This is a genomic window from Blautia sp. DFI.1.216 (assembly GCF_020594215.1).
Taxonomy (GTDB): domain Bacteria; phylum Bacillota; class Clostridia; order Lachnospirales; family Lachnospiraceae; genus Blautia_A; species Blautia_A wexlerae.
Map to the genome: position 1 here is coordinate 1 of NZ_JAJDML010000024.1, position 55,873 is coordinate 55,873.

General features: G+C 41.4%; 43 protein-coding genes, 1 tRNA gene, 3 pseudogenes and 1 CRISPR repeat array. Of the genes and pseudogenes, 39 read left to right on the forward strand and 8 right to left on the reverse strand.

Annotated elements, in window-relative coordinates; all coding sequences use genetic code 11:
* Nucleotides 1-96: 96 nt before the first annotated feature.
* The 15 genes and pseudogenes from LJE11_RS10685 (at nt 97) to LJE11_RS10750 (ending at nt 15,365) form a co-directional block, all read left to right on the forward strand.
* Complete coding sequence (locus tag LJE11_RS10685; protein WP_227295972.1) at nt 97-414, forward strand: hypothetical protein; 318 nt, start codon at nt 97-99, stop codon at nt 412-414.
* Nucleotides 415-581: 167 nt separating this feature from the next.
* Nucleotides 582-1,969: direct repeats of the CRISPR family, unit length 36 nt; unit sequence ATTGAGAAATGTAGCTCCCCGATAGGGGACGGAAAT.
* A gap of 72 nt (nt 1,970-2,041) precedes the next feature.
* Nucleotides 2,042-3,043: a CRISPR-associated endonuclease Cas1 gene (gene cas1, locus LJE11_RS10690; protein ID WP_008703374.1), complete on the forward strand. Its 1,002-nt coding sequence runs from the start codon at nt 2,042-2,044 to the stop codon at nt 3,041-3,043.
* A complete protein-coding gene (cas2, locus tag LJE11_RS10695) occupies nt 3,021-3,356 on the forward strand; it encodes a CRISPR-associated endonuclease Cas2 (protein ID WP_020993948.1) in 336 nt (111 codons plus the stop codon). The genes cas1 and cas2 overlap by 23 nt, the downstream gene beginning before the upstream one ends.
* A gap of 33 nt (nt 3,357-3,389) precedes the next feature.
* Nucleotides 3,390-4,706 (forward strand): type III-A CRISPR-associated CARF protein Csm6, encoded by a 1,317-nt coding sequence (csm6, locus tag LJE11_RS10700; RefSeq protein WP_008703370.1) that lies wholly within the window; start codon nt 3,390-3,392, stop codon nt 4,704-4,706.
* A gap of 97 nt (nt 4,707-4,803) precedes the next feature.
* Complete coding sequence (locus tag LJE11_RS19815) at nt 4,804-4,929, forward strand: hypothetical protein (protein ID WP_008703369.1); 126 nt, start codon at nt 4,804-4,806, stop codon at nt 4,927-4,929.
* Nucleotides 4,922-5,599 (forward strand): DUF4317 family protein, encoded by a 678-nt coding sequence (locus tag LJE11_RS10705; RefSeq protein WP_008703368.1) that lies wholly within the window; start codon nt 4,922-4,924, stop codon nt 5,597-5,599. The genes LJE11_RS19815 and LJE11_RS10705 overlap by 8 nt, the downstream gene beginning before the upstream one ends.
* Before the next feature lie 171 nt (nt 5,600-5,770).
* Entirely contained in the window at nt 5,771-6,826 is a 1,056-nt protein-coding gene (locus LJE11_RS10710; RefSeq protein WP_008703367.1) for a Fic family protein, read from the forward strand.
* Nucleotide 6,827: 1 nt separating this feature from the next.
* Entirely contained in the window at nt 6,828-8,333 is a 1,506-nt protein-coding gene (locus LJE11_RS10715) for a class I SAM-dependent DNA methyltransferase (RefSeq protein WP_020993946.1), read from the forward strand.
* A 19-nt stretch (nt 8,334-8,352) separates the two neighbouring features.
* Nucleotides 8,353-9,534, forward strand: coding sequence for a restriction endonuclease subunit S (locus LJE11_RS10720; RefSeq protein WP_008703365.1), 1,182 nt, complete (start codon nt 8,353-8,355; stop codon nt 9,532-9,534).
* A gap of 46 nt (nt 9,535-9,580) precedes the next feature.
* Nucleotides 9,581-10,039: a DUF3990 domain-containing protein gene (locus LJE11_RS10725; protein ID WP_008703363.1), complete on the forward strand. Its 459-nt coding sequence runs from the start codon at nt 9,581-9,583 to the stop codon at nt 10,037-10,039.
* Complete coding sequence (locus tag LJE11_RS10730; protein ID WP_020993945.1) at nt 10,039-10,500, forward strand: hypothetical protein; 462 nt, start codon at nt 10,039-10,041, stop codon at nt 10,498-10,500. Before LJE11_RS10725 ends, LJE11_RS10730 begins: the two co-directional genes overlap by 1 nt.
* Before the next feature lie 45 nt (nt 10,501-10,545).
* Nucleotides 10,546-11,037: pseudogene (locus LJE11_RS10735) on the forward strand (site-specific integrase); the annotation flags it as partial.
* Nucleotides 11,038-11,098: 61 nt separating this feature from the next.
* Entirely contained in the window at nt 11,099-11,305 is a 207-nt protein-coding gene (locus tag LJE11_RS20805) for a restriction endonuclease subunit S (RefSeq protein ID WP_242832807.1), read from the forward strand.
* A gap of 49 nt (nt 11,306-11,354) precedes the next feature.
* Nucleotides 11,355-14,684 carry a DEAD/DEAH box helicase family protein gene (locus tag LJE11_RS10745; protein WP_008703356.1) on the forward strand — a complete coding sequence of 1,110 codons (3,330 nt, stop codon included), beginning with the start codon at nt 11,355-11,357 and terminating at the stop codon, nt 14,682-14,684.
* Between the two features lie 96 nt (nt 14,685-14,780).
* Complete coding sequence (locus tag LJE11_RS10750; RefSeq protein ID WP_008703355.1) at nt 14,781-15,365, forward strand: DNA-3-methyladenine glycosylase I; 585 nt, start codon at nt 14,781-14,783, stop codon at nt 15,363-15,365.
* A 5-nt stretch (nt 15,366-15,370) separates the two neighbouring features.
* Here LJE11_RS10750 and LJE11_RS10755 read toward each other — a convergent pair whose 3' ends face one another.
* Complete coding sequence (locus tag LJE11_RS10755; protein WP_020993943.1) at nt 15,371-16,039, reverse strand: restriction endonuclease; 669 nt, start codon at nt 16,037-16,039, stop codon at nt 15,371-15,373.
* Between the two features lie 503 nt (nt 16,040-16,542).
* On the opposite strand from LJE11_RS10755, the gene LJE11_RS10760 reads away from it, so the two are divergent.
* Complete coding sequence (locus tag LJE11_RS10760) at nt 16,543-17,262, forward strand: GTP pyrophosphokinase (protein ID WP_025578246.1); 720 nt, start codon at nt 16,543-16,545, stop codon at nt 17,260-17,262.
* Between the two features lie 9 nt (nt 17,263-17,271).
* Here LJE11_RS10760 and LJE11_RS10765 read toward each other — a convergent pair whose 3' ends face one another.
* Together LJE11_RS10765 and LJE11_RS10770 are read right to left on the reverse strand one after the other, a co-directional pair.
* Entirely contained in the window at nt 17,272-18,651 is a 1,380-nt protein-coding gene (locus LJE11_RS10765; protein WP_008703352.1) for an aldehyde dehydrogenase, read from the reverse strand.
* A 114-nt stretch (nt 18,652-18,765) separates the two neighbouring features.
* Nucleotides 18,766-20,001, reverse strand: a complete 1,236-nt coding sequence (locus LJE11_RS10770) for an iron-containing alcohol dehydrogenase (protein WP_008703351.1) — start codon at nt 19,999-20,001, stop codon at nt 18,766-18,768.
* A gap of 398 nt (nt 20,002-20,399) precedes the next feature.
* Here LJE11_RS10770 and LJE11_RS10775 point away from each other — a divergent pair, with 398 nt between their 5' ends.
* The 3 genes from LJE11_RS10775 to LJE11_RS10785 all read left to right on the forward strand — a co-directional run bounded on the left by LJE11_RS10775 (nt 20,400) and on the right by LJE11_RS10785 (nt 24,043).
* Nucleotides 20,400-21,098 (forward strand): ABC transporter ATP-binding protein, encoded by a 699-nt coding sequence (locus tag LJE11_RS10775; protein ID WP_008703350.1) that lies wholly within the window; start codon nt 20,400-20,402, stop codon nt 21,096-21,098.
* 11 nt (nt 21,099-21,109) lie between these two features.
* Complete coding sequence (locus LJE11_RS10780) at nt 21,110-23,503, forward strand: ABC transporter permease (protein WP_008703349.1); 2,394 nt, start codon at nt 21,110-21,112, stop codon at nt 23,501-23,503.
* Between the two features lie 108 nt (nt 23,504-23,611).
* The gene (locus LJE11_RS10785) at nt 23,612-24,043 is read left to right on the forward strand and encodes a DUF6465 family protein (RefSeq protein WP_008703348.1); all 432 of its coding nucleotides are present in this window, start codon (nt 23,612-23,614) and stop codon (nt 24,041-24,043) included.
* A 160-nt stretch (nt 24,044-24,203) separates the two neighbouring features.
* Here LJE11_RS10785 and LJE11_RS10790 read toward each other — a convergent pair whose 3' ends face one another.
* On the reverse strand, nt 24,204-25,586 hold the full coding sequence (locus LJE11_RS10790) for an MATE family efflux transporter (RefSeq protein WP_008703345.1): 1,383 nt from the start codon (nt 25,584-25,586) through the stop codon (nt 24,204-24,206).
* 247 nt (nt 25,587-25,833) lie between these two features.
* On the opposite strand from LJE11_RS10790, the gene LJE11_RS10795 reads away from it, so the two are divergent.
* Together LJE11_RS10795 and LJE11_RS10800 are read left to right on the forward strand one after the other, a co-directional pair.
* Nucleotides 25,834-26,376 (forward strand): phosphatase PAP2 family protein, encoded by a 543-nt coding sequence (locus LJE11_RS10795; RefSeq protein ID WP_008703344.1) that lies wholly within the window; start codon nt 25,834-25,836, stop codon nt 26,374-26,376.
* Nucleotides 26,377-26,473: 97 nt separating this feature from the next.
* Nucleotides 26,474-27,574, forward strand: a complete 1,101-nt coding sequence (locus LJE11_RS10800; RefSeq protein WP_008703342.1) for a DUF362 domain-containing protein — start codon at nt 26,474-26,476, stop codon at nt 27,572-27,574.
* Between the two features lie 79 nt (nt 27,575-27,653).
* Here the strand turns inward: LJE11_RS10800 and LJE11_RS10805 are convergent, their stop codons facing one another.
* Nucleotides 27,654-28,241, reverse strand: a complete 588-nt coding sequence (locus LJE11_RS10805) for a cytidylate kinase-like family protein (protein ID WP_020993942.1) — start codon at nt 28,239-28,241, stop codon at nt 27,654-27,656.
* A 599-nt stretch (nt 28,242-28,840) separates the two neighbouring features.
* Here LJE11_RS10805 and LJE11_RS10810 point away from each other — a divergent pair.
* The 8 genes from LJE11_RS10810 (at nt 28,841) to LJE11_RS10845 (ending at nt 37,507) form a co-directional block, all read left to right on the forward strand.
* A complete protein-coding gene (locus LJE11_RS10810; protein WP_008703340.1) occupies nt 28,841-29,659 on the forward strand; it encodes an FAD binding domain-containing protein in 819 nt (272 codons plus the stop codon).
* Entirely contained in the window at nt 29,649-30,116 is a 468-nt protein-coding gene (locus LJE11_RS10815) for a (2Fe-2S)-binding protein (protein WP_008703339.1), read from the forward strand. The genes LJE11_RS10810 and LJE11_RS10815 overlap by 11 nt, the downstream gene beginning before the upstream one ends.
* A 2-nt stretch (nt 30,117-30,118) precedes the next feature.
* Nucleotides 30,119-32,536 (forward strand): xanthine dehydrogenase family protein molybdopterin-binding subunit, encoded by a 2,418-nt coding sequence (locus tag LJE11_RS10820; RefSeq protein WP_020993941.1) that lies wholly within the window; start codon nt 30,119-30,121, stop codon nt 32,534-32,536.
* Nucleotides 32,533-33,624: a DUF6077 domain-containing protein gene (locus tag LJE11_RS10825; RefSeq protein WP_008703337.1), complete on the forward strand. Its 1,092-nt coding sequence runs from the start codon at nt 32,533-32,535 to the stop codon at nt 33,622-33,624. Before LJE11_RS10820 ends, LJE11_RS10825 begins: the two co-directional genes overlap by 4 nt.
* Nucleotides 33,625-33,642: 18 nt before the next feature.
* The gene (locus LJE11_RS10830; RefSeq protein ID WP_008703336.1) at nt 33,643-34,491 is read left to right on the forward strand and encodes a hypothetical protein; all 849 of its coding nucleotides are present in this window, start codon (nt 33,643-33,645) and stop codon (nt 34,489-34,491) included.
* 162 nt (nt 34,492-34,653) lie between these two features.
* Nucleotides 34,654-36,231, forward strand: a complete 1,578-nt coding sequence (locus LJE11_RS10835) for a Na+/H+ antiporter NhaC family protein (protein ID WP_370793421.1) — start codon at nt 34,654-34,656, stop codon at nt 36,229-36,231.
* Nucleotides 36,232-36,405: 174 nt separating this feature from the next.
* Nucleotides 36,406-36,477 (forward strand) — tRNA-Arg (locus tag LJE11_RS10840).
* A gap of 124 nt (nt 36,478-36,601) precedes the next feature.
* Nucleotides 36,602-37,507 (forward strand): SH3 domain-containing protein, encoded by a 906-nt coding sequence (locus LJE11_RS10845; RefSeq protein ID WP_020993940.1) that lies wholly within the window; start codon nt 36,602-36,604, stop codon nt 37,505-37,507.
* 147 nt (nt 37,508-37,654) lie between these two features.
* On the opposite strand, the gene LJE11_RS10850 is transcribed toward LJE11_RS10845, so the two are convergent.
* On the reverse strand, nt 37,655-38,899 hold the full coding sequence (locus tag LJE11_RS10850) for a polysaccharide deacetylase family protein (RefSeq protein ID WP_008703333.1): 1,245 nt from the start codon (nt 38,897-38,899) through the stop codon (nt 37,655-37,657).
* 181 nt (nt 38,900-39,080) lie between these two features.
* Here LJE11_RS10850 and LJE11_RS10855 point away from each other — a divergent pair.
* The 9 genes and pseudogenes from LJE11_RS10855 to LJE11_RS10895 form a co-directional block, all read left to right on the forward strand.
* Nucleotides 39,081-39,734 (forward strand): annotated as a pseudogene (locus LJE11_RS10855) (pseudouridine synthase); the annotation flags it as partial.
* Nucleotides 39,735-39,822: 88 nt separating this feature from the next.
* Nucleotides 39,823-41,781, forward strand: a complete 1,959-nt coding sequence (gene ligA / locus LJE11_RS10860) for an NAD-dependent DNA ligase LigA (protein ID WP_020993939.1) — start codon at nt 39,823-39,825, stop codon at nt 41,779-41,781.
* A 25-nt stretch (nt 41,782-41,806) separates the two neighbouring features.
* Complete coding sequence (metA, locus tag LJE11_RS10865) at nt 41,807-42,739, forward strand: homoserine O-acetyltransferase MetA (RefSeq protein ID WP_008703328.1); 933 nt, start codon at nt 41,807-41,809, stop codon at nt 42,737-42,739.
* A gap of 197 nt (nt 42,740-42,936) precedes the next feature.
* A complete protein-coding gene (locus LJE11_RS10870; RefSeq protein WP_008703326.1) occupies nt 42,937-43,494 on the forward strand; it encodes a Uma2 family endonuclease in 558 nt (185 codons plus the stop codon).
* Nucleotides 43,495-43,644: 150 nt separating this feature from the next.
* A complete protein-coding gene (locus LJE11_RS10875; RefSeq protein WP_008703324.1) occupies nt 43,645-43,884 on the forward strand; it encodes a hypothetical protein in 240 nt (79 codons plus the stop codon).
* A 131-nt stretch (nt 43,885-44,015) separates the two neighbouring features.
* Nucleotides 44,016-44,606 (forward strand): zinc dependent phospholipase C family protein, encoded by a 591-nt coding sequence (locus tag LJE11_RS10880; protein ID WP_008703323.1) that lies wholly within the window; start codon nt 44,016-44,018, stop codon nt 44,604-44,606.
* A gap of 350 nt (nt 44,607-44,956) precedes the next feature.
* Nucleotides 44,957-46,831 carry a C40 family peptidase gene (locus tag LJE11_RS10885; RefSeq protein WP_227295974.1) on the forward strand — a complete coding sequence of 625 codons (1,875 nt, stop codon included), beginning with the start codon at nt 44,957-44,959 and terminating at the stop codon, nt 46,829-46,831.
* A 1,430-nt stretch (nt 46,832-48,261) separates the two neighbouring features.
* Nucleotides 48,262-50,241 (forward strand): diguanylate cyclase, encoded by a 1,980-nt coding sequence (locus LJE11_RS10890; RefSeq protein ID WP_008703321.1) that lies wholly within the window; start codon nt 48,262-48,264, stop codon nt 50,239-50,241.
* Between the two features lie 475 nt (nt 50,242-50,716).
* On the forward strand, nt 50,717-52,960 hold the full coding sequence (locus LJE11_RS10895) for a PTS transporter subunit IIABC (protein ID WP_008703320.1): 2,244 nt from the start codon (nt 50,717-50,719) through the stop codon (nt 52,958-52,960).
* A 312-nt stretch (nt 52,961-53,272) separates the two neighbouring features.
* On the opposite strand, the pseudogene LJE11_RS20810 reads toward LJE11_RS10895, so the two are convergent.
* Nucleotides 53,273-53,335, reverse strand: a pseudogene (locus tag LJE11_RS20810) (DUF6783 domain-containing protein); the annotation flags it as partial.
* A 92-nt stretch (nt 53,336-53,427) separates the two neighbouring features.
* On the opposite strand from LJE11_RS20810, the gene LJE11_RS10900 reads away from it, so the two are divergent.
* A complete protein-coding gene (locus LJE11_RS10900) occupies nt 53,428-54,261 on the forward strand; it encodes a PRD domain-containing protein (RefSeq protein ID WP_008703319.1) in 834 nt (277 codons plus the stop codon).
* Nucleotides 54,262-54,868: 607 nt separating this feature from the next.
* Here the strand turns inward: LJE11_RS10900 and LJE11_RS10905 are convergent.
* Nucleotides 54,869-55,432, reverse strand: a complete 564-nt coding sequence (locus LJE11_RS10905; RefSeq protein ID WP_008703318.1) for a hypothetical protein — start codon at nt 55,430-55,432, stop codon at nt 54,869-54,871.
* Nucleotides 55,433-55,873: the final 441 nt, after the last annotated feature.

Here is a 55,873-nt window from a genome sequence, read left to right on the forward strand (position 1 = left end):
GGAGTCAGTATCCTATTTTCATTATAGGCTGAGATAAGCTTTCATGATTCGTTGACAATTGATGAAACGCTTTGTAATATAAAAAAGAAAGACATTTTGGAAGCAGTACAGTTATTCTATGAACAGTATTATCAGAATTTCCAGAAGAAATTTCCGCGAAGTGACAGGAGAAAACCGAATACAGTATTTCTGGGAGGTGGAAGCGGTTTCGTTTCCAAGACAGTGATTTACCCGTTATTCGGAGAAAAAGAGGGCATTGAAACTGTAAAAAATATTTTTGACAGAACAAATGTACCTAAAACCCATCAACATTATAAAGATACCCGTATGGGAGTATCCCCTCATATTTTAAAATGTACAAGATATCAGGGAAAAGAATATATGATGGGGGAATGTGAATTAAATATTATTTGATCATTTTGTTCTTAAATGTGCAAAATACCGTATTTTGCCACGCATGGCTTAAATACTGGATTTGTGAGAACTTTTTACTTTCCAAAACGGCTGTATTTCAATGAAATTACTTTTCCCCCGCAATCCCCCTATTCGTCCCAGACAGGACATGGGGTTGCGGGGATGGTATTGAGAAATGTAGCTCCCCGATAGGGGACGGAAATTGGAATCAAGGTTAATTTGTTGCTTTTATGTAAAAATTGAGAAATGTAGCTCCCCGATAGGGGACGGAAATGTTTATTCCGGAAGATATGCGGTACCTGAACACCGATTGAGAAATGTAGCTCCCCGATAGGGGACGGAAATCAAATTTCTTGAATTCTTCATAAATGTAATCCCATTGAGAAATGTAGCTCCCCGATAGGGGACGGAAATCTTCAAGATAATCTTTTAAATTTGTAGAACGCTGATTGAGAAATGTAGCTCCCCGATAGGGGACGGAAATAGGTTAATCCGTAGCGTAACAAACCGCAAGTTTGATTGAGAAATGTAGCTCCCCGATAGGGGACGGAAATAATCCCACGTAGAAGATGGGTAAATCAGGATTTCATTGAGAAATGTAGCTCCCCGATAGGGGACGGAAATTAAACGTTCACGCCTAAAACGCTTTACTGTTTTATAATTGAGAAATGTAGCTCCCCGATAGGGGACGGAAATCCTGTTAAAGTTTCTTTTTCTACGAGTTTTTCAGCAATATTGAGAAATGTAGCTCCCCGATAGGGGACGGAAATATTATGACCTGCAAACGATACACCATACACTTGTATTGAGAAATGTAGCTCCCCGATAGGGGACGGAAATTGACGTTCTTCACATACTCACTCAATACATTTGATTGAGAAATGTAGCTCCCCGATAGGGGACGGAAATCTGTCATTGCAGATTTCTTAACTAGTTCCCATGCTCTATTGAGAAATGTAGCTCCCCGATAGGGGACGGAAATCACGTTTATCATATGCTGATGTATCAACTTTACAGATAATTGAGAAATGTAGCTCCCCGATAGGGGACGGAAATGTTGTGCGTGTTTCATTTCCTCACGTGCTGTTTCAAATTGAGAAATGTAGCTCCCCGATAGGGGACAGAAATTAATAATTCGTACAAAGATTGATAAAATTAATGCTCAGATTGAGAAATGTAGCTCCCCGATAGGGGACGGAAATAATATTTAAAATATCGCCATACGGATTAATAACAATTGAGAAATGTAGCTCCCCGATAGGGGACGGAAACTGTATTATAAAATTTATTTGAATTCACAGATTCACGATTGAGAAATGTAGCTCCCCGATAGGGGACGGAAACAGTGAAAGTTTTAACCTTAGTGGCGGCATCTCCTATTGAGAAATGTAGCTCCCCGATAGGGGACGGAAACCTGATTTAAGCATAGTATTAACCTCTCATTTTTCATTGAGAAATGTAGCTCCCCGATAGGGGACGGAAACAAGAGTTCGTAAATTTCATCAATCTCTTTCTCGAAATTGAGAAATGTAGCTCCCCGATAGGGGATGGAAATTCGTATTCAAATTTAGAAACAGTTACATTTGGCAATAAAGTGAATTGTTACTAGAGAAACAGAGGTGATATCATGAGTCTTTTATATGTAAATGACAGTGGTGCAACAATAGGAATAGAAGGTAACTGCTGTACCGTAAAACAAAAAGATGGTTCGAAACGAATGCTTCCTATAGAATCTCTGGATGGAATTACAATTATGGGGCAATCTCAGATGACGACACAGTGTGCAGAAGAATGTATGCAGAGAGGAATTCCTGTAAGTTACTTTTCAAAAGGTGGTAAATATTTTGGCAGATTAATCTCAACAGGTCACGTCAATGTAGAACGTCAGAGAAAACAATGTGCACTCTATGATACAGGTTTTGCTGTGGAACTTGCTATGAAAATTTTAAGTGCAAAAATCAAAAATCAAAGCGTAGTGCTGCGCAGGTATGAGAAAAGTAAAGGTTTAAATCTGGAAGAAGAACAAAAAATGTTAGCTATCTGCAGAAACAAAGTATTAACCTGTGATAGAATAGAAGAGATGATTGGTTTTGAAGGGCAGGCTGCAAAGTATTATTTCAAAGGATTGTCAGCCTGCATAGATGAAAATTTTACTTTTCAGGGAAGAAACCGCCGTCCGCCAAGAGATGAATTCAATTCTATGATAAGCCTTGGATATTCAATATTGATGAATGAGGTCTATTGTAAGGTAGAAATGAAAGGCTTAAATCCATATTTTGGTTTTATACACAGGGATGCGGAAAAGCATCCTACTCTTGCCAGCGATATGATAGAAGAATGGCGGGCAATTATCGTGGATGCTACGGCGATGAGTATGATTAATGGACATGAAATCCTGAAAGATCACTTCTATTTTAATATGGATGAACCGGGATGCTATATAACAAAGGATGGCTTAAAGCTGTATTTAAATAAATTGGAGAGGAAATTTCAGACAGAAGTCAGATATTTAAAATATGTAGACTACGCGGTAAGCTTTCGTCGTGGTATTTTTCTTCAGATGGAACATCTGGCGAAAGCAATTGAGGAGGGAGACGCAAGCCTTTATGAGCCAATTATCATACGATGATGAAGATTATTATTTCCAGATATCTGATGAATTGGAATCAGATAAGGAATTTGTTTTGATTATTTACGATATTGTAGATAATCGTAAGAGGGTAAAACTTGCCAAACTTTTGTCCGGTTATGGAAAACGTGTTCAGAAGTCAGCTTTTGAGGCAATGCTGACAACACAGAGATATAACAAACTGATAGAAGAAATTCCGAGATATATTGACAAAACAGAGGACAATGTCCGAATATATAAAATAACAGGAAAAGGCAAGGTAACTTCATGGGGTGAAGTGCCGGAATTTGATGAAGAGATTGTTCTGATCTAACTAAAAAATGTATAGATAAAACGGAGGAGAAAAATGGCAAAGAAATATTTGTTTTCACCAATTGGAAATACAGATCCTATTAAATATTTATATGATGGCTCTATGATACACATATGCAGATATTATCAGCCGGATGTTGTATATCTTTATCTGTCTAAGGAAATGATGGAGAATCATAAAAAGGACAACCGTTATGTAAAAACCCTGGAGTTGCTTGGAGAGTTTCTGCATCACAAATTTGAGATTCACATTATTGAGAACTCAGATATGATAGATGTTCAGCAGTATGATATATTTTATAATGAGTTTCATCGGATTATTGCAGAAATAGAAGAACAAAAGGGCCCGGAAGATATTCTGCTGGTAAATATGGCTTCCGGAACTCCTGCAATGAAGAGCGCATTGCTGGTTATGGCAACGCTGTCTGAGTACAGATTTTTACCAATTCAGGTCTCAACGCCACAAAAGAAAAGTAATTTAGAACATGAAGAACGGGACGAGTATGATGTTGATGCCAACTGGGAATTAAATATGGACAATGAAGAAGCTGCAGAAAACAGATGCCAGGAAGTAAAATGCCTGAATTTAATGCGTCTTTTGAAAATTGATATGATAAAGAAGCATTTACTTGCCTATGATTATCATGCTGCTTTAGCTGTGGGAAAAGAAATAAAAGAAGATTTAAGTCCTGTTGCATATCAGTGGCTAGAAACTGCAGATGCCCGTTCGCTTCTGGACTGGACAAGGATGAACAGGGTTTTGCCGGAAAATAATGGGATTATTACTGCAGTACGCGGAGAAAATGAAAAGAAAGTCCTGTTTGAATATATGCTGGCTCTGGATTTAAAGGTAAAACGGGGAGAATATGCTGACTTTATCAGGGCGATTACTCCGTTAGGTGTAGATTTGCTTGAAATAGTATTGGAACAGTCATGTGATATTGACATTACCAGATATTATAAGCGAAATAATCAAAGAATCTGGGACAAAAACAGACTTGTCGGTGAAATACTGGATATTTTAAATCAAAAATTTTATCCATTCAGATATGGGCCGGTATATTCTGCTCATCTACTGGAAATTATCCAGAAGAAATGTACAGATACGTTAATGGTGCAGAGAATACAGGAACTGGTAAATATAGAGCAGAATGTGAGAAATGTAGCAGCGCATAACATAGTATCTGTTACTCCTGAATGGATCAAAGAACGCACAGGAAAAAGCGTTGATGATATTTTGTGGATTCTGAAATACGTCTGTGAACAGGTAAAAATAAACACCAGAAAAGAAAACTGGAATTCTTATGATTCTATGAACAAGAGGATTATTAATGAATTAGATAAAGATTGATCTGCCATATCTTAACTGAATCAGTATTTGTTAATGCAATCCCTGTTTTTCGGACTTTGCTGAAAATTTATTTCTGATAGAAAAGAGGTACATATATATGAGTAAAAAAGGTTATAGTCGTCCCGGATTATTTGGAACTATGAATTATTATAATGAAAATGGACATAAGACAGGACATAGCGATAAAGGTATTTTTGGAGGATGGAACCATTTTGATGAATAAAAAAGATACAAAGATCAACCGAAATGATATGCTGGAATTAACCCGCAGAATGACATTATCCAGAAACTGCTTTGTGCGTGCAGCAGGAGCATATATAGATGACGAAGGATACATAGATAATACCTTCAATGTAAGCTTCAAAAATATGAGCAAACATGATCAGCAGGTAAATCTGGATCTTGCGAAAACCATTCCTTTTTCCAAAACAAATGAACAGTTAAAATGTTATAAATTCCCTGAAGAGGATATGGCATATGACAGCATCCATAAACTACTGATGGCATTATCACAATACGGATTAAAAGATGATCTTCTGGTTCAGACTCTCTGTGAACAGCTTGCAGAGGGAATCTGTGATACAAAAGATTCTTCGGATAAAACAAACCGTCTGCAGGGACAGGAGTTTGGAATTTATATTTATCATGGAATATATGATATCCCAAAGAAAGGCTCAGACCATAGTGAACAGTGGGAGTCAGAAGAAATATACAGTTTCCTGATCTGTGTGGTGGCTCCGGTAGATAAAGATTACAATGCCGGAACTCCAAAATGCGGCTTTATTTTCCCGGCCTTTGAAGACCGTTCCGCAGAACCTGGGAAAATAGATGTATTCTTCGAAATTCCGGAGTATCCGGACGAAGGATTTTTGAACAGGATAATAGGGCAATAATCTGAACAAGGTGCTTATTTATGAGGGAGTGAGATAGATAAATCTTAATTACACCATATGCAATTCAATTTAGTCATTTGTACACAAAATGACTAAATTGAATTGTGCTATGACTAAATTAATGATAAAATGGGAGCAAGACAATGATATTACACGCTGAGAGGATAATAGATGAGAAGTTTTGATTTTGAGAAAGAATACAGCAAATTGCTTACTCCTGATATTGTATCATATATTACTCAGATCCATGAATATAGAGGCCGGTATTCCGCAGACAATGTACAAAAGGAATTACTGTCAGAGCTGCTGGAGATTGCCAGAATACAAAGTACGGAAGCGTCTAACAGAATCGAGGGAATTATAACAACAGATGATCGGCTGAAGAAAATTGTTCGCGAGAAAACATTGCCAAAGACAAGAAGTGAAAAAGAAATTGCCGGATACAGGGATGTTCTGGCAACGATTCATGAAAACTATGAATATATTCCTGTCAGTTCAAATATGATTCTGCAACTGCACAGAGATTTGTATAAATTTAGCGGCAATGGATACGGAGGAAATTATAAGTCTGTGGATAATGTGATTGCAGAAGAACTTCCGGATGGAACGAAAAGAGTGAGATTTCAGCCGGTTCCGGCATGGGAAACAGCAGAAACAGTCAATGATTTATGCAATGCATTTAAGGATGCTGTCAATAAGCAGTTTATGGATATATTGCTGTTGTTTCCAATGTTTATACTGGATTTTCTTTGCATTCATCCATTTAATGATGGAAACGGAAGAATGAGCCGTCTTCTGACTTTATTGATTTTGTATAAGTCGGAATATTATGTTGGTCAGTATATTAGTATTGAAAGACTGATATCAGACACAAAAGAGAATTATTATGAAGCTTTGCAGGAAAGCTCATGGGAATGGCATGAAGGCAGAAATGATTATGCTCCCTTTGTGAAATATATGTTAGGGGTTATAGTTGCTGCCTACCGGGAGTTTGCGGACAGGGTGGAGATTCTTACGGACAAAACAATTTCAAAATCTGATCGTATTGAAGATATTATCAGAAACTCCTATGGCAGGATTACAAAAGCGGAAATTGCAGCTCAATGTCCGGAAATCAGTCAGACAACCATACAGCGAACACTGAACGAATTACTAAAGAACAATCAGATAATAAAAATAGGCGGAGGAAGATATACTTCCTATGTCTGGAACAGGGAGAACGAATGATATGGTTACCGGAGAATTAAAAAGTAAAATTGATAATTTATGGGAAATATTCTGGACAGGAGGACTGACTAATCCACTGGATGTAATTGAACAGATGACATATCTGATGTTTATCCGCGATCTGGATGATGCAGACAATATCCATGCAAAAGAGGCGGCAATGCTTGGTCTGCCACATAAGAGTATATTTGCCGGGGAAATACAGATTGGAGACCGAAAAATTGATGGAAGCCAGCTGAAATGGAGTACTTTTCATGATTTTCCTGCTGCAAAAATGTATAGCACTATGCAGGAGTGGGTATTTCCGTTTATAAAAAATCTCCATGGAGATAAGGAAAGTGCCTATTCCAAATATATGAGAGATGCAATTTTTAAAGTACCGACTCCTTTGATGCTGGATAAGATTGTGACTACTATGGATGCCATTTATGAGCAGATGGAACAGATTAAGTCAGCAGACACCCGGGGCGATGTATATGAATATCTGCTTTCAAAACTTGCTACGGCAGGCGTAAATGGTCAGTTCCGTACACCGAGGCACATTATCCGAATGATGGTGGAAATGATGGATCCTAAGGCAGATGAAATCATCTGTGATCCGGCATGCGGTACGTCTGGTTTTCTGGTTGCTGCAAGTGAATATTTGCGAGATAAAAAAAAGCAGGAGGTTCTTTTTAACAGACAAAACAAGGAACATTATATGAATCACATGTTCCATGGTTATGATATGGACAGGACCATGCTTCGGATCGGTGCAATGAACATGATGACCCATGGTGTGGAGAATCCATATATTGAGTACAGAGACAGTCTGTCAGATCAGAATACAGACAAGGAAAAATACAGTTTGATTCTGGCTAATCCGCCATTTAAGGGAAGTCTGGATTACGATATTGTAAGCGCAGATTTATTGAAAGTATGTAAAACAAAGAAAACAGAATTACTGTTTCTTGCACTGTTTATCCGTATGCTGAAAATTGGTGGTAGATGTGCATGTATTGTACCGGACGGAGTTCTGTTTGGTTCCTCAACTGCCCATAAAGCCATAAGAAAAGCCCTGGTAGAAGAAAACCGTCTGGAAGCAGTGATTTCCATGCCCTCCGGCGTGTTTAAACCATATGCAGGAGTATCTACAGCTATTTTGATTTTTACTAAAACCGGACATGGTGGAACTGATAAAGTCTGGTTTTATGATATGAAAGCGGATGGTTTTAGCCTTGATGATAAGAGAACAGAAACGAAGGAAAATGACATTCCGGATATCATAGAGCGTTTCAGAAACCTGGATAAAGAGACTGACCGTAAACGCACAGATCAGAGTTTCTTTGTACCTAAAGAAGAAATTGCAGAAAATGGCTATGATCTGAGCATTAACAAATACAAAGAAATTGAATATGTACCAGTAGAATACCCATCAACACAGGAAATCATGACAGAGCTGCATGAAATCGAGATGAAAATTGGAGAAGAAATGCAGGCTTTGGAAGAGTTGTTGGGAATAAATTGAGGTTTGTGGGGATAAATGGATGAAAAAAATAAGGTTAGGGGATGCTTGTGACATTTTAAATGGTTTTGCTTTTAAGAGTGAGAATTATGTGGATTCAGGTATTCGAGTGATTAGAATTGCAAATGTTCAAAAAGGATATATTGAAGATAATACTCCAGTATTTTATCCATTGGAAACTAATGAACTTGATAAGTATATGTTGGAAGAAGGAGACCTTCTTATGGCGCTTACAGGCAATGTAGGAAGAGTTGCTATTCTAAAAAAAGAATTTATGCCAGCTGCATTAAATCAACGTGTTGCTTGTTTGAGATTAAAAACAGATAGAGTAGCTAAGGATTATTTGTTTCATGTTTTAAACAGTGCTTTCTTTGAACAGCAATGTATTCAATCATCAAAAGGAGTTGCGCAAAAAAACATGAGCACAGAGTGGTTAAAGGATTACGAGATTCCAATGTATCCAAAGGAACAACAAGAGTTGATTGCAGATATTCTTGATAAAACTAGGAATATCATAATATCACGAAATTATGAGCTTAAAAAGTTGGATGACCTTATAAAAGCCCGATTTGTCGAGATGTTTGGTGATGCATATCTAAATGAATTTGGCTGGAAAAAGATTAAAATTAAGAATGCAGTAACAGTGGAACCTCAAAATGGAATGTATAAGCCACAATCTGATTATGTAACAGATGGATCTGGTATTCCCATTTTAAGAATAGACGGATTTTATGATGGAGTTGTTACGGATTTTTCTTCCTTAAAAAGATTAAGGTGCTCTGAAAATGAGCGACAAAAATATTTATTATATGAAGATGATGTGGTGATTAATCGAGTAAACAGCATTGAATATTTGGGAAAATGTGCCCATATAAATGGACTTTTAGAAGATACAGTATATGAATCAAATATGATGAGAATGCATTTTGATTCAACGAGATTTCATCCAGTGTATGTATGTCGATTACTATGTAGCAGATTTGTATATGATCAGATTGTAAATCATGCGAAACAAGCAGTTAATCAAGCGAGTATTAATCAGAAAGATGTATTGGACTTTGACATTTATGAACCACCATTAAAGTTACAGATACAGTTTGCAGATTTTGTACGAGCCGTAGACAAATCTAAAGTTGAAATTCAAAAAGCACTGGATAAAACCCAGATGCTATTTGATTCGTTAATGCAGGAATATTTCGGATAGGAGCAGAATTTATTATTAACGTTTTCGTGAAGAATAGGGTGATTATATGGCAAAAATGACGGTGTATCATGGTGGCTATCAGCCTGTAAAAAAGCCGGAAATTCGGAAAGGTCGCAACACCAAAGATTTCGGTTATGGTTTTTACTGTACGATTATTAAAGAACAGGCACAGCGATGGGCTAAACGGTATGAAACAAAGGCTATTTCTATCTATGATGTACGGATGAACACTAACCTTAATATTAAGGAATTTACAGAAATGTCTGAAGAATGGTTGGATTTTATTGTGGATTGCAGAAGTGGGAAAGATCACAATTATGATATTGTAATTGGTGCTATGGCAGATGATCAGATTTACAATTTTGTTTCTGATTATATTGATGGAACTATTACAAGAGAACAGTTCTGGGTTCTTGCGAAATTCAAATATCCAACTCATCAAATTGCATTTTGTACGAAAGATGCATTAAAATGTCTGGAATACAGGGATTGTGAGGTGCTTTAATGGTAGGACTCGGACGGGAAGATAAGAAAGATAATGATCTGTTTTACACTTGCAGTCTGATTGACTATATTTCGCGGAAAACGAAAAATATTCGTGCAGATGTAGTAAATCAATTAGGCAGGAAACGTCTGGAGAAAATCTATGATCTGGCAGATGTGTATCATTGTGATAATATTGATCAGGTTAGTGAAGATTTTATTGCAGAGGCGCACATACCAACAGGGAGGTTCGATAATGTCAAGGAATGCAAATATTCAATTCCCTCTCATTGGGATATTGGAAAAGTATATAAACGCTTGATAAAACAGGTAGCTGCCAGCGAGAAAATAGAGGTAGTTGATGCACTGATCAAGGTTTATAATTCCTTTATCAGCGAAAAAATAGATGATTATAACAGTAGTGTTTACTATGAAAATCCATCTTATATTTATGAAAGTTACAGAGAAAATAAAATGTTATAAAAACAATGGTTGAAGGATGCTGGTATAAAGAGGGAGTATACCAGCATGGAAGAAAAAGTTGTAAAAATATTAAATGAGATGTCAGAATACCTTTCTATTGCACAGATGAAAAAACTTCAGGAAGTAATGCTAAAAGTATGTGCAGAGAATGAAGCTGATAAAGTAGAGATTCCAAACAAAGATTTTCTGGAAATGTTTCTGGATGCCAAGAAAATAGAAGGATGTTCAGAAAGAACCTTGCAGTATTATCGGGTAACAGTGGAGCATTTACTTTCCCAAATGGGAAATTCTGTGCGAAAAGTTACAACCGAAGAGATACGGACATATCTGGCTGATTATCAGAAAAACAGCAACTGTTCTAATGTTACCATTGATAATATTCGAAGAAATATATCAAGCTTTTTTTCATGGCTTGAGGAAGAAGATTATATTCTGAAAAGTCCAATGAGAAGGATACATAAAATTAAAACAAAGACAGTGGTAAAGAATACGATTTCCGATGAAAGTATCGAGAAACTGAGAGATCATTGTACGGAAATATAGGCCTGTATCACTAGGATTGAATCAGATTATGGTAAGAATAAAAGATAATATTCTGATGCCATATTTGTATCAATACTTACACACAGACTACGGAGAGTTTTTGATTTCTGGATGTATCAATGGAGCTGTAACTAAGACAATAACAAAGACAGAGTTGAAGAAAATCCCTGTAATGTTGCCACCAATAGAACTTCAAAACCAATTCGCAGATTTTGTACGAGCCGTCGACAAATCTAAATTGTATAAAATTTCAACCCTATAATTCCCCTGTATTCCAGGGTGAAAACACATAAGATTCGGGAGGTGTCAGTATGACTAATTTTGATTTCCTGAAAAATGAACCAAAGTTTAAAGATTTTGCAGATGTAGCAATCTCTGCGGAAAGGATTTTTCAGTTTGATTATGCGGCATCTGTGCTTAACTGCAGACGGGCAATGGAATTTGCTGTCAAATGGATGTATTCTGTGGACAGTGCCCTTGTCATGCCATGGGATGACAGACTGGTTAGTCTGATGAGTACAGATGAATTCAGGGATATTATTGATGCAGATCTTTTGAAACGTATGGAATTTATACGCAAAACAGGTAATTTTGCAGCCCATACCGGTCAGAAAGTAAAGAAGGAACAGGCAGAATTGTGTCTGCAAAATCTATATATTTTTCTGGATTTTGTTGCTTATTGTTACGCAGATCATTACACTGTCAGCAATTATGATTCTACATTACTGCAGGAAAATTCTGTTCATACAGCGGATCAGTCAGTTAGTCAGCCGGTCGGCGATCAGGCTGGTCAGTCAGAAACGGATCTGAAACTGGAACAATTGTTAAAGGAAAATGCTGCCCTGAGGGAAGAACTGACCGCCCGTCGTGAAGAACAGCAGCAGACATACGTGACTAAACCACTGGATATTTCAGAATATGAAACCCGAAAGATCTACATTGATTCTATGCTGCAGGATGCAGGATGGACTGAGGGACAGAACTGGATAAATGAATACAGGATTCCGGGTATGCCAAATAAGTCACAGGTCGGATATGCAGATTATGTTCTCCTTGGTGATGATGGTAAGATCCTGGCTGTGATAGAAGCCAAGAGAACCTGTGCAGATGTGGCAAAGGGCAGGCAGCAGGCGAAGCTTTATGCTGATCTGATTGAGCAGAAACAAGGCAGAAGACCGGTGATATTTCTTACCAATGGTTTTGATGTTCGTATCTGTGATAACCAGTATCCGGAGAGAAAAATTGCAGCAATTTATTCCAAACGGGATCTGGAAAAATTGTTTAATCTCAGACAGATGCGCTCAGGTCTGGGACAGATTTCCATAGACAAAAATATAGCAGGACGATATTATCAGGAGGCTGCGATTAAGGCTGTCTGTGACAGTTTTGACACCAGAAATCGCAGAAAAGCTCTCCTTGTTATGGCTACAGGTTCGGGAAAGACACGTACAGTTATTGCACTTTGCAAGGTATTGTCAGAGCAGGGATGGGTAAAAAATATTCTTTTCCTGGCAGATCGTAATTCACTGGTAACACAGGCTAAGCGAAGCTTTGTCAATTTGCTGCCGGATTTATCTGTTACAAATTTGTGCGAAGAGAAAGATAACTATGCAGCTCATTGTGTTTTTTCTACTTATCAGACCATGATAAACTGTATAGATACGATTCAGGACAAAGAGGGAAAATTGTTTACCTGCGGACATTTTGATCTGGTGATCTGTGATGAAGCACATCGTTCCATTTACAATAAATACAGGGATATTTTTAATTATTTTGACGCTCCGCTGATTGGGCTGACAGCTACTCCAAAAGATGAAATTGATAAAAATACCTATGAAATCTTTGAACTGGAGAACGGTGTCCCTACTTATGGCTATGAGCTTGCGCAGGCAGTGAAGGATGGTTATCTGGTTGACTTTATGTCTGTGGAGACTACACTGAAATTTATAGAGCATGGAATTGTATATGATGAATTATCTCCGGAAGATAAGGAAGTCTATGAGGATACCTTTGAGGATGAAAACGGTGAAATGCCGGAAAGTATTGGCTCGGCAGCATTAAATGAATGGCTTTTTAATGAGGACACCATAAAGAAGGTTTTACATATCCTGATGACGAACGGATTAAAGATAGATTATGGAAACAAGATTGGAAAGACCATTATTTTTGCGAAAAATCACCGTCATGCAGAGAAAATATATGAGGTGTTCGGAAAAGAATACCCACATCTGACAGGATATGCCATGGTGATTGATAATCGCCTGAAATATGCACAGAGTGCGATTGATGAGTTTTCGGATTCAAAGAAGCTTCCTCAGATAGCAATCTCTGTAGATATGCTGGATACGGGAATTGATGTGCCGGAAGTTTTGAATCTGGTATTTTTCAAAAAGGTTATGAGTAAGGCGAAATTCTGGCAGATGATCGGGCGAGGTACCCGTTTGTGCCCGGCCCTGATGGATGGAGAGGATAAGCAGAAATTCTATATTTTTGATTTCTGTGGAAATTTTGAGTTCTTCCGCATGAATAAAGGACGTGCCACTGCAAATATGATCGCACTTCAGGGAGCAATTTTTCAACTGGAATTTGAGATTGCCTATAAATTGCAGGGAGCCGCTTATCAGACAGAACGATTGATTACCTATCGTAAATCTCTGGTAGAGCATATGGCTGGAAAGGTGCAGGAGTTAAACCGAGAAAATTTTGCGGTGCGTCAGCACTTAAAATATGTGGATATTTATGCTGTTGAAGAAAATTATAAGGTTCTTACTTATGAGGACACTCTGGCAGTGCGGGATGAATTATCTCCATTGATCAGACCTGAAAATGATGATGCGAAAGCTTTGCGTTTTGATGCTCTTCTGTATGGAATTGAACTGGCGTATCTGGCAGAAAAGAAATATGGACGTGGTCGAAAGGATCTGCTGAAGAAGGTTTCTGCACTGGCAGGGATTTCTAACATTCCGGAGATTATGATGCAGGCAGAACTGATAGACAAGATTCTTCATGGAGGATATCTGGACAATGCAGGGATTCCTGAATTTGAGCATATCAGAGAAAATCTCCGCGATCTGATGAAATATATTCCGGATGCAGACAGAATGATCTATGACACAAATTTTGATGATGAGATTCTCAACATGGAGTGGAAGGATTCAGAACTGGAAAATGATGATCTGAAAAATTATAAGGCAAAAGCAGAATATTATGTACGTCAACATCAGGACAATGCAGTGATAGCGAAGCTAAAAACCAATATTCCTTTAGACAATAATGACATGAGAACGCTGGAAAAAATTCTGTGGAGTGAAGTGGGAACCAAACAGGATTATGAGGCAGAATACGGACAGAAACCGCTTGGAGAATTTGTTCGTGAGATTGTAGGGCTTGACATGAATGCTGCTAAGGCTGCCTTTGCACAATATCTGGATGATACCTGCCTGGACAGCAGACAGATTTATTTTGTGAATCAGATTGTGGAATATATTGTACATAATGGGATGCTGAAGGATCTCTCGGTTCTTCAGGAATCACCTTTTACGGACCAGGGCAGTATTGTGGACATATTTACGGATTTAAATGTATGGCTGGGAATCAGAAAAACCATAGAGCAGGTTAATGCCAATGCCATTGCTGCGTAAATTTGTCAGTAGATCAGAACGAAAGTGCTTGTCGACGAGATAAACCTTGGATATTCAATATTGTGGTAAAATAAACTTTGGAAAGGCGGTATATGGATGAAGTGGACAGATGGTAAGATACGATGCTGCTGGGCAAATCCGAGAAATGAGCGTTACATTCGTTATCACGATGAGGAGTGGGGCATTCCGGTGCATGATGACCGGAAGCTCTTTGAAATGCTGATATTGGAGTGCTTTCAGGCGGGCCTGTCCTGGGAATGTGTTCTGAACAAGCGAGATGCCTTTCGCGTGGCTTTTGACAATTTTGATACGGAGAAAGTCAGCGCTTACACTGAGGACAAGCTGGAAGCACTGCGGAGTAATCCCGGCATCATACGAAACCGCCTGAAAATACAGGCTGCCGTTACCAATGCATGGGCATTCTTGGAAATTCAGAAGGAGTACGGCAGCTTTTCGGACTATATCTGGCATTGGACAGATGGCAAAGTAGTCTGTGAAACCGGCCGGACAAGTTCAGAACTGTCTGATTGTATATCAAAAGATTTGAAAAAACGCGGCATGAAGTTCGTGGGAACAACGGTCATCTATGCCTATTTACAGGCAGTAGGAGTTCTCTGTTCTCATGAGCAGGGCTGCTTTTTGGCAAATCAGGAAGCTGAGCATTATAATAGTTATTCATAAGTCTGTTATTTCCTGATTTTTATCCATCCTGCATGAAGCAGATATACGCCTGCCGGAATCAGGGAAAGCATGTGTATATTTGTGCAGCTGCCTGTTTCTGCATATGTCGGCAGAATGAGTGTATGAAATGCAAGATAAAGGTATGCGCCTGCAGCAATGAGATTACACAGAAGAAAACTCCAGCCGAAGATACCGGAAATAGAAGCTGTAAGAATGATGACCAGCGTCAGGGTATCAGGAACAAAGGGAAGATGAATAAAATCAAATTCAGGTTTCAGGGAAAGAAATGCGAGCACTGCGTAAAGAAAAAGCACTGCATTTAATGAACTCATGATCTTAAACGGTAAACTGTAAAAAGGTGTAACAGGGCAGTTGGGCCATAGTTCAACATCCAGTTTCTGTGCAAGCTGGGTTGCTGACTTTGTAAAGGTTATATTTGTCATTACAACAGCTTTATCGCAGTCGTAGAAGTTTGCACCTGCATAGGCTTCCTGAACGGCTTTATTTCCAACAGGATGGGTGTAATATTTACATTGTATCCCGTATTTTTTTCGATGTTTGAAAGCAATGATATCGATTCCCTGATCTCCGGAGCTTTGGGTTACTTTTATTTTAGAAAAATGTTTTCGCTTTAGTATCTTTGCACATTGATATTCAAATTCATATCCATCCATGTGTTGAGTCTCCTGTATTATATAAAATTGTATAGCAGTCCTCGTAAATGATACATTTAAGAGGATTGCTATAGATGTAGTGCATATTTGCAATATATTATATCTGCAACATACCATTTATAGAAATTCAGAAAAATACTGTAAGTAATGAAATGGCTGGTGTTACGGTATTTTCCTGAATTACGATAACAGTCTGCAGCAAAATAAGAATACCATGTTTGATGATAAAGAACAAGTGTTTTGCGAAGAAAAGAAGAATGGGTTATTGTTTACTGGCTGGTTTACTGGTTGCGTTACTGAGACGTTACCGAGAATGGAATAAACAGTAACGAGAATGGTTACTCTTTGCGGGAATTGTGTTATAATAGTCTTTGATTTATTGTTGCTGAAAAAAGTGGATAGTTTATAGCGAGCCTATTAAATGCATTATTTACGAGGACTGCTATAGTAATTATACAAAACCGTAAGAGGGGGATAAGCATTTGAAATATTTTGAAGAAATTATGTCGGAACGAAAAAACCGTATAGAAGCCAGAAAGGACGAGCTGATCCGCAGGAGTCTGCTGTCTGAAGAATTTCTGGAAATGATCCAGAAAAATAAAAGGCCCTTTGATCTGCTGATGTCTTACTATCAGTGTGCTGTCATGGAGATTGAGACAAAATTCAGAGTGCTGAATCAGGAGTATTCCCTGGAATATGATAAAAATCCTATCGAGGGTATTAAAACCAGAATTAAATCTTATGACAGCATTGTGCGGAAAATACGCAGAAAAAATATTCCCATGTCTTTAACTGCTATAGAAGAAAATATCAAGGATATCGCAGGTGTCCGGGTAATCTGTTCTTTTCCGGAGGATATCTATGAGTTGGCAGACAGCTTTCTGCGTCAGGATGATATTGTACTGATCGAGAAAAAAGATTATATAAAAAATCCAAAACCCAGTGGTTACAGAAGCCTGCATCTGATCGTGCAGGTGCCTATCTTTCTGCAGAAAAACAAAAAAATGGTAAATGTGGAAGTCCAGTTTCGAACTATTGCCATGGATTTCTGGGCAAGTCTGGAACATAAGCTTCGCTATAAAAAAGATATCCCGGCAGATCAGGCACAGCAATTGCAGGAGGAGCTTCTGGCGTGTGCCACCCAGAGTGCTCAGTTGGATAACCGGATGCAGGAAATTCGTAATCAACTGGTCAGCAGAGCTGATAAGGGGAATCAATCCTGAGAAAGTTCCTTATTTCAGGAACTTCCTCAATAATTTTTCATAAATTTTTCTATATGGCTGGTATCTCATTGGCAGATCCAGCCATGTTTTTTTGTCTACAATACTCTTATAGTGGGAGAAGGTATGAAAACCGTCTTTGCCATGGTAGGAACCCATTCCGCTTTCACCAAAGCCGCCAAATCCCATTTCACTGGTTGCCAGGTGGATGATGGTGTCATTGACACATCCGCCTCCGAATCCACAGCGGGAAGTAACTTTTTCCGCAGCTTCTTTGTCGGAGGTGAAGATATATAGTGCCAGAGGATGTGCCATGGAGTTGACCTTTTCGATGGCCTCATCTAGGGAATCATAGGTCAGCACAGGAAGCACAGGACCGAAGATTTCCTCCTGCATTACTGCATCCCCGAAGGTTACATTATCCATAACAGTAGGAGCGATCTGAAGAGCTCCCGGATTGTTGTCACCGCCGCAGACTACCTTGCTGGGATCGATCAGATTGCAGATACGAGTAAAGTGCTTTTCATTAATAAATTTCCCATAATTCTTATTATTCAGAGGTGTGGAACCAAACTGTTTCCTGATCTGTTTCTGGATCTGTCGGATCAGTTCATCCTTGATTTCTCTGTCGCAGTAAATATAATCAGGTGCTACACAGGTCTGACCACAGTTGAGATATTTTCCAAATACAATTCTTCTGGCTGCAAGTTTCAGGTTGGCACTTTTCTCTACAATGCAGGGGCTTTTACCGCCCAGCTCCAGGGTAACCGGGGTCAGATGTACAGATGCTTTTGCCATTACTTCCCTGCCAACATGCTGGCTTCCTGTAAAGAAAATATAGTCAAAATGTTCATTGAGAAGAGTGTTATTTTCCGCACGTCCGCCGTTTACCACAGCCACATACTGGGGATCAAAACATTCGGTGATAATGGTTTCAATCACCCGGCTGGTGTGAGGAGAGTAGGCACTTGGTTTCAGTACAACTGTATTTCCGGCTGCAATCGCATCGATCAGCGGATCAATGGTGAGCAGGAAAGGATAATTCCATGGGCTCATAACCAGGACAACACCATAAGGAGATGGCTTCTTATAGCTTCTGGAAGCGAACTGGGCAAGGGGAGTCAGCACTGTTTTTTCTTTTGCATAGGAAGGTGTATGGCGGATCATGTAGCTGAGTTCTGAGAGCACAAGTCCCACTTCACACATATAGGATTCAAAGTTACTTTTTCCAAGGTCACGTTTCAGTGCTTCATTGATCAGTGGTTCATATTTCTGAATACAGGTCTTTAATTTTTTTAAGGCATCCAGCCTTTTTTCTACCGGTAAAGTGGCACCTGTGTAAAAATAGCTGCGTTGTTTCTGAACGATTTCTTTAATTTCTGTTTCTGTCATAATACATTATTTCCTTATATAATATAGATATCAGGTAACTATTGAGAGTCTGCAGGTTCCTGTATTTTGATATTTTTATAAAAAACGCTTTGCAGGATAGAAGAATATTAACAGTTACTTCTCAGCTTCTGAGGTATTTTCCTTGGAAGTCAGAGACATCAGCATGTAATAAAATTTCTCCAGTTCGGAGGCATCCATAAGCTTCGGCACAGGATACAGAGGATTGGCCTCTTTATCTGCATAATGGGCAAGCTTGGGGATATCTGTTTCCTGAATTTCTTTTACAATATTTACGATTCCAAATCGCTCTTTCATCTCTTCAATTGCCCGGATAAAAAGCTCTGCTGCTTCATGGTCCGGCGTATTTTTGTCTGCAAGTCCTGCTGCAATGGCAAGTCTGTGGAGCTTTTTGTCAATGCAGGAGCCATATTCCCGAAGTACCAGCGGCAGCAGAATGGCATTGGCAAGTCCATGGGGAACGTTGTACTGTCCGCCCAGGGAATGAGCCACTGCATGAACATATCCTACATAGGATTTGGTAAAAGCACAGCCTGCATAGAAGGAGGCGTGGAGCATATTTCGTCTTGCCTGAATATTATCGCCATGCTCATAGGCAATGTCTATATTTTCAAAAATCAGTTTTACCGCTTTTAATGCATCCCTGCGTGTATCAATGGTGGTGGAATTGCCGATATATGCCTCCACTGCGTGAGTCAGGGCATCCATACCTGTAGTTGCGGTGATAAATGGGGGCAGGCTTAAGGTAACCTTGGAATCCAGCACTGCATAGCGGGGAATCAGCGGGAAATCGTTGATTGCGTATTTATATCTGGTGTCTGCATCTGTGATCACAGCGGCGAGAGTGGTCTCACTTCCTGTTCCGGCAGTGGTTGGAACTGCCATGAGAAGGGGAAGCTTCTTATGTACCTTCAGGATTCCCTTCATCTGAGCCAGAGACTGATTGGGTTTGACCGCACAGGCACCGACTGCCTTGGCACAGTCCATGCTGGAACCGCCGCCGAAACCGATGATGGCATCACAGCCTTCCTTATGGTAAAGCTCCAGGGCTTCGCGGACATTGACAGTAGTTGGGTTGGCAACTGTTTTATCATAAATGGTATAGGGGATGCCTGCCTCCTTTAAAGCTTTTTCCAGTCTTCGGGTAAGTCCAAGCTTCATGATACCGCCATCTGTAATGATCAGTACATGAGTACATTTGTGGCGCATGATGATTTCAGGGAGTTCCTTGACGCTTCCTGCTATTTTAGGTTTTCTGTAAGGTAAAAAGGGAATTGCAATGTGAAAAGCTTTCTGAAAAGCCCTGCAATATATTTTTCTGAGAGTGTTCATGGATAATTCCTTTCCTGGGGGCAGCCTGCTACTTTGCAGACTGCCGGACAGCAGTTACTTCAGAAAAAATATAACAAGGTAAAAAAGAAAAGTCAATATATTTTGATGTTCAAAATTTATCTTTGGTAAAAGAGCTTATTCCGAGACATACGAGCCAAAATTCCATTGCCGCAGGCAATCTGGAATGAATTTTGGCTACGTTACTGTGAACGGAGTGAACAGTAACGAACATATCCATAAAATTTTACAAAACTACGAAAATCAGTTGACAATGGAGTAAGTTTATACTAACCTGAAGTTAGCGAAGTATAACAATATTGTAAAACAGCAGTGTTATTATATTAAAGAATTAAAGAAATTTGCTCCACAGGAAGTGGATATGAGGGAGGAATGAAAAAATGTTTCTGCAGATACAGGGAATTCAGAAGTCTTTTGGTGCAGGGGACAGCCGGGTGGATGTGCTGAAAGGGCTGGATCTTGACATTGAGAGAGGAGAGTTTTGTGTGCTTCTGGGGCCGTCTGGTTCCGGTAAGTCTACGCTTCTGAATATTATCGGTGGGATTGACAGTGCAGACGAGGGAAATCTGGTCATAGACGGGGAGCGTCTGGCAGATATGTCGGAGAAGAATCTGTCTTTGTACAGGCGTAAGCATCTGGGATATATTTTTCAGATGTATAATCTGATCCCCAATCTTACAGTGCGGGAGAATATAGAGGTGGGAGCCTATCTCAGTGATAAGCCTCTGGATGTAGATGAACTGCTCCATACGCTGGGAATCTATGAGCACCAGAGAAAGCTTCCCAATCAGCTTTCCGGCGGTCAGCAGCAAAGGACTGCCATTGGCAGAGCCATTGTAAAGAATCCGGATATTCTTCTTTGCGATGAGCCTACAGGAGCCCTGGATTATAATACCTCCAAGGAAATCCTGAAGCTGATCGAGACGGTAAACCAGAAATACGGCAACACCATCGTCATGGTAACGCATAACGATGCCATCAAAGATATGGCTGACCGGGTGGTGAAGCTTCGCGATGGGATGATCCGCAAAAATTACCTCAATGAGCATAAGATCCCGGCAGCAGAGCTTGACTGGTAAGGAGGCATATGATGAAAAATCCTTTACGCAAACGTCTGCCCAGAGAACTGAAGGGAGAACTGGGCAAGTATCTGGTTGTATTTATCCTGATGGTTGCATCCATTGGATTTGTGTCAGGCTTTCTGGTTGCAGATAACAGTATGCTTATTGCTTACAATGAAGGTTTTGAGAAGTACAACATAGAAGACGGAAACTTTCGCACAGCAGAGCAAGTCCACAAAACCCAGAGAGAAGAAATAGAGGCGCTGGGTGTGAAGCTGTATGATAATTATTATGTGGAGGAACCTCTGGATAATGGAAGCACCATGCGTTTTTTTAAAAACAGGCAGCAGGTGGACAAGGTCTGCCTGATGAAGGGAGAGCTGCCTGCCGGGACAGGAGAGATTGCCATTGACAGAATGTATGCAGACAACAACAATCTGTCTGTGGGAGATACGCTCCGGAGCGGAAAAAGAACCTGGAAGATTACCGGCCTGGTGGCACTTTCCGACTACAGCTGCCTGTTTCAGAATAACAACGATTCCATGTTTGATGCTGTGAAATTTGGGGTTTCTGTTGTGACTGAGGAGGAGTTTGATTCTTTGGATCAGGAAAAACTGCAATACAATTATTCCTGGATCTATGACGAAAAACCGAAGACAGAAAAGGAAGAGAAAGAAGTTTCCGAGGATCTGATGGAGGATATGGGAAAGATTGTCACACTGGAGGCTTTTGTACCCCGGTATCTGAATCAGGCCATTACTTTTACAGGGGATGATATGGGTGGAGACAAGGCCATGATGATCATGCTTCTTTATATTATTATGGTGATCATGGCCTTTGTATTCGGAATTACCATCAGCAATACGATACGGAAAGAAGCCGGTGTTGTCGGTACCTTACGTGCGTCCGGATATACCAGACAGGAACTGATTCTTCACTATATGACACTTCCGGTGCTGGTTACTTTTGTGGGTGCACTGATCGGAAATATCCTTGGATACACTGTATTAAAGGATGTATGTGCAGATATGTATTATGGAAGCTATAGTCTTCCGACTTATGTGACCGTATGGAATGGGGAGGCATTTGGGCTTACAACTCTGGTTCCGGTAGTTATTATGCTGGTGGTAAATTACGGAGTGCTCAGACATAAGCTGAAGCTGTCACCGTTAAAATTCCTGCGCAGGGATCTGTCGGGAAGAAAGCAGAAGAGGGCAATTTATCTGAGTCCGAAGATGAAAATCTTTTCCAGATTCCGGCTTCGGGTGATTTTTCAGAATATGAGTAATTATATGGTTCTGTTTATCGGGATCCTGTTTGCAAATCTGCTGCTGATGTTCGGATTGCTGCTTCCTTCGGCACTGTCCCATTACCAGGTGGAAATCCAGAACAATATGCTGGCAAAATACCAGTATATGCTTCAGGTTCCGGTCAGCGCAGTAGGTGGAAATAAATTTGACGGTCTGATCTCTCTGCTGGAGTTTTATATGGATTCCAGAACAGACAATGAAGATGCAGAGGAATTTTCTGCTTATTCCCTGAATACACTGCCAGGAAAATATAAGAGTGAGGAAGTACTGCTTTACGGGATTGAACCGGACAGCAGGTATGTAACGATAGATTTTAATAATACAAAAGATAAAAAAGATGAAGCGGGGAATAAAGAAAAAGCAGATAACAAGAATACGGCAAATGCAGAAAAAGAAAGCGCAGCAGTTTATATTTCGAGCGCATATGCGGATAAATTCCTGCTTCATGTGGGGGATACCATCACTCTGAAAGAAAAATACGAAAAAGAGAAATATTCGTTTAAAATAGCAGGAGTTTATGATTATACGGCTGCCTTGTGTGTGTTTATGCCCCGCAGTGAACTGAATGATATTTTTGATCTGGGAGAGGATTATTACAGTGGGTATTTCTCAGATACAGAGCTTACAGATATCAAGAGCCAGTATATAGGATCTGTAGTTGACCTTGATGCACTGACAAAGATCTCCAGACAGCTGGATGTATCCATGGGAAGTATGATGGGTATGGTAAACGGATTTGCCATTATGATCTATATGGTACTGATCTATCTTCTTTCCAAGATCATTATCGAAAAAAATGCCCAGTCTATTTCAATGGTAAAAATCCTGGGCTATACAAATGGCGAGATCAGCAAGCTATATATTATGTCCACGTCTTTGGTGGTGGTGTTCTGTCTGCTTTTGAGTCTGCCACTGGAAACAGTAATCATGAAAGTTCTGTTCCGGGAGATGATGCTGTCCAGTATTTCCGGATGGATCACGCTCTGGATCGACCCGATGATCTATGTGCAGATGTTTGCAGCAGGAATCATTACATACGGAATCGTTGCTTTGCTGGAATTTCGGAGAGTGAAGAAGGTTCCTATGGATGAAGCCTTAAAAAATGTCGAGTAGGACAAAATTTGATAAAAATTTGACATTGTCTGGAATTTGTGGTACGGTTACACAGGAAACTGTTAGAGCGACACGCTCTAGACCAATCAGTTGGAATAGGAGATTATTATGAGAAAAAGAACAACTTCAAGAGCAAAGGAAACTATTAAAGAAGCAACAACAAAGGCTACAGAAGCAGTCAAAGAGACAGTTGAGAAAACAACTGTAAAGGCTTCAGAAGTAATTGAAGAAGCAAAAGACGCAGCAGCTGATATTGCGAAGGCTCCGGTTGTAGAAGAAGCAAAAGAAACTGTAAAGAAAGCAGTAAAAGAAGTGGCTAAAAATATCGACATCAAAAAATTCGCAGAAACAACTATCGAATTACCTGGTTTTGCAGTTACAATGAGCTCCATCGAGGAAGCAATCAAAAAAGACATCAAAGACAAAGGCATCGAAGGAAAAGAAATCAGCGTTTATGTAAATGTTGAGCAGAAAGCCGCTTACTACACAGTAGACGGACAGGGCTCTGACGATTACAGAATCGACCTGAATACATTATAATCTGTAAGCATTTTTTATAAACCGAAAATGGATGTCTGCAGGGATTCGGAAAGAAAATCTGCAGACATAAAAACAGCAGGATTGTTCATAGAATGAACAGACCTGCTGTTTTGCTTATTTATGATAGAACCACCATACTGCGGCGGATATGGATGATATCTCAGGAAGCTTTCTGCTCAAACAAATCCTCCCTTGTAATATTCTGTGCCCATTTCCCCTGGCGGTAATGATGGAATACCCATGGCCATTTCACAAACTCATCTGTACAGAGCAGGAAGTAAACCCACAATACCGGAAGCTTCAGGACAAAGGCCGCAAAAAATCCCAGAGGTACCGCATATACCCACATATCAATGGTATCGCAGATCAGTCCGAACTTCGTATCACCGCCTGCGCGGAATACCCCGGCGATCAGGGCTGTGTTTACCGCAGAACCCATAATATAATAGGTATTGATAAGCAGCATGTACTTCAAATAATGCATTGCTCCGTCACTTAAGGATGCAAATCTCAGGACCAGAGGCGTGATGGCAAATACGATCACACCGCCAATGGCACCGGCTATAATGGTCATCTTCAGCATTCTGGAAGCATACACCTTCGATTTCTCCAGATTCCCTTTTCCCATTACATTTCCAAGAAGAATCGTTCCCGCACTGGCAATTGCAAAGCAGAACACAGAACCGATATTGCGGACAACCGTAACCAGAGAGTTGGCTGCAACGGCATCTGTTCCGAGATGTCCCAGGATCACAGAGTACATGGAGAAAGCAACACTCCAGGAAACGTCATTTCCAAGAGCGGGAAGTGACAGCCGGACGAAGTCGCCAAACAGCACCTTACTGCGGATAAACATAAAGGTCAGGTTCAATTTAACATCTTTGCTCAGGAAAGAAACGATCACGCATGCTGCCAGTTCGATCAGTCTGGAAGCAGCAGTTGCAATGGCAACACCTGTAGCCCCCAGCTTCGGTGCGCCGAAAAGCCCGAAGATAAAAGTAGCATTCAGGATAATATTCAATATAAAAGCCAGCATATTCAATGCCATACTGATCGTTACACGTCCGATACTGCGCAAAATCGCCAGATAAATCTCTGTAATTCCCCAGCAGAGATATGTAATTCCCATAATCCTAAGATAAGAAGAACCGATAGAGATCAGTTCCTGATCAGAAGTAAAAATCTTCATCATAAGCTGAGGAGCAGTAAATGCGATCAGTGCTACGATTCCCGAGATTATGATGGAAAAGCGGAGAGCAATTCCCTCGATCGCATGAATAGCCTGCATATTATTTTTTCCGAAATACTGCGCACACAGAAGAGATGCGCCTGTACCAAGTCCATAATATACCATAAACAGGATATTGGAGTAATTGGCAGCCAGAGACACCGCAGAAATCGCAGACTGTCCCACATAATTAAGCATAATTACATCTGCGGAGTTAACCGCTGCACTGAGCAGATTCTGGATAATGATCGGAATCGTCAGTTTAAGCATCTGCCGGTAAAAATTATCCTTACCGGTCGATAATGTGTTTATCATATTTACCCCCGTAATAAGTATTTGCCCGATCAGGCAGTTTTATTAGTCTGTTTTCAGCATAATCCTTCCGGCAGAAAAACGCTATCGGTATTTTGACTGATTTCTACGTTATTTTGACTTTTGAGTCCTTAAACAAATCAACTTTGCTTATAATACCTTGCACAAAAGAAGTCGGACTGATATAATTCGTATGTATTTTGAGAGGAATACATACTGTGACTGATAAAAAATATAATGGGAGAAGTTTATGGCGACATTACAGCAATTAGATATGAATATTTTACTGTGGATCCAGGAACATTTAAGGGTGGATGCCCTGACTCCGTTCTGGAGAGCAGTCACCTTCCTCGGAAACGGAGGATGGTTCTGGATCGTATTATGTGTGCTTCTGATCTGTTTCGGGAAAACACGCAAAACAGGAGTGACAGCGGCACTCTCGCTGCTGTCAGGGTTTCTGATCACAAATCTGCTGATAAAAAATGCAGTAGCCCGTCCAAGACCTTTTGATACTTATACACAGATCATTCCGCTGATCACCAGACCGAAAGACTATTCATTTCCATCCGGCCATACCTGCGCTTCCTTTGCCGTTGCACTGGTCTGTCTGCGGATGCTGCCCGGGAAATGGGGGATTTTACCTGTTGTTCTGGCCGGAATGATTGCTTTTTCCAGACTCTATCTGGGCGTACATTATCCGGGGGATGTTCTGGCAGGATTTCTGGTGGCATTGCTCACAAGTACAGTGGCATGCAGGCTGATGCGGAGAACATTTTCACCTCAGAAAAGCTGACCGATTCAGAAGAAAACTTCCGGGGGGAAATGCAAAAAAGATATGCAAAAATCAGCAGAAAAATATTCGAATGTAAAGTGTAAAGGATAATCTTGTAATGAACAAAAATGAAATCTATATAAAGAGCGGAACCAATTACAAAGAAATGACAAAGGAACTGCTGGCACAGTGCGGCCTGGCATCTGTAATTTCAGATAAAAAGATGCAGATTGGTATCAAGCCTAATCTTGTATCACCTTCCGAGGCTTCATGGGGAGCTACCACACATCCGGAAATTGTGGCGGGAATTATTGAGTATCTGCAGGAAAACGGATATGGAAATATTGCCATTCTGGAAGGCTCCTGGGTGGGAGATAAGACCATAGAAGCATACGAAGTGTGCGGATATCGTGAACTAACGGAAAAATATCAGGTGCCTTTTTGGGATATGCAGAAAGACAAGGGGATTGAAAGAGATTGCAGGGGGATGAAACTGAATGTCTGTGAACGTGCGGCAAATATCGATTTTCTGATCAATGTTCCGGTATTGAAAGGCCATTGTCAGACAAAGATCACATGTGCATTGAAAAATATGAAAGGATTGATCCCCAATACAGAGAAGCGTCATTTTCATGCGATGGGACTGCATGAACCGATTGCACATCTGAATGCGGGGCTCCATCAGGATTTTGTCGTGGTTGATAACATTTGCGGAGATCTGGATTTCGAGGATGGCGGAAATCCGGTAGTGATGAACCGTATCTGGGCGGGGACGGATCCGGTACTGATCGATTCTTATGTATGTCAGATCATGCATTATACAACGAAAGATGTACCGTATATTGAACTGGCAGAGAAGCTTGGGGTTGGAAGTACTGATCTGAAAAATTCCCGCATCATATACTGTGAGGAAAATGCCCGCAAAGAACTTCCGAAATCAAGAAAAGTGGTAGAACTTCAGGATGCAGTAGAAGAAGTAGAATCCTGCAGTGCCTGCTATGGTTATCTCATCCCGGCTCTGGAAATGCTTAAAAATGACGGCCTTTTCGAGAAACTGGACACGAAAATCTGCATCGGCCAGGGATACCGCGGAAAAACAGGAAAACTGGGTGTAGGTGCATGCACCTGTAAATTTGAACATAACGTAAAGGGATGTCCTCCAACAGAGAATCAGATTTATGATTTCCTGAAGCAGTATATTCTGGGAGAAAATAAATAATATGATATCAGGGTCCCAGGTTCAAAAAGTCGTTCGTGCCTGCATGATAAGACTTTTGAATCTGGAACCCTGTTTGATTTTACAATGCCATCTTTATCATCTGTATAATTTTATCCTGCTCAAATTTACTGCTGTCAAATGCCAGATGATACTGGGAAATATCTTTCCATTTCTTATCTGTAAAGTACTCATAATAAGTACGCCGTTCTTTATCCACTTTCTTAACCAGCTTCTGTGCACTTTTTTCTTCCCGTCCCGTACGCTCGATGACAGTCTGTACACGATACTCAAATGGTGCATGGATAAATACGCTCAGGCATTTATTGTCGAGGATGTGATTGGCGCATCGGCCAACGATCACACAATCTTCTTTCTCAGCAGCATCCAGAATAATCTTTCGCTGAAGATCAAAGAGCACATCATTCATGGGAACAAAGTGAAAATCGCTGTCCATCTGAAGTTCATGGTCAATGGGAAAACGCCACTGGCTGCCACGTTTCTCATCAACCTTGGCAAGCAGATCAAAAGGAATATTCTCTTTCTGAGCTGCAATATCGATCAGCTCTTTGTCATAAAAAGCAAATCCAAGCTCTTCTGCCAGAGCTTTACCGATCAGGCGGCCATTACTGCCGAGCATCCTGTTTATTGTAATCACGCGTTTACTCATAATCAAACCCTCCTTTATGACATCTCTGTTATTGAACGATATAGATTCAGGCGGATATTCGCAAATTGTACCTGTTATCTGCAATTAACAGTGATAAGTCTTTTATTTGTGAACATTATAACATTGATACTTGAAAAAATCCAGTAAAATATATAAAAAACTAAATATATTACGAAAATATTTAGGTACAGTGCACAAAAACGATTCGCAATGAAACAAATGATGCAGTTAATCCGATAATATTTTGAAAAGTGTTTTTTTGGATAGTTTTATCAATAGACACTTTTGGCTACCATATGCTAGAATTAGAGTAATATTTACAGCAAGCAGCAAAGCGGATGATATTGTCCGCCTGACCAGGATTACTGCCGAGACATACAAGCCAAAATTCCATTGCCGCAGGCAATCTGGAATGAATTTTGGCTACGTTACTGAGAACGGAGTGAACAGTAACAAAAATTTATTTATGAATATAGAGGATATTTATAGATTTTTTCTTTAAGCTATGGTATTATATTAAATTGGCTGTCTGACGACAGATCCGAGTCAAAATATTACAAGAGATATGAAAAGTATGTAAGAAAGGGATACGATACATAATGCTGAAAATCAAAAGCTATGTAAAGGTAAACAGTCTGGCGGAAGCTTATGAACTGAACCAGAAGAAAACAGCCCGTATTCTTGGGGGAATGGTCTGGATGAAAATGGGCAACAGAGCAATATCCACAGCGATTGATCTTTCCGGTCTGGGGCTGGATGCGATTTCGGAGAATGATGACGAATTTGTCATCGGATGTATGACTCCGCTTCATGACCTGGAGACAAATGAAGCTCTGAATACCTACACACATGGAGCTATGAAAGAAAGCCTTTGCCACATTGTAGGCGTACAGTTCAGAAACTGTGCCACTGTGGGAGGAAGCATTTATGGAAGATATGGTTTCTCAGATGTTCTGACCATGTTCCTGGGAATGGATACATGGGTAGAATTATATGATGCAGGCCGTATTCCACTGACTGAATTTGTAAATATGAAGAAGGACAATGACATCCTTGTAAATATCATCGTGCGAAAAGAGCCACTTCTTACCTGTTACTTAAGTCAGAGAAACATAAAAACAGATTTCCCGGTGCTGACCTGTGCAGCTTCTGTGATCGGAAATGAGGCAAGGACTGTGATAGGTGCCAGACCTGCACGTGCCATGATCGTGGAAGATAAGAAGCAGATCCTGAAGAATTTCCGGAACATGACAAAAAAGCAGAAGGAAGAGGCGATCGAAGCCTTTGCAGAATATGCGGCAGAGAACGTTCCTACTGCAGGCAATATGCGAGGATCAAAGGAATACAGAACCCTTCTTGTAAAAGTATTGACAAGAAGAGCCTGGGAAGCAGTAGGAGGGATGAAAAATGAATATTAATTTCTGGCTTAACGGAGTGAACCGCCACGCAGAGATCTCCCCGGATACACTGCTGATCGATTTCTTAAGAAAACAGGGCTGTTTCAGCGTGAAAAGAGGCTGCGAAACTGCGAACTGTGGTCTTTGCACAGTTCTTATGGACGGTCGTCCGGTGCTTTCCTGCAGTACACTTGCAGCACGCATTGAGGGAAAGAAAATCGTTACATTGGAAGGAATGCAGAGAGAAGCGCAGGAGTTTGGAAGCTTTCTGGCGAATGAAGGTGCGGAACAGTGCGGTTTCTGCAATCCGGGATTTATCATGAATGTATTTGCGATGCTCAACGAGATCAAAGATCCCACAGAGGAGCAGATCAAAGAATATCTTGCGGGAAATCTGTGCAGATGTTCCGGTTTTGTTTCCCAGACAAGGAGTATCCTGAAGTTCCTGAAATATAAGAAAGCACAGGAGGAAGCATAAAGATGAAATATGTAAATCAACCTGTACGTAAAACAGATGCAATGTCACTGGTAACCGGAAAGCCTGTCTATACAGATGATCTGGCACCAAGGGACTGCCTGATCGTGAAGATACTGAGAAGTCCCCACGCCAACGCCTGGGTGGAAGATATTAAAACAGGTACTGCCGAGAAGGTGGCCGGAATTGCATGTATCCTTACCTATAAAGATGTGCCTCAGAAACGTTTTACCCTTGCCGGCCAGACTGCACCGGAGATGAGTCCGGATGACAGACTGATCCTTGACCGTCATGTACGTTTTGTGGGAGATGCAGTTGCCATTGTTGCGGGTGAGACAGAAGAGGCGGTAGATAAAGCATTGAAGAGAATCCGCGTAGATTACCGCGTGGAGACACCGGTTCTGGATATCCACAAGGCAAAAGATAATCCGATCCTGGTCCATCCGGAGGATGACTGGAAGCTGAAAATCCCTCTTGGCGGAGACAACAAAAGAAACTTATGTGCATCTGCAGTGGAAGAACATGGAAATGTAGATGAAGTTCTGGCAAAGTGTAAATATACTGTAGAGCGCACTTATCATACAAGAGCAAACCAGCAGACTATGATGGAGACTTTCCGCACAGCCTGCTATATGGATCATTTCGGCAGACTGATCGTTCTGTCCTCAACACAGATTCCATTCCATGTGCGAAGGATCGTTGGAAGGGCACTGGACATTCCTGCCTCCAAAGTACGTGTGATCAAGCCAAGGATCGGTGGCGGCTTTGGTGCAAAGCAGACCTCTGTCAGTGAGATCTATCCGGCGATCGTGACCTGGAAAACAGGCCGCCCGTCCAAGATGATCTTCTCCAGATATGAGTCCATGATCTGCTCTTCACCGCGCCATGAGATGGAGATCACAGTACGCGCAGGTGCAGATGAAAATGGTATCATCAAGGCAATTGATCTTTATACTTTGTCCAACACTGGAGCATACGGAGAACACAGTTCTACAACAGTAGGACTCAGCGGTCATAAATCAATCGCTCTTTACAGACATACAGAGGCCCACAGGTTTGCTTTTGATGTTGTCTATACAAATGTGCAGGCTGCAGGTGCCTATCGTGGTTATGGTGCAACCCAGGGTATTTTTGCAGTGGAATCTGCAGTAAATGAGCTGGCACATAAGATGGGAATGGATCCTGTTAAGGTAAAAGAAATGAATATGCCTGTAGAGGGCGGTCCTCTTCCGGGATATCCGGATGTTCCTTATGCACAGAGCTGTTCCATGGACCGCTGTATGGCGCGCGCCAAAGAGATGATGGACTGGGATTCCAAATATCCATGCAGGGATATGGGAAATGGAAAGGTCCGCGGAGTCGGTGTTGCCATGGCTATGCAGGGTTCCTCTATTGCAGGAGTTGACGTAGGCGGCGCAGATATTAAGCTGAATGAAGATGGTTCTTATACACTGGCACTTGGATGTACGGATATGGGAACAGGCTGTGATACCGTTATGGCACAGATCGCGGCAGACTGTCTGAATACACCTATGGACAACATAGTAGTATTCAGCGTGGATACGGATATCTCTCCTTATGATTCCGGTTCCTATGCTTCCGCTACAACCTATACCACCGGTGTAGCGGTTATGAAGGCCTGTGAGGAGCTGAAGAAAAAAATCTGTAAGCTTGGCGCAGAGATGATGGAAGTAGATGAGGGAAAAGTTGATTTTGACGGATCCTGTGTATTCTATGATGAGACACTTGAGATAAGCGATGGGGCAGACGGAAATGCAGCAGGTCATATGACAGATGCAGAAGAGGGCTATAGTGTTGATATGGATGCCATCAGTTCTGAAAATGCCCAGAAGAAAGTTTCATTGGAAGATATTGCATTAAAGAGCACTTTCTTTAACAATATCGAGCTTCAGGTTGTGAAACAGCATTCTTCACCGATCTCGCCGCCGCCGTTTATGGTAGGTATGGCAGAAGTAGAGGTGGATACAGAGACAGGCAGTGTGGATGTTCTGGATTATGTGGCGGTTGTTGACTGCGGTACACCGATCAATCCGAATCTTGCACGTGTACAGACGGAGGGCGGTATTGCACAGGGAATTGGCATGGCTCTCTGGGAAGATGTACAATATACAGATAAAGGTAAGATCCGCAACAACTCTTTTATGCAGTATAAGATCCCAACCAGACAGGATATCGGAAATATCCGCGTGGATTTCGAGTGCAGTTACGAAAAGAGCGGTCCTTTTGGTGCCAAATCCATTGGTGAGCTTGTAATTGATACTCCATGTCCGGCACTGGCTGAGGCAATTTATAATGCAACAGGTGTGCGTCTGACAGAGCTTCCGATGACTCCTGAGAAGATTGCCATGGAGATTTTGAAAAACCGCGAATCCATCCGGTCAGGGACAAAGGTGGAAGAATGAGAGAATTATGCCTTGCCTGTGCAGGTTTTGCCCTGGAATTTATAGTTTTTTATGCAGCAGGCATTGTTCTGGTCCGGATATTGAAAGTAAAAGGGGATTGTTCCCTGACTTTCATACTGGGATATCTGGTTTACTTTGCAGTGTTTGAACTGGTGATCGTACCGATGACACTGAAATGGGTATCCCTGACAGCTGCGGCTTATATATGGGCAGGAATCATGGCTCTGGTTATCTGCGCAGCTGTGATCTGCACAATAAAAAAACAACGGAGAATACGTGCCGGACAAACGGAAACATGCAGTGGAATTTTTGGAAGCATTTCTGAAATATGGAAAAATCACTCTGTGATGATTATCCTTGCAGGTGCCGTAGTATTGCTGCAGTGTCTGATTGTGATCTTTTACGAGGATACAACAGTAGATGCGGCGTATTATGTAGGTACAGTGAGTACTTCTGTATACACAGATACTCTTGGCAGATATAATCCCTTTAACGGAGCAATCCAGAAGGCATTTCAGGCCAGATATGTTTTTTCCGCATATCCGATGCATAATGCAGTGTGGTGCAGACTTCTGGGAATCCATCCCATTGTGCAGGCAAAGCAGGTAATGTCATGTATGAATGTAGTGACTGCCAATCTGATCATTTATCAGATCGGTAAGAGACTGTTTGACGGAAACAGGAAGAAAGCAGATCTGATGCTTGTCTTTGTCTGTGTTTTACAGCTGTTTTGCGGTACGATTTATTCTTCCGGAACTTTTTTCTTTACCAGAAGCTACGAGGGAAAAGCCATCCTTGCCAACATTGCTATCCCTTCAGTTCTCATGTGTGCCGTTTGGTATCTGCAGGAGAAAAACAGCAGGAATGTCTGGATCATATTGTTTGTCACAGCGGTCAGTGCGCTGACATTTTCCGGTTCTGCTATCATCTTTCCGATCGTGATCGCAGCGGGAATGGCTCCGGCGGCAGTTATGAATAAGAGATTTTCGGGGCTGGTATATTGTGCAGTGTGTATGCTTCCGTCGGCATTATATGCAGCTGTATTTTTTGCATGCAGAATCGGTCTGCTGACGCTGGCTGCATCATAATACAGAAAGGAGAAAAAAATGGCAGGTGTAACAATTCAGGAACTGGGACTGCGCTTTGTTGATGCATGTATGAAGCTGTACTGGGGTTCCTGCTGGTATCCTCTTCTGTTTGCTGTAGGACTGATCTGCACACTGGTCCTGGGGAGAAAAAGAAAGTCCGGGATATTTATCGGCTATACAGTATTTCTGCTGCTGACAGTATATAATCCGCTGGTTGTAAAATATCTTATCGCAAAGGCGAAGTTTGAGAATGAATATTACCGGTTTATCTGGATTCTTCCTGTGATCCCGGCGGTTGCCTACTATGGAGTCAGACTTGTGACCGCTTTTAGAAAGACCTGGATAAAAGTTCTTATGGCTGCAGCTGTGCTGACAGGTTTTGTGATCCTGGGAAATCCGCTGGACGGGGTAGTGACCAATTTTGCAATGGCAGAGAATATTTATAAGGTGCCCAATGATCTGCGTGCAGTCTGCGACGTGATCCACCAGAACCAGGAGGATGATTTTCCAAGGGTTGTTTTTGACGGCAGTCTTAACAGTATTGTGCGACAGTATGATGCGGGGATCGCCACTGTAATAAGCAGAAATGCAAGTATCTACAGATCAGGCAGTACAGTGGCGGGAAACTATGATGAGAACAGCAGTTTCTATAAAAGACAGAAAGCATTGCTGGATGTGATCGATTATCATATCTATGAAGATAAAGAAGGGTTTCAGGCTGCGTTGAAGAAATCAAAGACAGATTTCGTAGTAACACAGATCGGGCTGGTTGACCATGATTTTCTGACAGAGTGTGGTTGTGAACTGATCGCACAGACGGAATCCTGCTACATTTACAGATTTGATTATAGTAATCCTCGTAAATAATGCATATTGATCCGGCTCATCAGAGCGTGAAATTCTGCCAAGCTGTTTCAAATGCATTAATTAAGAGGCGTGCTATGATCGAAATATCATATATCTTACAAGAGAAGGAGAAAAGAAATGAAAAGTAACATAAAAAGACTTTCGCTCTGCCTTTCAGCACTGATGCTGCTGATACTGGCAAGTCCGCTGACTGTACTTGCAGCAGAGGAAGAGGTGGCTGCATCTGCGAAATTTTACGGCACATTCTGGTCGTTGGTTCCGCCGCTTGTTGCCATTGCACTGGCACTGATCACCAAAGAAGTATACAGTTCACTGTTTGTAGGAATACTGGTTGGTGCACTGTTCTACTCTAATTTTAATTTCGAAGGAACAATCCTTCATATTTTTGAAGGCGGAATGATCAGCGTTCTGACAGATTCTTATAATATGGGTATCCTGATCTTCCTTGTTATTCTGGGAACCATGGTATGCCTGATGAACAGGGCAGGCGGTTCCGCAGCATTCGGACGCTGGGCCGGTAAGAGGATTAAAAGCAGAGTTGGTGCGGAACTCTCAACCATCATTCTTGGTGTACTGATCTTTATTGACGATTATTTTAACTGTCTGACAGTAGGAAGCGTTATGCGTCCTGTGACAGATAAGCACAATGTGTCCCGCGCAAAGCTGGCGTACCTGATCGATGCCACAGCAGCACCGGTATGTATCATTGCACCGATTTCTTCATGGGCTGCGGCAGTTAGCGGATTTGTAGAAGGAGAGGATGGAATTACCCTGTTTGTACATGCAATTCCCTATAACTTCTACGCACTGCTTACGATCTTCATGATGGTGGCAATGGTTCTTATGAAAGTAGAATTCGGAACAATGGGTGTTCATGAGACAAATGCTTTAAAAGGCGATATCTACACAACACCTGCACGTCCTTATGCAAACGCGGCTGAAGATGAGAAAAGTAATCCGCGTGGCAAGGTGATCGATCTTCTGATCCCGATCGTAAGCCTTGTAATATGCTGCGTAATCGGTATGATCTATACAGGTGGTTTCTTTAGCGGAACTGATTTTGTAACTGCATTTTCACAGAGTGATGCATCTGTGGGACTGGTGCTTGGAAGCTTCTTCGGACTGGTTATCACGATTGTTTTATATCTGATACGTCGTGTTATGAATTTCAGAGACTGTATGGCGTGTATTCCGGACGGATTCAAGGCAATGGTACCTGCGATCCTGATCCTTACTTTTGCCTGGACATTGAAGGCCATGACAGACAGCCTTGGTGCATCTGTATTTGTATCTGCAATTGTTAAAAGCTCTGCAGGCGGGCTGATGAATTTCCTTCCTGCAATTATCTTTGTGATCGGGGCTGTTATCGCATTTGCAACAGGTACTTCATGGGGAACCTTTGGTATCCTGATTCCGATTGTTGTTAATGTATTCTCAGGAACAAATCATGAACTGATGATCATCTCTATTTCTGCATGTATGGCAGGTGCTGTATGTGGAGATCACTGTTCACCGATTTCCGATACAACCATCATGGCATCAGCAGGTGCACAGTGTGAACATGTAAATCATGTCAGCACACAGCTTCCCTATGCAATGGTTGCAGCAGCAGTATCTTTCCTGACTTATATTATCGCAGGATTTGTACAGACAGCATGGATCGCACTTCCGGCAGGAATCATTCTTATGGCGATCACCCTGGTGATCATCCGATTAAAATTCGACGATCTGAAAATGTAAATAAAACCGGGCAGTCAGCACAATGCATGACTGCCCATAATTTTTGACTTGTAACAAAATAATGCATCTTTTGTAACAAAATAAAAAACTTTACTTTTTTCGGTAATTATGATAATATAGACCTTGTATTAAATAAATTATATAAATCCTTTGAAAATCAGATTTTCAAGATACGCGCCTGTAGCTCAGTGGATAGAGCAGTGGTTTCCGGTACCATGTGCGGGGGTTCGATTCCCTTCAGGCGTGCTGCCTGGGACGTATGTACAGTTCCGGTGCGTTGTATCACAGGAGTTATCAGAATCGGGAACTGTCAGAAATCGTATGGCGGCAGTGAACGGAGCAAACGGTAACTCATAAGGAGGACAAGAACTTGGATGATTTTAGAGAATGGTTATCAGATAATCTCCGGTATTTTATGCTGGGTGGAGCTATTCTGATAATTGTGGTTGTCCTGTTTTGCGGCATTCGAGCCTGTTCCGGAAGTAATAAGGGGAATTCCGGAGATGAACAGAAAACCACATCCGAAGACCAGGGAAATGTTCCTTCTTCTCCGATAAGTGAAGGGGAGTCTGACGAGAAGAAAGAAGACGCCAATCCCATGGAAACAGCAGATGCAGATGTTACTGCATTGATTACGAGCTATTATCAGGCTCTGGGGGAAAAAGATATTGCAACGCTGAAGACTCTGGAAGATGATTTTACACCGTCTGATGAGTCAAAAGTCACAAATTTGAAAGATTATATCGAAGGGTATGAAGTAGGCGATGTGTACACGAAGAAAGGTATGACAGATGATTCTTACGTGGTTTACGCCTGTTTCTCGTATATCTGTCAGGGCGTTGAGACCAAGGCCCCTGCACTGACTCAGTTCTATGTATATAAGAACAGCGAAGGAAACTGGGTGATCAATAACGGAGCTTTACAGGATTCTGAGATTTCCGCATATATGGAAAAACAGTTATCAGACAGTGATGTTTCAGCTCTTATAAAGAAGGTGCAGAATGAACTGGATCAGGCACAGCAATCTGATCCGTCTCTTGAAGAATTCCTGAATGGTCTTGGGGAGGAAGCAGGTGTGTCAACAGAGGCAGAAGATGGCACGATGCTTACTGCTTCGGAGGAATGTAATGTACGCGCAGAAGCCAGCACAGATGCTGATATCCTTGGCGTGATCTCAGCAGGTGATCAGGTTCAGAAGACAGGTACTGATGGTGAATGGGTTCAGATTGACTACGACGGTCAGACCGGATACATCAGAGGAGATTTACTTGAATAAAATTGAATATGGAACGTAAAAAATACAGGCGGTTATCCTTGTGGTAACTGCCTGTATTTTTACGTTCCGTTTTTCTGACATTGTTCTTGTCAGCTTCTGCTGGAGATTTTGCTGTTCTTATTACTTTTCGCAACTTCCGCAAGGGATTTACTTGATTCGATTAAATTCACCGTATGTAACTCCTGTCGATAATTCTGTCTGATGCAGGGAAGCCAGTTCGTGCACTGTTACAAGCTGATAGCCTTCTTCGATAAGCTGCGGGATCAGGATCTCGGCTGCATCTACAGAGGTGCTGAAGATATCGTGCATCAGAATAATGGAACCATCTTTTACATTATTCATGACTTCCTCAACCGTAGATTCCACATCCTGCGTTTTCCAGTCCAGAGTGTCAATGGACCACAGAATCATCGGGGTTCCCACAGTTGATTTTACCGTATCATTAACAGATCCATATGGCGGGCGGACCACCGAAGCACCCTCACCTGTAAGATTTACAAGCTGTTCATCCACTCTTGCAATTTCTGAACTGATCTCATCCGAAGAAAGAGTCGCCAGATCCTTATGGTCATAAGTGTGGTTTCCAAGTTCACAGCCCAGTTTTTTCATGCGTTTTACTTCGTCCGGAAAACTGGCAATCTCAGTACCCACCATAAAGAAAGTTGCCTTTGCATTATTTTCTTCCAGACAGTCCAGAAGACGGTCTGTAAAAGAACTGGGACCATCATCAAAAGTAAGGGCAACCGACTTCTTTGCCGTAGATGTACCGGACTTGTCAGAGGTAGCTGACTTATCTGAAGATTTCTTCTTCGAGGATTTTTTCTTTGGCGTATAACCTTTCAGAGAACCATCTGTATCCAGTTCATAAGTTTTCTTATCTATTATCACAGTCCCTGTCTGCAGAATGCCATCCATATCAAAATAATACCGCTTCTTTCCGATATCTGTCCAGCCTGTCTGCATAATACCGGTCTCATCCATATAGTACTGTTTCCCGTCTGTATCTGTGAACCATCCTGTGTATGGTTTATCATCCACCAGAAACATCCAGTTACTTCCGCTGGAAGCCCAGCTGCCCTCTGATGCCTCAGGCGAGATATCAGTGCTTAATGCAGGACCGCCCGGAGAAGTTTCAGATGAATCTGAAGAAGTGCGTCCAAACAGTTTCCCGGAAGAAGAATCCGTAAAATTATCATTGCTATCAGTCAATGTTTCCTCAGAAGTAAACTCCGCAGAATCCTGATCTTCTGACACGAAAGCTCCGGCATCGCTGATGGCATCTGCCTGTGAAGTCACAGCGGAAGAACGGGTGAAAATTCCTCCAAGTATCAGACACAGAATAACAGAAAGTGCGATCAGCCACCGGTTTGTACGTGGTAAATGATCTGACATGAAAGCCTCCTTTTTGATAAAATCAGTGACAAAAAAGATATCCTGTCATTCGATATCATACAATAAAATCTGACAAAATACAAGGCGATTCCCCATTCCTGCCCTTTTGAAAAAAATTCCAGAAAAATTCCATCAAAATTTCACCGTTGATAAGATGTACAAAAAATTATATAATAGAACAATGGACGAAAAAATCAGAATAAACAAATATTTAAGCGAGGCAGGCATATGCTCCAGACGGGAAGCCGACCGGATGATCGAAGAGGGAAGGATTACGGTAAACGGAAAAAAAGCAGAAAGCGGCCAGAAAGTCAGCCTGGAAGATGAGATCTGTGCAGACAATATACCTGTCCATAAAAATGAAAAAAAAGTACTGCTTCTTTTTAACAAACCCAGAGGGATCGTGTGCAGTACAAAGCAGCAGTTTGATGAGACGACGGTAACAGATTATCTGGATTATCCTCTGCGTGTTTATCCTGTGGGCAGACTGGATAAAGAATCACAGGGCCTTCTCCTTCTGACAAATGAAGGAGATCTGGTCAATAAGATCATGCGCGCCGGAAACTATCATGAGAAAGAATATTTTGTGACAGTGAATAAGCCGGTGGACAGGGAATTTGTCCGAAGGATGAGCAAGGGAGTCCCTGTTCTTGATACGGTGACCAGACCATGCAGAGTGGTGCAGACAGGAGAATGCAGCTTTCGGATCATTCTGACACAGGGACTGAACCGGCAGATCCGCAGAATGTGCCGGTATCTGGGATATGAGGTACAGAAGCTGAAAAGGATCAGGATCATGAATCTGACTCTGGACGGGATCAGAGAAGGCGAATACAGAGAGATCACAGCACAGGAGTGGGAAGAACTGAACCATTTACTGGAATCTTCCACAAGTGAAACAGTGATCAGAACAGGAGAACAGAATGGAAACAGCAGCGATCATGCGAATGAAAGAGCTGGTGCAAAAGCTGGACAGGGCAGCAAAGGCGTATTACCAGCAGGATACAGAGATCATAAGCAACAGAGAGTACGATCAGATGTACGACGAGCTTCAGGCTCTGGAGAAAGAAACAGGCACTGTTCTGGCAAACAGCCCAACCGTAAGCGTAGGGTACGAGGCAGTTGACCAGCTTCCAAAAGAAGAACACGAATCCCCCATGCTGTCTCTGGACAAGACTAAGGACAGAGAAGTTCTGAGGGAATTTATCGGGGAACACAAAACGCTTCTGTCATGGAAGCTGGACGGACTGACGATCGTTCTTACCTACGAGAATGGAGGACTTGCCAAAGCAGTTACACGTGGAAACGGTGTGACAGGAGAGGTTGTCACCAATAATGCCAGAGTATTTAAGAACGTTCCTCTTAAAATCCCGTATCAGGGAAGACTGGTGTTGCGTGGGGAAGCGATCATTACCTATTCGGACTTTGAACGGATCAATGAATCCATAGAAGACGTTGATGCGAAATACAAGAATCCGAGAAACTTATGCAGCGGTTCTGTCCGCCAGTTAAACAATGAGATCACAGCCCGCAGGAATGTGCGTTTCTACGCATTTACGCTGGTAAGCGCCGACGGGGTTGATTTCCATAATTCGAGAGCCCGGCAGTTTGAATGGCTGAAAGAACAGGGATTTGATGTAGTGGAATACAGGACAGTCACAGCTTCAACGCTGGATGAAGCCATGGAATATTTTTCAACTGCGATCACTGAGAATGATTTTCCGTCGGACGGATTGGTTGCTCTTTATGATGATATTGCATACGGAGATTCCCTTGGAAGAACAGCGAAATTTCCCAGAAATGCTTTTGCATTCAAATGGGCAGATGAGATCAGAGAAACCCATCTTCTTGAGATCGAATGGAGCCCGTCAAGAACAGGGCTGATCAATCCGGTGGCTGTTTTTGAACCGGTTGAGCTGGAGGGAACCACTGTGAGCCGCGCCAGCGTACACAATGTGAGCATTCTAAAAGAATTGCAGCTTGGTATCGGGGATACGATCACTGTATATAAAGCAAATATGATCATTCCGCAGATTGCAGAAAACCTCACACGCAGCAGTAAACTGGAAATTCCGGATACCTGCCCTGCATGTGGCCATGGAACACAGATACAGAAGGTAAATGATGTGGAGGCACTTTACTGTACAAATCCTGACTGTGCCGCAAAGAAGATCAAATCCTTTGCACTTTTTGCAAGCAGGGATGCCATGAACATTGACGGACTGTCAGAAGCAACACTGGAGAAATTCATTGCAAGAGGCTTTATTCATGATTTCGGAGATATTTTTGAGATTGGAAAGCATCGTGATGAGATCGTGGAGATGGACGGATTCGGGGAGAAATCCTTTGAGAACCTGATGACCAGCCTTGATAAAGCTAAGGAGACTACTCTTGCGAAGGTGATCTACAGCCTTGGAATCGCCAATATCGGTCTTGCCAATGCAAAAGTGATCTGCAGGCATTTTGATGATGATTTGGAGAAGATCCGCCATGCAGATAAAGAGGAGATCAGCTCTATTGATACCATCGGACCGGTAATTGCCGGAAGTCTGACTGATTATTTTTCAAACGAGGATAATAACAGAAAACTGGATCATCTGATGAGCCATCTGACTGTTAAGAAAGAAGAAAAGACAGGTGAGCAGATTTTCCGGAACATGAATTTCGTTATCACAGGAAGTGTGGAGCACTTTGCAAACAGAGCACAGGCAAAGGAATTTATTGAGTCTCTGGGAGGCAAGGTGACCGGATCAGTAACATCGAAGACGAACTACCTGATCAATAATGACACAACTTCCAATTCTTCAAAGAATAAAAAAGCCAAAGAACTGGGAATTCCAATCCTTTCGGAAGAAGATTTCCTGAAGATGGCACAACAATAAAATAATAAGAACAGGAGATAAGATAATGCCAATTAAAATACAGAGCGATCTGCCAGTAAAAGAGATTCTGGAAAAAGAAAATATTTTCGTGATGGATGAGTCACGTGCATCCCATCAGGATATCCGCCCCATTCAGATCCTCATTCTGAACCTGATGCCTCTGAAAGAGGAGACAGAGCTTCAGCTTCTGCGTTCCCTTTCCAACACACCGCTGCAGGTAGATGTCACCTTTATGGCAGTACAGAGCCATGAAGCGAAGAATACATCTGTGAGTCATCTGAATAAATTTTATCAGACATTTCCGGAACTGAAAAATAACAAATATGATGGAATGATCATCACAGGTGCTCCTGTAGAGCAGATGGAATTCGAAGAGGTAGACTACTGGAAGGAACTGGTAGAGATCATGGACTGGACAAACACCCATGTTACCTCCACCATTTATCTGTGCTGGGCTGCACAGGCAGGACTCTACCACCACTATGGACTGAAAAAGCGCAAACTTAATAAGAAGATGTTCGGTCTTTTCTGGCATAAAGTGATGAATCGTAAGATTCCGCTGGTACGCGGATTCGACGATATGTTCCTTGCACCTCATTCCAGACATACGGAAGTTCCCATCGAGGATATCCATAACTGCAAAGAGCTGACAGTGCTTGCTGAATCCGATGAAGCAGGGCTTTTCCTTGCAATGGCAGACGGCGGCCGCAAGATCTTTGTAATGGGACATCCTGAATATGATCGTGTGACTCTTGACGGTGAGTACAAACGTGATGTCAGCAAAAACCTGCCCATCGAAATCCCGGAGAATTATTACAAAGACAACAACCCGGAAAACAGACCGCTTCTTATGTGGAGAGCACATGCGAACAACCTGTATACAAACTGGCTGAATTACTATGTCTACCAGTCAACTCCATTCGACCTGTATGGAACACCGGATTTCAGCGAGATCTAAAGGGTTTGCGAGAAGTTCAATTTCACTATCTTACCGTATTTTTACGCATCTTTGTGAAAAATGGTGTCAAAATGGTGTCAAACCTGAACAGTAACCGGATATCTATATTCGTTTTGTCAGAATCAAAAACAGGTTGCTGAACAGACATAACCTATATTATAATGTACATATAACCAAACTCACTTGGAGGTGATAATATGCCATTACTTGAAGAGGAATATAGAAAAGAAGAGAAGATTAATGGTGTAATCTATGATATGTCACCATCACCAAATTATCAGCATGGGCTTGTAGATGGTAATATTTATCGAATCATATCAACCGGTTTACAGGGAACACTGTGTTTAGCATTCATGGAGAATCTGGATTATAAATATCATGCACAGGAGAATAATGATTATGTGATACCAGATGTGATGATTATATGTGACCGTAAGCATTTGAAAGGTGGTTCCTATACTGGTACACCCAGATTTATTGTGGAAACTCTTAGCCCGGCAACAGCATTAAGAGATATGACTGTGAAGAAAGAAATTTACCAGGCAGCAGGTGTAGAAGAGTATTGGATCATCTCACCGAAAGAAAGAGCAGTACAGATTTATTATCTTGAGGATGGTAAATATGATTTGAAGTATAGCTATATCTTGCAGGATGATCCAGAAGAAGAACATTATAATGCAGATACAGTGGTGACACTGAAAGATTTTCCGAAAATCTCCATGACATTAGCAGAGATGTTTGAGAATGTAGAATAATCACAATTTAATATGAGCAGCATGAAAGCCCTCGGGAGTTAATCCTGGGGGGCTTTTGGTATAGCCAAATCCGTTGAAGTATGTTATTATATGCATCAGTTCTCAGAATCGGGAATATTCAGTTGAGATAAGAAAGGACACAACAATCATATGAACATAGGAAACAATATAGGAAATATCATGAAGATCACAGGCGCATGGAACACCTTTAAGAGCAATCATCCCAAGTTCCCGGCATTCTGTCAGGCAGTTTCACGCAAAGGGCTTAAAGAAGGAAGCATCATTGAAATTGCGATCACCACTCCTGAGGGAGAGAAGATAGAGACAAACCTGAAAGTAAAGGACAGTGACCTGGAATTACTGAAACAGTTGTCTGACCTGAAAATGTGAAAAAGTTTACAAAAATTTTATTTGAATAACAGGTATAAATCTGCTATAGTATTCTATGTTGGTTAAGTTGATTATTATTCGTTCCCATATATAAGAATGATAGGTTCTCAAAAGAAAGAAGAGGAAGAAAATTGCGTAAAAAATCACATATTTTATTAGCAAGATACCTTGCGGATCAGATGCAGACCACAGTAAGCCTGCAGTCTCACAGAAAGGCTTTCTGTCTGGGCAGCATTCTGCCGGATATCAAACCGTCCTTTATCACCAGAAGACACGAGTTCTACGGAACATTTGAAGATGTCAAGAACCGGATGAAAGAACTGACAGATATCAGACCGGATGAGAGTAACCAGAGAGTTTACTGGCGTCGGTTCGGCGAAGTGATCCATTATATGGCGGATTATTTTACCTTTCCTCATAACAAAACATATACAGGAAGCTTCAGCCAGCATAATCATTATGAGAAAGTACTTAAGAACAGACTGAAAGAATGTATACAGCAGGGAGAAGCGCATGCATATCTGGAACCGGCCATCCGCTTCGCAGATTTCTCCACCCTGATCGATTATATCGAAGCTACTCATGAGAAATACCTCAACAAGCTCCGCAGCGTGGAAGAGGATATCCGCTTTATCCTGAATATGTGTTTTCAGGTAGTGCAGGGACTGATACAGATCTGCATTGGTAATAAGAACTTTGCAGGAGCCATTCAGGCAGCCTGACAGAGATACGCTAAGAATACAGGAAGGCTGTGTGGAAATCATATCCGCACAGCCTTCCTGCATTCTGAAACATATCTTCCTCACTGCTTGTTGCTTTTCGCAACTTCTGCAGGGGGACTTACTTGATTCGGTTAAAATGTGACAAAAAAATGAATTTTGGTCAAATCTGGAATTTACCTGCCCTGAGCTGTTGATTTCAAAAAATGATTATGCTAGAATAAAACAGGTTAATATTTCGGGATAATTCACTTATGAAATAACATAATAATGTGAAAAGTAATTTAGACAGTATGCCCTTATAAACAGGGGGTAAGGACATGCTCACAGTAAGAAGGGAGCAATTTAGATATATGAAAAACAAGTATCTTACCAGATTCTTATGTCTGACATTGATGTCAGGAATGGTATTATCCGGTCCTGCGTCCGTACTTGCAGCAGAGGATACTGCTGCGTATACAGCAGACGGTTCTGATTTCAGCGATTCCGGTGATTTTGATTCAGGATCAGAGGATCCGGCGCCGGCAGATCCGACTCCTGCAGAGCCAACACCTGCGCCGGTAGATCCGACACCTGCAGACCCGACACCTGCACCGGTAGATCCGACACCAACACCTGCAGAGCCAACACCTGCACCGGCAGATCCGACTCCGACACCAACAGATCCGACTCCGACACCTGCGAATCCTACACCAACACCGTCTTCACAGATTACAAAGGCAGCCCAGGATGTGATCGACAGAATCAAAGAGTTGAACGCACAGACCATCACGCTGGAGAAGAAAGCCACTGTTCAGAGCATCCGCACTGCATATAATGCCCTGTCTGATACAGAGAAGGCACAGGTTTCTAATTATAATCTGCTGGTTCAGGCAGAAGCGACTATTGCTCAGTTGGAAGCGCAGAAGAACAATGCGAATACGAATAATCCATTTACGAGTAATACCAGTGCTGCACAGACCGGAACTCCGGTATATTATGCGTCCAATATCCACGCAGGTAAGGATTTCTATCTGGACAGCCTGAAGAATAACTACAATCTGACCTTCTCAGATGATTTCGCTTCTGTTATGGATGAGATCGAGAAGGAATATAAAGAGAAGAACAAAGTAGCAGATGCCAGCGATGTAAACGGCAGCAAGACCACCACATCTGCAGACAGTCTTCTGGTAAGAAACTGGCAGGATATCCTTGCAGTCTATGTATATCAGCAGAGCCAGGACGGAAAAACAGAATTTACACTGGATTCTTCCTGCAAGAAAGACCTTGCGAAAATCTTTGCAGAGATGAACCCGATCGTAAGGGACAAGCAGGATATCACTCACGTTACATACGCTAATCGTAAAATCAACTACTATATTAAGAAAAATAAAATCGCAAAAAAGGATCGTACGATCCTTAAGAAATATGTGGAGACAGACTGCAAACTCCTCTGCGCGGTAGTAACAGCTGCCAACGGTTTTGTCCGCGAGAGCGTAGGAGATGATGTTTCCGAGGAAAGAGTAAATGTTATCTCCGCAGCCTATTCACTGGTTGGTAAAGTCGGTTACTTCTGGGGCGGCAAATCCACAGTGATCGGTGAAGATCCAGGCTGGGGAACCAGCGAGAAGGTATCAGCCGAGGGAAGCAAGAGCACTGGAACCATCCGCGCATACGGACTGGACTGCAGTGGTTTTGTCACCTGGGCAGTGATCAACGGATATCAGGATAAAGCAATGCAGGAAGCTGTAGGCGACGGAACTTCCGATCAGTGGGAGAAAGCAAACGTGGTAACTGAGGCAGATGCACAGCCCGGAGATCTGGTGTTCCAGAAAGGACCGGAAGCAGGAAGCGATAATCATGTAGGTATTCTCTGCGGTAAAACAGACGCAGGTGACTGGATCGCAGTACACTGCTCCTCCGGCAAGAATGGAGTAACAGTAGGCGAAGCATACAGTGCAAGCTTCCGTTACATCCGCCAGCCATCCTTCTACCCGACACAGGAACAGGTTCAGGAAATGCAGAGCAGCAGTACAGTAAGCACAACAACAGGTGATGCAGCAGCTTCCACAGGAACAGATATCTTTTCTGCAAATGTGACAGTAAGCAATACTCTGCAGGATGCGATGAAGTCAAATACTTCCGACTCAACAGGATTCACAACATCAGAATCCACTGAGAAAACTTCCATCCTTCCGGATAAGATTGATCTGTCAAAAGAGAAAGTCGCTGTATTTAAGGCAAAATAAAATGGATAAAAGAAGGGAGAAAGTCATACAAAAAAGTCTGGCTTTCCCTTCTTTTTTCGTGTGTAAACTTTTTTATCTGTTAACTTAAGCGATCAAGTAAAAACTGACGAATTTGCTTATTGGTCTGCGGAATATGATTCAAAAACGAAAAAAATATTCGAAAATATGGAAACCCCTGGAGAGTACAAAAACCTGTGAGTAGATGGATATTTATATCATCAAAAGCATATTCGTTGAAGTAGGAATGGAACATAAAAGTTTATAATTTTTTATAAGTTTTCAGTAACGGTGTCATTAATCTATATGAAGGGATTTGAGAGAGATACGATCATGTAAAAGGTCAGGAAGCTGAACGCAAAAATACAGAAAGGGAACGTCAGAGAGCGGATTTTGCTGAAAAAGAAAAAATAAAGGCCCAAAAAGAGACAACAGAAGCACTTAAAAGAGTAGCTGAACTGGAGAAGATTTTGCAATGTAAAACTACGGAGGGTAAATAAGATTATCTTAAGATAGCCACAGACTGGCACCCATCCAGCCTGCGGCTTTTTCACCCACTATTTTTGAGTTGACTTTTTGGCACATTGCGCATATACTAACAGTAGCTAAGGAATGTGGTGAGATTCCTTGAAGCAAAACAAAAACCCTCAGAGTGCCAGCTCTGGGGGCTTTCTTGTTCGTTACGGTGAGCTATTCCGTTTAGACTGTTGCTGTCTATCGTCTGCTGTCCAGCCATTTGCATATGTAGTAGCTAACTACGCCTGCTATAACAGAGACAAGAAATGTGGTGAGAATTTCTTCCATGGAGTCCACCTCTTTTCTGCTGGAGGTTCGACAGCTTTTTGAGTATAACATGTTTTAGAACAAATTGGAATAGTAAAACCTGGCATGAGTTAACTGATAGAGGCAGTTAGGGGAGAACCCTCTGCCGGGACTGGTATTAATACTGAACAGGTCTGGCGGGGTCGCACCCCTGTCGGGAAAATAAAGAAACAAAATATGTTTTAAAAGTCCTCTAAAGAAAGTATAAAAATCTAATCAGGTCACAGACTGGAATCCACTCAGTCTGTGGCTTTTTAGTCATGAATAATTATGATTATAATTGACTTTAATCGCGTTTTTGTTATGTACGGTCAAGTTTAATCCTGTTTATAGATGACTTGCAATTGTATTTCTATTATTTTAAGTCAATCATAATTACAAATATAGTTGACTGCGATTGCACTTTTATTATATAAGGTCAAGCTGAAGCATGTTTACAAGGCAGTTGGAGTCAGAACCGGTTGGGAGCACGCCTCAAGGACTGTTTTTGAGGCGCTCCCTTTATGAAATTAAGAAAAAATATTATTGTTGTACTGCATGATGAGTAAGTGGTATAATAATACAAGTTTATATTGCAGAAAAAAGCTGTTGTTCGTGAGAGGCTGGGAATAATGATTGAGTGGAAACAAATGACGATGCAGGAAGCAGAGAATAAAATGGAGGTGCTTCGGGAGATTTTTGATGTAGTCCGTCTCCTGAAAGGGAGTGATCTGCAGGCTGCCGGAATGGAAAGTAAGCTTGCAGGAAGAGAAAATCCTTGCCAGTGTTATGCTTTCTGGAATAAAGATAAAAGATGTGAGAATTGCATTTCCCTTAAAGCACTGGAGGAAAAGAAACAGACATCCAAAATTGAATTTCTTGATTCTGATATGTATCAGGTATTTGCAAGGTATCTGGAGATTGACAGTGAGCCTTATGTAATGGAAATGCTGAAAAAGCTGGACGAGAACACGCTGACTGATGAGGAAGGATATGAAAAACTGACGGAAAAGCTGACTGTATATAGCGAAAAGCTGTATAAGGATGTGCTGACAGGGGCGTATAATCGCAGATATTTTGAGGAAAAAGTCAAAAATATGTCTTTGAATGCCGGAATTGCAGTTATCGATCTGGATGATTTCAAATTGTTCAATGACACTTATGGTCATGATGGAGGAGACCTGGTACTGATAACCGTAGTGAATGTAATTCGGCATTATATCCGTCGTACGGATATTCTGGTGCGCTATGGAGGAGATGAATTTCTGCTGATCCTGCCCGGAATTGAGAAGGAAGTCTTTTCACAGAAGCTCCGTATGATCCAGAAGAAGATCCATGCGACGCATATTCCGGGTTTTAATCGTCTGAAGCTTTCAGTGAGCATTGGTGGAGCTATGTTTACCCATGGCAGATTGGAGGAAGCGATCACCAAAGCAGACAGACTTATGTATATGGCCAAGGGACATAAAAATATAGTAGTGACTCGGTGGGATCAGAAGAAAAATACAGATGAGATGGAAAAAAGGAACCGGCTCCAGCTTCTGGTTGTTGATGATTCTGAAATGAACCGAGAGATACTTAAGGAAATTCTGGGAAAAGAATACCGGATACTGGAGGCCTGTGACGGGGAAGAGGCTCTGAAGATACTGGAGCAGTATGGACCTGAAATCTCATTGGTTCTGTTGGATATTATTATGCCAAAAATGGATGGATTTGAAGTACTCGCCTATATGAACAGAGATAAATGGATCGAGGATATACCGGTGATCATGATTTCCAGTGAAGGATCAGAGAGTTATATCCGCCGTGCCTACGAACTGGGGGCTTCGGATTATATAAGCAGACCATTTGATGCTAAGGTGGTATATCAGCGGGTTATCAATATGATCAAGCTCTATGCCAAGCAAAGGCGTCTGATCCATTTGGTAACAGATCAGATTTATGAAAAAGAGAAAAACAACCGTATGATGACCGGGATTCTCAGTCAGATTGTAGAGTTCCGAAATGGTGAAAGCGGGCTTCATGTGCTGCACATCAATATTCTGACTCAGCTTTTGCTGGAGAAATTGATGCGAAAATCAGAGAATTACGATCTTTCTTGGTCTCAGCAACATATGATCGCTACAGCTTCAGCACTTCATGATATCGGTAAGATTGGAATTGATGAAAAAATTCTGAATAAACCCGGAAAGCTTACAAAGGAAGAATTTGAAGCCATGAAACAGCACACGATCATAGGTGCCCGGATGCTTGACAGTCTGGAAATGTATCATGATGAAGAGATGATGAAATATGCCTATGAAATATGCCGTTGGCATCATGAACGTTATGATGGAAAAGGATATCCGGATGGTTTGAAGGGAGAAGAAATCCCCATATCTGCACAGGTGGTATCACTGGCAGATGTGTATGATGCCCTGGTAAGTGACCGGGTATATAAGAAAGCATATTCTCATGAAAAGGCAATAGAGATGATCCTAAATGGAGAATGCGGAATGTTTAATCCTCTTCTTTTGGAATGTCTGGTGGAAATTCAGGATAAAGTACGCAAGGAACTTGGTATTAAAGATGTGAATGAATGTCTGGAATATCTGGAAGAGAGAAACAGATAAAACCCCCCTGAAAAGAGCCTAAACTCAGCGATGAATGGGTGTACATTTCTGTAGATCTGAATGGATTAAAATGGGAAGACAGAGTGATCAAGTTGAACGTGTAGCCTGCGGCAGTGGGAAATCAATAAATTTCTATCAGATCAGAAGGATGCAGAGAATGTTGCGGCTTTGAAAATAATAAATGGTCATTACAGAGATCGATTCATGAAATGCAAAAATATTTTGTAAAAAATTTTCCTGAGTATCTTGACAGGGAATAAATAATCCTTTATAGTATAGCACAGATTTGGTGTGTTACTGGACAGGCAGGCATTAACCGGTCATAAATGTTATTTTTTAATGTTTATGGGGGTTAGTGCCTTTTTTTGATGTATTTTATGTGGTAAAACGCGGAATAATCATATGTCAGAAGGTTTTAATCTCCCGGAAACAAGACGGTTTATTCGCACGAATAAGGAAAAGGAGACAAAAGAACATGAAAGACAAGATTTTTGGAGTTTTGCAGCGTGTGGGAAGATCCTTTATGCTTCCGATCGCAATTCTCCCTGTTGCAGGTTTGTTGCTTGGTATCGGCAGTTCCTTCACAAATGAAACAACTATCGCTACCTATGGATTGCAGAAGATCCTGGGAAGTGGAACATTACTTAATTCTCTTCTGATCATTATGAACAAGGTTGGAAGTGCTGTATTTGACAATCTGCCGCTGATCTTTGCTGTTGGTGTTGCCATTGGTATGGCAAAGAAAGAGAAAGAGGTTGCTGCTCTTTCTGCGCTGATTGCATATTTCGTTATGAATGTGGCTGTCAGTGCCATGCTTCTTATTAACAATGAAATCACAGCAGACGGTCAGATAGCAGCAGATGTACTGGAGGGAACCATTACTTCTGTATGCGGGATCCAGTCTCTGCAGATGGGTGTATTCGGCGGTATTATCGTAGGTCTTGGTGTTGCGGCACTTCATAACCGTTTCCACAAAATTGTGCTTCCGAATGCGCTGTCATTCTTTGGCGGCTCAAGATTTATACCGATCATTTCCACAATCGTATATATGTTTGTGGGAATCCTGATGTATTTTGTATGGCCGGCAGTTCAGAATGGTATTTATGCTCTGGGCGGTCTGGTAACAGGCAGTGGATATCTGGGAACTCTGATTTTTGGTATTATTAAACGAGCACTGATCCCCTTTGGGCTGCATCATGTATTTTATATGCCATTCTGGCAGACCGCAGTGGGCGGAACTATGGAAGTTGCAGGACAGGTGGTGCAGGGCGGACAGAATATCTTCTTTGCGCAGCTTGCTGATTCTGCAAATATAGCACATTTCAGTGCGGATGCAACCAGATATTTCTCTGGTGAGTTTATCTTTATGATTTTTGGTCTTCCGGGAGCAGCGCTGGCTATGTATCGCTGTGCAAAACCTGAGAAGAAAAAAGCGGCAGGCGGACTTCTTCTTTCCGCAGCGCTGGCATGTATGTTTACTGGTATCACTGAACCGCTGGAATTCTCATTCCTGTTTGTAGCTCCGGCATTGTTCGTAGTTCAGGTGATCCTGGCAGGTGCGGCTTATATGATCGCACATATGCTGAATATTGCAGTAGGACTTACTTTCTCAGGCGGTTTCCTTGACCTGTTCCTCTTTGGTATCCTGCAGGGAAATGCAAAAACAAGCTGGCTGAGGATCATTCCGGTTGGTATTATTTACTTTATCCTGTATTATGTGATCTTTACATCTATGATCAGGAAATTTAATTTCAAGACTCCTGGACGTGAAGATGATGATACAGAGACAAAGCTTTATACAAAAGCTGATGTAAATGCAAGAAAAGAAGCCGGAAAGACAGCCGGAGCAGCTGTAGCAACCTCCGGTGATCCGGTAAGTGAACTGATCACCAGAGGTCTTGGAGGAAAGAAAAATATTGTAGATGTTGACTGTTGTGCGACCAGACTTCGTATCACAGTTGCAGAACCTGAGAGAGTTCGTGATGAACTTCTGAAACAGACAGATTCCAGAGGAATCGTAAAAAAAGGACAGGGCGTACAGGTTATCTATGGACCTCATGTAACTGTTATCAAGGCGAAGCTGGAAGAATATCTGGAGACTGCTCCCAACGAATTCGCAGATGAGACACCTGATAATATACAGGCACAGGAAAATATTGCAGCAGAAAATGCAGATGGACAGAACAGTGCAGAGGTTGAGGACAAAAATGCAGGTACAGCACAGTCCTTGGCACCTGTAAAAGAAGAAAAGATCAGAAAAACAGCAATCATTTACAGCCCTGTAGACGGAATCGCAGCAGATCTTTCTACTGCACCGGATGAGGGATTTGCAGGAAAAATGATGGGTGACGGTGCAGTGGTGACACCAACAGAAGGTACTGTATATGCACCTGCAGACGGTGAAGTTGAGTTTATTTTTGATACAAAACATGCTATAGGTTTCCAGACAGATTCCGGTATCCCTATGCTTCTTCATATGGGAATCGACACTGTAAAACTGGAAGGAAAAGGCTTCGAAATCCTGGTAACAGAGGGTCAGAAAGTGAAAAAAGGTGATCCGATGATGAAACTGGATTTGGAGTTCTTAACAGCCAATGCTCCGTCCATCACTTCCCCGATCCTCGATATTGAACCGGAAGACAACCAGAGGATCAGACTTCTGGCAAACGGTGAGATCAAGGCCGGTGAACCGTTGTTTGCGGTGGAGACGCTGGAATAATATTGTTATCAAAAAACAGTTGGATGATCAAAAGAGATGACATCTTGATTATCTGACTGTTTTTTTACGCACGTGAATTGAAAAGGATGACTTTTTTGCAGGAGGGATCTGGGAATCAAAAATGTAACAAATTTGTGTGACAGATAGGATTCTTATTCAAAATATGGTAAACTATAGCAGTCCTGGTAAATAATGCATCTTAATCCAGTCCATCAGAGTGTGAAATCCTGCGTCAGATATCTTTGTTGTGCGTCAGCACGCCTGCAGATATTTTCCTTGTCTTTCGTATTCTGCTGAACTGTCTTAAATGCATTATTTACTAGAGCGTGTCTGAAAAATGCTTTTCGCAAGATGTGCGTCCCATTTTGTAGTATTATTTTGCGTAAAGCATTTTTAAACATGTTTTATGACCAAAGGGAAAATTATTATAATGGCAATAAATTTTTATAGAGGGGATTACGACAGAGATGTACAGAGTTAGCAAGGTATTAAATAATAATGGTGTTATAGCCATTGATATGGATGAAAATAAGGAGTATGTGATTCTTGGCAAGGGTGTTGGCTTTGGAAAAAAGGTCAGCCAGCGTTTTGATAAGCCGGAGGGATGCACTACATATCGTCTGGAACAGGAGACAGAGCGTGGATCTGCGAAGGAACTGGTAAAGGGAATAGAGCCGGAGTATCTGGAGATTGCAGATGCAATTCTGACAGAGTCACAGAAAGTGTTTGGAGATTCCATAGACAGAGGGATTCTTTTTCCACTTGCTGACCATATTTCTTTTGCAGTCGCAAGAATCCGCAGAAATGAGCAGATCAGCAATCCGCTGACAGAGGATATCAAGGTTCTTTTCTACAGTGAATTTAAAGTTGCGGAAACACTGAAAACAATTCTGAGAGAAAGACTTCAGATAGAGATTGATGATCATGAGGTTGGATATGTGGCATTGCATATTCATTCTGCAATTGGTGACGAGAAGGTATCTGTTGCCATGCAGACTGCGAGAGCAGTGAGAGAGTGTATAGATATGCTCGAGAAAGCAACAGGTAAGCCAATCGATGTACTGTCACTGTCCTATAATCGCCTGATGAACCATATGAAGTATATGGTAGCGCGTGCATCTACAGGAGAGAAGCTGAATCTGGACATGAATGAATATATGCTGGATCAGTATCCCCAGGCCTATAAGGTTGCCACTGACATCTGTAAAAACCTGGAAGGATGTATTGGACATAAGCTGGATGAAACAGAGACAGGATATCTGGCAATGCATATCCAGAGAGTGTATAAGGATGCGGTATGATCCGACAGTTTCTTTTAGATTATAGTAATTTCCAAGTAAATAGTAATGTATGATTTGACCGCGAGCGCAATTTTATTATTTTCGGTCAAGTTGAAACAGGTTTCAGGTTGACTGGAATTGCGCATATGCAGTATACGGTCAAGTTGAAGCAAGTTTTGGTTGACTGGAATTGCGCATATGCAGTATACGGTCAAGTCGAAACAAGTTTTTGGTTGACTGAGATTGCGCTTGTATTAAATGAAGTCAAGTTGAAACAAGTTTCAGGTTGACCGCAACAGCACTTGTATTAAAGGAAGTCAAGTCGAATCATATTTATAGTTGACCATGGTTATATTATTTACAATTTAAGCCAGGAATAGCCATATTTTTACTTGATCGTAAATGTCTTAATTGCTCGGACGTGAATTGCATCATATAAGGATAGAAACCAAAGAATAGAACGGTTATATTCAGACATTTGAGGTATACGCCTGATATGGATGCGCTGGAGACCTGGACTGCATCGACTTGTTGTTGAGATTGAATAGGATGATTCTATTAAAAGCAAAAATACACCAGTCTACGAGAGATTTTTTTCTCATAAACTGGTGTATTTGTCTTATGGGATTTAATTTTTCGACAATGTATCTTTGAATTGTGAATAATTACTATCTTCTGTAATTTTCTCTACGTATGCATCATAAGCAGCTTGTAAACTATCATATTTCGTACCCTTATCAGCAATTTTTTGATAACTCTCAGCATTATACTGATGATCTGCAATTACCTTGTATAGTGTTGTTATTTTATCTCCGGTTCGCTCGGCAGTTGTTGACTCGGAAACATAGTATTCATTATCTGCTCTGCAGATAATGACAGGAATTTTTGTCCCTGTCGGAAAGTTACTAACGTTTACAGAAGTCCAGAAAAAATAACGTCTATTCTTATTCTTTCCACTGCCCAGATATGCCCAGGTACCGTTTTTTAGCAGACTATCATTTTTTATTAATGTTGAAATCGCAGGAACCATTGTTGAGCTTGTAGCGTTAGAATCAAGTTCAAAATTATTGTTGTTATTCAATGTGCTTTTCAATAATTTTGAATCATTAAGTGGTCCCATCAAATTTTCATTCATATTAAAAGGATGTTTCTTTCCGCCACTTTCTTTTCCACCTGACCATTTAAATTTCACACTGTATCCCCAGTGCTACAGGGCAGGGCGGGCATGGGGAATCAAGTCCCATAAGTGCCTTATAGCATTTCACCCCCGGCTGGAGATTGGGGTACAGCTGTTTAGCAGTGTCGTTATAGCTTAGGATATTATAGTCTTTGTCTATGCTGTAATATCCGGAAGAGTGTGTGTTCATAGTTTTTACTTCTGGTGTTTAATACTTTAAAGTATACTCTTTTTACCCCAAAATAGCAATAAGCAGCCTCTTTTTCGTTCCCTGTAAAATATCTTTAAGTAAAGTATATACTTTACTTTATATTTTATAATATTCATGCTATAATGATTTTGTAAAGTCATTACTTTCATTTTTGTTAAATATTTTGAAATATTAAGTATAATATATAAATTTAACCTATTGTGCTACTTCAAATAGATTATGTGAAAACCTGTAAAACCGCAAAG

Excerpts from the sequence above, each read along its gene's own strand:
- cas1 (WP_008703374.1), top strand. The coding sequence starts at position 2,042 with ATGAGTCTTTTATATGTAAATGACAGTGGTGCAACAATAGGAATAGAA.
- cas2 (WP_020993948.1), top strand. The coding sequence starts at position 3,021 with ATGAGCCAATTATCATACGATGATGAAGATTATTATTTCCAGATATCT.
- csm6 (WP_008703370.1), top strand. The coding sequence starts at position 3,390 with ATGGCAAAGAAATATTTGTTTTCACCAATTGGAAATACAGATCCTATT.
- LJE11_RS19815 (WP_008703369.1), top strand. The coding sequence starts at position 4,804 with ATGAGTAAAAAAGGTTATAGTCGTCCCGGATTATTTGGAACTATGAAT.
- LJE11_RS10705 (WP_008703368.1), top strand. The coding sequence starts at position 4,922 with ATGAATAAAAAAGATACAAAGATCAACCGAAATGATATGCTGGAATTA.
- LJE11_RS10710 (WP_008703367.1), top strand. The coding sequence starts at position 5,771 with ATGAGAAGTTTTGATTTTGAGAAAGAATACAGCAAATTGCTTACTCCT.
- LJE11_RS10715 (WP_020993946.1), top strand. The coding sequence starts at position 6,828 with ATGGTTACCGGAGAATTAAAAAGTAAAATTGATAATTTATGGGAAATA.
- LJE11_RS10720 (WP_008703365.1), top strand. The coding sequence starts at position 8,353 with ATGAAAAAAATAAGGTTAGGGGATGCTTGTGACATTTTAAATGGTTTT.
- LJE11_RS10725 (WP_008703363.1), top strand. The coding sequence starts at position 9,581 with ATGGCAAAAATGACGGTGTATCATGGTGGCTATCAGCCTGTAAAAAAG.
- LJE11_RS10730 (WP_020993945.1), top strand. The coding sequence starts at position 10,039 with ATGGTAGGACTCGGACGGGAAGATAAGAAAGATAATGATCTGTTTTAC.
- LJE11_RS20805 (WP_242832807.1), top strand. The coding sequence starts at position 11,099 with ATGCCATATTTGTATCAATACTTACACACAGACTACGGAGAGTTTTTG.
- LJE11_RS10745 (WP_008703356.1), top strand. The coding sequence starts at position 11,355 with ATGACTAATTTTGATTTCCTGAAAAATGAACCAAAGTTTAAAGATTTT.
- LJE11_RS10750 (WP_008703355.1), top strand. The coding sequence starts at position 14,781 with ATGAAGTGGACAGATGGTAAGATACGATGCTGCTGGGCAAATCCGAGA.
- LJE11_RS10755 (WP_020993943.1), bottom strand. The coding sequence starts at position 16,039 with ATGGATGGATATGAATTTGAATATCAATGTGCAAAGATACTAAAGCGA.
- LJE11_RS10760 (WP_025578246.1), top strand. The coding sequence starts at position 16,543 with ATGTCGGAACGAAAAAACCGTATAGAAGCCAGAAAGGACGAGCTGATC.
- LJE11_RS10765 (WP_008703352.1), bottom strand. The coding sequence starts at position 18,651 with ATGACAGAAACAGAAATTAAAGAAATCGTTCAGAAACAACGCAGCTAT.
- LJE11_RS10770 (WP_008703351.1), bottom strand. The coding sequence starts at position 20,001 with ATGAACACTCTCAGAAAAATATATTGCAGGGCTTTTCAGAAAGCTTTT.
- LJE11_RS10775 (WP_008703350.1), top strand. The coding sequence starts at position 20,400 with ATGTTTCTGCAGATACAGGGAATTCAGAAGTCTTTTGGTGCAGGGGAC.
- LJE11_RS10780 (WP_008703349.1), top strand. The coding sequence starts at position 21,110 with ATGAAAAATCCTTTACGCAAACGTCTGCCCAGAGAACTGAAGGGAGAA.
- LJE11_RS10785 (WP_008703348.1), top strand. The coding sequence starts at position 23,612 with ATGAGAAAAAGAACAACTTCAAGAGCAAAGGAAACTATTAAAGAAGCA.
- LJE11_RS10790 (WP_008703345.1), bottom strand. The coding sequence starts at position 25,586 with ATGATAAACACATTATCGACCGGTAAGGATAATTTTTACCGGCAGATG.
- LJE11_RS10795 (WP_008703344.1), top strand. The coding sequence starts at position 25,834 with ATGGCGACATTACAGCAATTAGATATGAATATTTTACTGTGGATCCAG.
- LJE11_RS10800 (WP_008703342.1), top strand. The coding sequence starts at position 26,474 with ATGAACAAAAATGAAATCTATATAAAGAGCGGAACCAATTACAAAGAA.
- LJE11_RS10805 (WP_020993942.1), bottom strand. The coding sequence starts at position 28,241 with ATGAGTAAACGCGTGATTACAATAAACAGGATGCTCGGCAGTAATGGC.
- LJE11_RS10810 (WP_008703340.1), top strand. The coding sequence starts at position 28,841 with ATGCTGAAAATCAAAAGCTATGTAAAGGTAAACAGTCTGGCGGAAGCT.
- LJE11_RS10815 (WP_008703339.1), top strand. The coding sequence starts at position 29,649 with ATGAATATTAATTTCTGGCTTAACGGAGTGAACCGCCACGCAGAGATC.
- LJE11_RS10820 (WP_020993941.1), top strand. The coding sequence starts at position 30,119 with ATGAAATATGTAAATCAACCTGTACGTAAAACAGATGCAATGTCACTG.
- LJE11_RS10825 (WP_008703337.1), top strand. The coding sequence starts at position 32,533 with ATGAGAGAATTATGCCTTGCCTGTGCAGGTTTTGCCCTGGAATTTATA.
- LJE11_RS10830 (WP_008703336.1), top strand. The coding sequence starts at position 33,643 with ATGGCAGGTGTAACAATTCAGGAACTGGGACTGCGCTTTGTTGATGCA.
- LJE11_RS10835 (WP_370793421.1), top strand. The coding sequence starts at position 34,654 with ATGCTGCTGATACTGGCAAGTCCGCTGACTGTACTTGCAGCAGAGGAA.
- LJE11_RS10850 (WP_008703333.1), bottom strand. The coding sequence starts at position 38,899 with ATGTCAGATCATTTACCACGTACAAACCGGTGGCTGATCGCACTTTCT.
- ligA (WP_020993939.1), top strand. The coding sequence starts at position 39,823 with ATGGAAACAGCAGCGATCATGCGAATGAAAGAGCTGGTGCAAAAGCTG.
- metA (WP_008703328.1), top strand. The coding sequence starts at position 41,807 with ATGCCAATTAAAATACAGAGCGATCTGCCAGTAAAAGAGATTCTGGAA.
- LJE11_RS10870 (WP_008703326.1), top strand. The coding sequence starts at position 42,937 with ATGCCATTACTTGAAGAGGAATATAGAAAAGAAGAGAAGATTAATGGT.
- LJE11_RS10875 (WP_008703324.1), top strand. The coding sequence starts at position 43,645 with ATGAACATAGGAAACAATATAGGAAATATCATGAAGATCACAGGCGCA.
- LJE11_RS10885 (WP_227295974.1), top strand. The coding sequence starts at position 44,957 with ATGAAAAACAAGTATCTTACCAGATTCTTATGTCTGACATTGATGTCA.
- LJE11_RS10890 (WP_008703321.1), top strand. The coding sequence starts at position 48,262 with ATGATTGAGTGGAAACAAATGACGATGCAGGAAGCAGAGAATAAAATG.
- LJE11_RS10895 (WP_008703320.1), top strand. The coding sequence starts at position 50,717 with ATGAAAGACAAGATTTTTGGAGTTTTGCAGCGTGTGGGAAGATCCTTT.
- LJE11_RS10900 (WP_008703319.1), top strand. The coding sequence starts at position 53,428 with ATGTACAGAGTTAGCAAGGTATTAAATAATAATGGTGTTATAGCCATT.